The organism is Mesorhizobium sp. M0983, assembly GCF_040318975.1.
Taxonomy (GTDB): Bacteria; Pseudomonadota; Alphaproteobacteria; order Rhizobiales; family Rhizobiaceae; genus Mesorhizobium.
In genome coordinates, this window is record NZ_JAMYNH010000032.1 from 1 (window position 1) to 45181 (window position 45181).

Sequence of the window (45181 nt, forward strand, 5' to 3'; positions counted from 1 at the left end):
GGTTCCTTCGAATCAGGTTGGTGTCAGCAACCCGACCTTACCGGCGAACTGTCGATGACCACCGCAAAGCCGCTCGCTCGCTACAGCGCTATCGAGGGCGCGCCCGCGAGCGGCTTCGCTACCGCCGAGCTACACCACCTGTGGGGACGCGACCCGCGTCGTGCAGACGTTCAGCTTCTAGTTAACGCGTCTTGAAGGCACGAACTCGATAGCCCACTGGACGGCGGGGCGTGACGCAGGCCCGCCAAGCAGACGCGAACAAACTACCGGGCGGCTGCGGGCAACAGTGAAGCCGTCGTACCGTCAAAACCGGCATGGGCCGGCTCGTGGCCGGAGCCGCCGCCCGAGATGACCGTGTAGCCCTTCTCGGTGACTGTCAAAGTCACGATCCTGATCCGCGGGTCCAAAAGCGCCTCCAGCAGCTGAGCGGGGCCCGCCGGTGCGACAAGAATATGGCCGATAGAACCGACTATCCGAAGGCTCGTCTGTTCATCTTGACGACTGACAACTGTGTACAAACCATCTTGGGGAGCAAGCGCGTCCCGCGTGTCCGAACTCCGGAGCAGGCTGCAATCATGCCCCAATCGAGTTGTCCCGCGGCCAGGCAATCATCCGTATAGATTGCCTGATGGGCCCTGTGCCAGTTGCCGATACCGAGATGCACGATTCCGGGCGTCACACTCCGTCGATCGTACCGATGAATTTGGACACCGGCTGATGCGAGCGCCAAATTGGCGTGAGAAAGACGATTTTCCATTGTATGCAGCTCAATCGAAATGGAGACCACCGTTCATATCGATAACCTCGCCCGTGATGAAACCGGCTAGAGGAGACGCGAGGAATGAAACGGTGTGGGCGACTTCTTGAGGTTCGCAAAATCTCCCGACCGGGATTTGAGCAAGCTGGGCCGCGCGCTGTTCGTCGTTGAGCTGTTCGGAAACCATCGGCGACATTACGTAGGCGGGCGCAATTGCATTCGAGGTCACGCCCTGGCCAGCGGTCTCGCGGGCAATTGAAAAGGTCAGCCCGATCATCGCGCTCTTCGAAACTGAATACGCCGTCCCTGCGGTCAAGCCTCCGCTTTTGGCGGCATAGGAGGAGATATTGATCACCCGACCCCACCGTTTCGAGCGCATCCCTGGAAGAAATATCTGGGCGAGAAGGAATGCGGCTTCTACGTTGACTATGTTGACCCTTCGCCATTCCTCGATCGAGGTATCTGCCATTTTGTGGTTCGACAGAATGCCAGCATTGCATTATCAATCAGTGCAAACAATATATAATCCTGGCATCACTTTTGTGAAATTATCAGCTTTATTACTTACCTCTACTTTCCAATATGCTTTCTGCGTGGGTGAGCGCTTCAAAGGCACCAGGCTTAGGCCAAAACTCCTGGTCCTCAAGAATCGGGACTTGCGGCTAAGTGGCGTGACGCCAATAGTAGAAGAAGGCATCCTCGATAGTGGGTGTCGCGATGTAGCGGTCTAGCGACTTGAACCCCCGACATCTGCACCGGAACATTCTGCCGCATCTTACCCTGTCCGATTTGCAGGTCGCTACTCGCCTTTCCCGAACGAGCCGGCGAGGCAGCTTCCGCACCACGCAACATCTCTTATCTAGGGCAACACGATCTCTTCATTACCGGATGGTGCGGGATGTGGATTTGTTGTGCCGACTGCAATATGGCCCCGTTTATCGGGACTGAGGCTTGTCGAAACAGTCAACCGTCTGGATTTGATATCGTTGTGCTGTTTCGATGCCGACGTTGTCGAGGCCGCGTCTATGAAGAGTGACACGCTTTCGTACCCACCCCGCGGCCTCTCTCGTGAGGAAGCAGCGCGCTATGTCGGTGTCGGATCGACACTATTCGACGACATGGTTGCTGACGGCCGCATGCCGAGGCCTAAGCACGTCAACAGTCGCGCGATCTGGGATCGTGTGGCGCTCGATATCGCTTTCTCCGCCCTGCCAGACAAAGACAATGGTCTGCAACAACTATTGGAGCGGAGCAAACGAGAGCCGACAAGGAGATAAGCAACTACGCACATTGCGTATACGCTGCAGGCGTAGTACAGTCACCGCCTGAGCGGATGAGATGATGTGAACGACAATGAAAAGCTCGCGCGAGAAGTGAAAGCCTGGCGGGCGAAGGGAGGATTCACCGCCGAGAGTGCAGCCAACGTCTTGGGAATACCGAAACGCACTCTTGAAGGTATAGAGCAAGGTCGTGGCTTCCCTTACCCGGTACTTCTGCGCGTTGCTATAGAAAGCAAGACCCTTTCGCTTCAGGCAATGCTGGAGGATTCCTCGCCTGTGAAGCAACGGCAGCGGAAAACTCAAAGTGAGATCTAATGGCCAGATCATTCAAAGATGTCCTCTACCCCGGCGTTTCGTCGCGCATCAAGAACGGAAAGCTCGTCTATCGCTATCGCGGCAAAGGAATGCCCGAAATTCGGCTTCCTGGCAGACCAGGCGATCCTGAGTTCGAAGCCGCCTATGAACAGGCAACGCAAGGCCAAGGTCAAAAGGCCGTCATCATTGACTTGCCCGGTCTGGCGTTGCCAAAGACATTTGGTCATGCTGCGCGCCGACTTGAAGCGACGATGGAATGGCTGGACTTCGACGAAGCGACGCAGCAGAAGAATGCCCGGCTTATTGAACGCTTCCTTCGGATGCAGGTCGATCCTGCCTATCCGCTGACTTGGCGCAACACGCCGGTGGAACATCTCGATGCCGACCATTTGCGTGCGATTATCCAAAGTGTCTTTGCCACCAACCGGACGGTTGCCAAGCACCTGCTGGTGGCAATCAAGAAGCTCCTATGGGTGGCGATCGAAGTTGAGAAATGGATCAAGCCGCAGGACGATCCCTCGCTGTCGATCCGTGTCCGCATTCCAAAATCGACTGCCAATCCCGCCTGGCCGATCGCCATTCGTGAAAAGTTCGAGGCGCACCATCCAATCGGATCAGCGCCGCGCACCTGCTATGCGCTCGGTTTCTGGCTCGGGAACCGACGCGGCGATATCGCCTCACTGGAATGGGACGATTTGGTCCTCGAGGAGATCGAATTGTTCGATGGCTCCTTGGAAACAATCGAAGCCTTCGACTTCCGACAGCAGAAAAATCGCAACCGTCATGGCGGGCGCGAGATGTTCATCCCTGTTGTGGACAAGCTGGCGCAAGCTTTAGTGCCATTAGATCGCTCTAAGGGTGGGACGGTATTGAAGCACGCCTATGGGCGTCCGTTCTCCAAAAAGAGCCTCACTGGCATGATGGCACATTGGAACAAGCAGGCCGGCATCCCGGAGGGCTACACCCTGCACGGGCTGCGCCGTACCTTCGGCACGTATCTCGCCGAATGCAACATCCAAGCCCGCACTATCATGGAGGCGATGGGGCATTCTTCAATGACGGTAACAGACCACTATGTGCGAGAGGCCAATAAGAAACGGATGGCTGTCGATATCGCCCGCGCCATCAACGAGCGGGAAGCCAAACGCGACGCCATGAAGCAACGGATACCTCTGCGCGTCATCAAATGAGTGAATCAACCCGACCAAGCGGAGGGTGGCACATCGGCCGCCCTTTTTTGGGCCCATAATAGGCCCAAAACGTTTTGGGCCGAAGCGTATTTTCCTCAATAAAATCAAATGGTTATGGTGGGCCCGGAGGGTGCTTGGAAAGTCAGAAATATCAAAGGCTTATTCGACAGTGGGACTGTGTTGCGTTACTATGCTTTCCAATGTTTTCCGGTTATTTTGTCCCACCTTCTGATGCCGATTGCGTTCATTCGCCCACGAACGAGTGACATCCGCCTAGCTCAAGAGTTTCGGGGCCTGAGCAGGAATGATGCACCATTTCGAGACGTTCGAATTGGCGATTGGCATTGCAGTTTCATCCTAGACCAAGACTAGTTCTGCCAAGTTAGCGTCACCGCCTCCCGTTGCACCCGCTGCCAATCTGCCTCGGTCAATTTCCGATTCCACAAGCGTCGTTCCTGAATGAGCGTTCAGCCTTCCTAGTGGCAATTAGCCAGCGACACGTTGACCGTTCTCGTCATGCGCAGGTGAAATCTACGTCCGACCATAAACGTCGTCGAAGCGCACGATATCATCCTCGCCGAGATAGTCGCCGCTCTGCACTTCAATGATCACAAGGTCGATTCTGCCAGGGTTTTCCAGCCGATGCGTATGGCCGCAAGGGATGTAGGTCGACTCGTTGGTCGCCAGGAACAGCTCCCGGTCGCCGTTGACTATTTTCGCAGACCCGCTGACCACCACCCAGTGCTCGGAGCGATGGTAGTGCATTTGCAGGCTCAAACGTCTACCGGGCTTCACCTCGATGCGTTTGATCTTGAAGCGCTCGCCTTCCTCTAGAACCGTATAAGTACCCCATGGCCGGTGTACGGTGCTAGGGACCAGATGAGCTTCATGTCCGGAAGCCTTGAGGCCCTCGAACAGCTTCTTAACGTCCTGAACGCGGTCGCGGGATGCGACGAGCAAAGCATCCGGGGAATCCACGATCACCAGATCGCTGACGCCGACCGTTCCGATGACGCGCTTGTCGGAGCTCACGTAGCTGCCGGTCGTGTCGACCATGTGAACATCGCCGCGGATCCTGTTCCCGCTTTCGTCGGGGACGATCAAATCGGCCATTGCGTTCCAGGATCCAATGTCGTTCCAACCCATGTCGCAGGGAACCACGGCAAGTTTATTCGTCTTCTCCATGACAGCGTGGTCGAGCGAGATTCGCGGCGCGGAGCCGAAATGCTCAGGCGCGAGTTCGATTTTGGCAAAGCCATCGCCTTGACTGAACCGGCCGTTCTCGTAGCTGTCGGAGACGGCCTGGATCACCGCGGGGCAATGCGATGCCATCTCGTCGAGCATGGTTTGTGCGCTAAAGCAGAAAATGCCGGCATTCCAGAAGAAGCGCTTGGACGCGACATAGGCTTTGGCTGTGTCCAGATCCGGTTTTTCAACGAAACGGACGACTTTCTCACCATCCGCTTCGATATAGCCGAATGCGGTGTCCGGTCTGGTTGGGGTGATGCCCAATGTGGCGATCCGCCCGAGCTTCGCATGTTCGATGGCCCGGCCCATGACGTCTAAAAATGCAGGCAGGTTTCCAACCATGTGATCGGCCGGGAAGACGCATAGAATTGCGTCAGTGCCTTGCGTTGCCCGGGCATGAATGGCGGCTGCCGCCACGGCGGCGGCCGTATCGCGGCCTTCAGGCTCGAGCAGAAAGGTGCGCGGCAGGACCACGGAATCCAGTTCGTCAAAGTCGTCCTTCGTAACGAAGAGGTGTTCGCCGGATATCACACCGACGAGTTCCACTACGCCCTCTATCGAAGCGGCGCGCAGCACAGTGTGCTGAATGAGAGAATGTCCATCGGCTACTTTGAGGAAAGGTTTGGGGTGCGATTGCCTCGAAGCGGGCCATAGCCGCGATCCGGCTCCACCGCTGATAATGACAGGAACCACTTTCATTAAACAACCTCGATTTCGTCTCTGGACGTCATTGCCCGCGCCCTTAGCGTCAGCGTCACGACCGCCGTCGCTCTGGGATGGTCTTGCGGCGCTCCGAGTAACAGCGAAGTTCTGGCGCGTTGCCGGACGGCCGCAGATGAATGATCTCGTCATTCTGTATTCGTGCCCTAAGGCCGTCGGTTTTCATCGACGTCGGCAACAGTCCCGAATGGAGCCAAGAACTGCTGCAGTGTGTCCGGATCCTCGAGCCTGCGGATCAAGCTGAGCAGCTGCGGGACATTTAGCGTATGCCATGGCCCGCCTCTCGTGGACTGCGGTCGATGTCTCTATGCCTGTTCGTTGCATCTGCCGAATTGTCCAGATAGCGGGTCCTAATCAAGATGAGAGATTCTTTGGCTGCCTTCTATCAAAATCAAACGACTTGGGTCCTTCAGATTGAACTCAATTACCCGCGGTACGAAAAGGCGTGCATATCGTGTAAAGGCGCTCGTCGGAGGAAACCGAATTACGGTATCGCAGCGCCCGAGAAGATACATCTCAACGAGGGCGGAAATTCCGCCGTCAATCCCGAGTGCTGCAGTGTGCAAGGGGCCATCTTGATCGGATCGGAAACGCTTGGGGACGGTGAGAAGATCGGGAAACCTGGCCGACAGGTGATCCAGGATCTGCGCGCTGTCCGTGCACAAGAACAGCCGCACAGGCTTGGGGTGCGGTAACGCTTTAGCCTTATCAACCGCAGTGCACACTTGTCGAACGGCGAACTCCGGATCGGCCCAGTAGGGCGCATGGTCCATGATGTCTTCACCGTTACCATGTCGAACATGAACCCCGATGATGCTGTGCCCCTCAAAACATTCTTGGTAAATGGCATCTATGCGTGTTTGAATTTCAGACCGAGGCTTGACACTCTGGAAGACCTGCCGCTCGGCATCCTCATCGCAGCGCCACATCAAACAAGCGTCACACACTACTGTGTTCGCTTCGACATCGTGTTCGGCCTGAAAGAGCTCGCCCAACGCGTCGCGCTCTTGGAAAATCTGCTCATCTGGGCGGTAAAGGCAGTCGATCGCTGGCCTATTCCACCACTCCGGGAAGAAGGGACCCGGGAAGGAAAAGTCGTTGATCCGGTCGTCGCAAATAGCCGGTACGCCAGCGATGTCATTGATCGGTTGGAAGAACACCGGAAAGGCATTTGTGAAGGGTTGGTCGAGATAGCAGGACCCGCGCCAGTCGACGGCGAGCGTTCGTCCCGACCGCTGAGCGTAGCGCCAAGCGGCCGCCAGCGACCACAGACAATCACCGAACCCCGTACGCCTCTGAGAGACGACGAACCGGCGCTTTACCAATCCACTGACCTGCATTTTCGGAAATCTCGTTTCAGAGACGAGGTTGCATCTGACTTGGGATCTCTTAATCGATACTAGTCGACCGTTACGCCGGGCGATTTGGTAGAGGCTGCGCCGTGGGGCAGAGAGCTCCGTCAGCACTGCCTATCCTTATCTCTGTGACGCTCGCAAATCTTGACGCCGGTACACTCGCTCCGGTTTAAATTCAGCGTTCTCTAATGCGCCCGGCGACATGTGTAAAATTGATTGCGTGGATGTGGCCCATCCATGTGTTGGATACTAAGGCGTTCCTTGACGATGAGCTCTGCTGACGTGGGGCCGCGCCTTGCTAAGCGAAACAGCCGGTCGAGGCAGTCCACAAAGTCCCTTTTTCAAGTCCAATTCTTAACTGCCTCAACCTAACATGGCATTTGCGGGGCGTTTCCTGAAGGACGGATGTGCAGGACCCGGCAGCCGTCGAATGTCAGGCGCAGGCCATCCACGTCATTTATGGCCATCATGGCGTCCGGTCCCATCGAAAGATGCGACACGGCGCCCTCTGACGCTTTCAAGTGCGCCAACATGGCGCAACTCCTGCCGGATAGCTTTCGATCCGGCTGGACTGAGCGACTGGCACGCGATGCTGTGCGACGACGGCCGAGAGAGGAATTTTGGCGTCTGCAACCATGTGGAGGATCGTTCCGACGGTTCTGCTGGTTCTGGGTGTCGGAGCCGACACCTGTGCGAACCCGCTTTCGTCCGTTTTCGAAAGGCCCTTGAGGTTCATGACCCTGTTGTTCGCCGAGATCACCCGCCAGTTCAGCGATCCAGGTGAAGATCGGCACGCTTGTCGATGCGGCGATCATCGCCTCGGCCAGCGAAGACGATGAAGAGGGCCAGGGTCAAGCACAAGGGCCGACCAGCGTTTCATTGCTTCAAAGCCCATTTCGGTGCCTACGCCGATACGGCCCTTGTCGAGGAGATCGCCGTCACGGCGCCCACACCGAGGACGGCAACGCCGTTCCTGATGCTCTGCCCGACAATCCCGGCGAAGGGTTTGCCGACAGCGCCTACCCAGGCAATCATCTCGGCGACGCGGTGCGCGCCAAGCGTGGAAGGCCGCGCATCATCGCAACCGCTATGTGGGGGCGCGACGAGGCCGAAAGCTCGACGCCTGGAACCACCGATCCACAGAATTTGTAGTCGGATCGAGAAGATCTTCGGTACCTGGAAACGAAGCTACGACCTTCGCCGGATGCGATGGCGAGGGCTGGCAAAGGCAGCCGTTCAAATCCGCCGCACTGCGAATCGCCTACGTATGAAACACAGTTTGATGGTCGCTTCGTCCCCCATCGTTGAAGCTCGTTGAAGCCCAGCCACCGTTTTCCGGCTCGCCGCCCGAAATTCATGGAGGTCAATACGTAATGCCTTACCCGCGCTTTTCGCCGCCGTCTCAGACGTGCGGTTCGCCCGAAGCCGCCCACTGACACGAACTTTGTCTTCCCGCGGAGGGAAACCTAGCACCCACGGTTGTGCCGCCGATGGTGCCGCGCTGCGCTGTCAAACAATCCACTTTATGGATGCACCTCATCCAAACAATCGATTTCACGGATCAAAACAATTTCCATTAGAAGACGCTGAAGCAGGCAAAGATTACCTGGTTAGCGCAAAGCAGCCCGCATGTGCGACTTAGGCAGGTTAGCGGCGAGACTCTGTTTTGCTATGCCTCGAAGCAGGAGCAGGTGTGCTCGCTGGCTGACACTGTCAATGACGAGCTCCGCACCGCATCTGTCGAAGTCCTACCATAGGCTATGGGGCGGGCCGCAGTTTGCTGGCGGTGTGGCGAGCCAGATTCGAAACTTCAACTATAATAGAGCAGGAAGAAAATGGGCGAGAACAGGAAAGTTGCTCTGGTTACGGGCATAACGGGACAGGATGGTGCCTATCTTACCCGTCTTCTGCTGGAAAAAGGCTACATCGTTCATGGGATTAAGCGACGTTCCTCTTCCTTCAACACGGGTCGCATCGAAGACATCTACCAAGACCCGCACGATCCCGATCCGCGCCTAATTTTGCATTACGGTGACCTCACTGATGCGACCAATCTCATCCGAGTAGTTCAGGAATCCCAGCCAGACGAGATTTACAACTTGGCCGCTCAGAGCCATGTCCAGGTGTCGTTCGAAACGCCGGAATACACAGCAAACGCCGACGGTATCGGAACATTGCGACTTCTTGAGGCGATCCGCCTCCTCGGTCTGAAGGACAAGACCCGCTTCTATCAGGCCTCGACTTCAGAGCTCTACGGCCTCGTGCAATCCGTACCGCAGAACGAAACAACGCCCTTTTATCCGCGCAGCCCTTACGCCGCCGCCAAGCTCTACGCCTACTGGATCGTGGTCAACTATCGCGAGGGCTATGGTATCCACGCTTCCAACGGCATTCTCTTTAATCATGAAAGCCCACTGCGCGGCGAAACTTTTGTGACGCGCAAGATCACCCGCGCCGCCGCTGCTATCTACCTCGGCAAGCAGGACAAGCTTTATCTCGGCAATCTCGATGCTCAACGCGATTGGGGCCATGCGCGTGAGTACGTGCGTGGTATGTGGATGATGATGCAGCAGGATCAACCGGATGATTACGTGCTGGCGACGGGCAAGACGACCCCTGTCCGCCAATTCGTCGAATGGGTTTTCGAAGATGTCGGCGTCGAGCTCGAATGGCGTGGTGAGGGAGTCGACGAAAAGGGCTATGATGTCGAGACCGGCAGATGCCTGGTCCAAGTAGACCCACGCTACTTCCGCCCCACGGAAGTCGATCTTCTCCTGGGCGACGCCACCAAGGCGAAGGAGAAGCTCGGCTGGATGCATGAGACATCCGTGCGCGAGCTCGCCGCGGAAATGGTGCGGGAAGACCTCAAGGTCATGCAGACATCGGTAATAATGAAGGAAGCATAATGTACGATCTGAAGGGAAAAAGCCGTAGTGGGTCGCGGGCAACAAGGGTATGGTGGGTAGCGCTGTTGTACGCCGCCTCGGCGTCTGAAGACTGCAAAGTTGTTGCCGCGGAAAGCGGTAGTTCCGTTACCGACCCATAACCAACCGGCAGTCTGTAGTTGATTGGTCCACAGCGGAACCTGCGGCGCGACAATGAAGCTGTGAGCGTTGCGTCAATTAAAATGAGAATGCTGGCGGGTTGGAACGCAGGCAGGGCGTAGCCCGACTGGAGTTGGACGGCCGGAGCACATCCACGAGCTGACGCCTGGGACCCGTTCTGGCTCTAGCCTCGTAACCGACCCGGGCGGCACGGCCAACCGCTCCCTGTCCGCCGGCGAGTCAGCTTAGGGGCGCTACTTGCTCGTTGGGACGAGACCAACGACCGCTTCCCACGTCGGCCGGACCATCCATTGCCTCATCACTCATCTGAAGTATGAACACGCCAACCGACCGCGTGCGTCGTCAGTATCAGTGGGGGGCAAATTCGCCGGGAACAACTTTTATTCTGGAAACAACCGGCATGCTCATCTGCCGAAAGACGTCTGGCGGACTGAGCCCATTGAAAGTTGATAAGGCACATGGGCGCCACATCGCGCGGGATCAAGCTTCGAAGAAGGCGCGTAGCGCGGACTTCCGAACCGTTCAAAGTCATGAAGCAATCGAGGGCGCCGCGATTGCCCCGGAAAGATATTCCTTCGCGGTAGCTCGCAAGCGATCGGCGTGGTCATAGATTTCGTCGAGCGAGTCGATCTTAACCTTCTCTTCCTTCTCACAATCGAAAAGCCCAAGATATTTAACCGACCTGTTAAACCACAGCCGAGCCAAGGGCTTACGGTTGTTGTTGTCGACCAGGATCCCGCAATAGCTTTTCTGATCGCGCATGATCACCCTGGCTGGCTTTAAAAGGTCCCGGACGATTGCCCGCACAACCATGAAGCCCTCTCGCTCGTCCTCAGTGGTCACAACCTCTTCTTCGGCGCCAAGTCCGTCGGCGCCAATTTCTGAAACCTCAGTCTCGGCCAACGCTGTGGAAAGACGTGACTGAACGGATTCTCGAACGATCTCGCGAAAAGCCGCTTTGACCATGGGTGTGAATTGCTCCTTCACCTGGGCGGTGAACCGTCCTTGGTAAAGGCCGCCAGTCACCATCCGCACAAAATCCTCTGGTGGATTCTCCATCACGCTTCCAATTTCTTTCTTGATCGCCGATGTATATTTCAAGCGGTGAGCGGATTGCAGAATCCCATCCACATTGAAATCCGCTTTCGCGAATTTCTTCAACTCGGAGATCAATTGCCCCTGTAGGTCCGAAAGATCGAACGTGAGGAACGGTCGGTCATCGAGCTTGTTTGGTGCAACTAAGTCCGTATGAAAATGGAACGCGCGACCGTTCGTCAAAATGGCGAATTTTGCGTTAGTGACGGAAAAATACCTGTATAACTGCGCGAGATGTACTCGATCAAGAACTGTGGTTATCGGTTTGCATTCAACAAGAATCCTGATTTCCCCGTCAATTTTTATGGCGTAGTCAACTTTCTCGCCCTTCTTCCCCACTGCGTCGGCACAAAATTCAGGGATGACCTCGTCAGGATTGAAAACGTCGTAATCTAACGCTGAGAGAAAGGGCAGTACTATCGCTGTCTTTAAGGCCTCCTCTGTAAGCATTGCGCTCGAATGCGTCTTGATGCGATCAGCAAGAACGCGAAGTTTTTCTTCAACACTCATGAGCCCCTCCCCCAAATTGAGATAGGTAAGATCGTGCAAAAATTCCGTTTGCGCAAGTCAATGTAATCTGGCCTCTTAGAAAGAGGCGAATGCCACATCGCGCATACAAGGTCGCTCAACGATTTGCGATGGCCGGTTTGACGTGCACGGTCCGATATCGACATGCTGAGGAGGCTACCCGGCTCGTCAAGACGGAATGCCGTGCGACCAACCGATGTGTTCAAAATGGCTGTGAGGTCGAGCACGCAGCGCGGAATCCGGCGACGTATGCCCGAGCCCTACACGACTGACCCATCCGACTGGGTACAAAGCCTCTCAGGGGCTCTTAGGTCTTAATATTCTTGTGAAATGAGACGCTGTACTGTGGACCTCAAGCTAAGCTTCATGTGAAAACCCGCGTGCGGGCCATTGTTTTCGTTTGATTGAACCCTTCGTTACCCTTAAACTTTGACGTATGAAGTTCGTAAAACACAACATACGTCGGCCACCTGACCCTGCCGGTATCTTACAGCTCTGGATCAGGCTGTTGCAAAGGGAGCACTCGGGAAACCTGTTTCTTTCGATCTATTTCTTGAAATCCTTTGGGAATGTGGTTCGATCCACGAACAAGCGTATGTCGACCATCTGAAGGCCTCCGGTTTCTCCGGTCAGGGTCGGTCACAAGCTGACCATTGAGCACAATCAGCATAGTGACTCGCACGGAAGGCCATCGCTGTCGCGGTCCAGCTTCCCGCCCCAGGAGCAGTTGTTCAAATACCAATTTGCCTCGTCACATGAACTGATCTGAGGGCATGTTCGGCGGGGTTGGCAGGACCAACTTTGCGCAAGAGCATGCGGGCTGACCAGGCCTAGTGGTGGCTTGCTGGGCGAATGTTCGGCCTCCCGGTGGTTAGTGCGCCAGTCCCAAGGCGCTTGAAAAACTCCGATCCAGATGCCGCGCTTTGAAGCCTTTGCCGCAGCCTGTTGCGAGGCATAGGCTCCACTGCTGTATTTCGGCCAATCGAGCGCATGACCGTTCTCGACCAACCAGCCAGCAACGCTAACCGCGTCCACACGAGTACAGCTGCCAACGTAACGGCCATATCGATCCCAACTGACGAACTGGCAGCGGGTCGGCCTTGATTTCGAAAGAAACTCGCGGAGGGCCGCTGCTGCCTTTGCACCGCAGTGGTAGCGAAAGCCCTTTGCATCGTCGCATAGTTGGCTGCTTTCGGGAGCGTCAATGCCGTTGAGGCGAACGCGCCGCCCATGAATTTCAATCGTGTCGCCATCAATGACCAATGCGACTCCCTCGAGCGGGCCCGGGTCGTCCAGAGACCGAAGGATTTGGAGTTTTCCCAAATCGGAACGGCCCACATTGATATAGCCGACCGCCACGAGAGCCGCTAAACATGTCGCAATCCAAATGGACGCTCGGAGAGGTCCTAGCCGTCCAGATTCTGCGGATTGCCTGCCGAAGCGAGTGATCTTGCCCATCACATCAACCGCCGGTTGGGCTCACGCCCCACATATTCCCTGGCTGGCGGCCAGCCAAAGTCCCGATGATCACGACCCCTTTCATTGCCTAAGCCCTCCCATAGCGCAGATAACATCGCGCAATGTTAATGTGCGCGCAAGGGGAAGCAAACGAGGCCGTGAAATTGCCCGGATGGTAAAAAATCGTGCGAGCTGGCGGTCTCGATTTTTGGTCTTTTACTTCGACATGGACAGGAAGTTCGCTGCGAAAACTACTCAGTGGCCGCCGTTTTTGCGTACGTGGTATGGCGGCCGATCGATATTTAAGTCGTCGTGGAAATCTGTAATATTAGCGATGTGACAGATTGCCTGACAGGCTCCCTACGCCCGGGTAGCACCGTGAACTAATTCCATCCTCCGGAGAATGGCGGCGCCTCGTGAAATTGGCGCGCCTTGACGTTGCCACTCTTTTACTTTTACTCGGTATTTCAACGAAAAGCGGGTAACTATGGGCGGGACGCATTTTGGTAAGCAGGGCATTATCGGGTCTGTTGGAAAGCGCGCGACGGCCGCCTCACGATAAAGTCGCCTCGATTGAGACTTTTCCTGATCTAGATGCAAACCGTATCGCAAGAGAGATGCGGCTCGAAGATCTCGGTCAAGAACGAGGCGAAAGGAACGAGCCGCCTTCCATTTCCACGTCCCTTGACGACATTGAAGCCGCGATAATCGAACGCGTCGAAATGGAAAAAAAACAGTCTCACGGTGCGCTTGAAGACGAGCTTCGCACCTATTCCGAACGCCTCTCCTCACTGGATTTTGAGGGTAAGTTCGCCGCCATTCGCCATGCCGCTCCTGCATGCGTTGGCGAGTTCAAGGCCGAAGTTGCGAAAGGGCTGGATGACCTACACAGCCTACGAGACAATTTCCGAGAGGCTCACAACGAGCGTGACGAATTCCGCCGCACGCATAACCTGTCTCGTAGCGCACGGGTTCAGGGCCGCGCGAGCACGCTTTTGAAGATCGCTATCCTCGTCTGCATCTTTGTATTCGAGACCATTCTGAATGGACAGTTTTTGGCCGTCGGCAATGAAAGTGGCTTGTTAGGGGGTATTGCCCTAGCTTTCTCCTTCGCACTTGTGAATATCACTTGCGCCTTGATTCTTGCGCTATTTGGCGTGGTTCAACTCAATCACCGCTCTTTGCTTCGCAAACTCATAGGTTTCGTGAGCCTGGCATTCTACATCGCGGTCGCGCTAGGATTGAATCTTGCCCTGGCACACTACCGTGATGTATCAGCAATATTGGCCGAGAACCCGGGTCGGCTCGTCATGGAGCGCATGCGGCACATACCCTTGCAATTGGACGATGTAAACTCGTGGGTGTTTTTGGCAATCGGCACATTATTCTCGCTCATCGCGTTTATCGATGGGCTGTTTTTGTCAGACCCTTATCCCGGCTTCGCTGCTACGCAGAAGCGGCTTGAGGAGCGCCGGGCAGCCTATTCCAGGGGGCGGCGGGCGCTTATCGACAGACTCAGCGACATTAGAGATGATTACCGCGATGAGATGGAGGAATTGAACCGTGACCTCTCCGTCCGGCGCGGAGAGCATGATGCGATCCTTACCAATCGCGCACGCTTCATCCAGCTATTTGCAGAACACCAAAATCAGTTGGAACGGACTGCAACCCTGCTCCTGTCTACCTACAGGGAGGCAAACAAGGCAGCACGTAGTACCAAGCCGCCCAAGCGCTTCTCTGCCCCATACAAGCTTCAACGAATACCGGTCGTTGCAAGCATGGCAGGCGAATGGAGAGGCGAAGAACTGCGTGATCGAATTCTTGCGACACAGGACGTGCTGACCGAGCAGGTCGGTGCCATTCACCGAGAATTCGAGAACGCCGTCGATCGCTACCGCCAGCTCGATGAACTCGTTCCGGAACAAAGGGCTTCAGATGTCGCGCCGTCAGCGTAGTAGGCGGCGCCCCGGTGACGCTTCCGAAATCGGAAAGATTATTACCGCCGCGGCGATTCTCCTGGTTTGTGTCGCGATTGCCGTTTTCCTGGGCTACTCGTATCTAAGTCGGCCAGCACGAGTAGCCCTTTCACAGGAATCGCTTTGTCCGGAAGATGGGCCACATTCCAAGATGATCGTGCTTCTCGATCGATCCGACAATCTTCCCGACATCACCAAAAGCGAAATAAAGACCTACCTTCTGGACATTGCTGACACGACCCCGAAATACGGCCTATTGGAGCTCCGTCTGCTTGACCCAAACATTGCGGGTGGCGCCGTTGTGTTTAGCAGGTGCAATCCTGGCGATGGCTCTGATCTGAGTGCTTTCGATTCCAATCCCAAACTAGCCAAAAACCATTGGAAGCAAGCTTTTCAGGACCCCCTCGAGGCCGCCCTTAAAAACCTGGGGGGGTCCCCGTCTGATACCTCACCCATCATGGAAACGATCCAGCGTATTGCCGTGGATCAATTTTCCGGCCGCAAAGCGGAGGAGATGCCGAAAAACCTCACGGTCATCTCCGATATGATCGAGCATGTGTCAGACTATTCACAGTACAGAGGCAACTTAGCGTTCGAGGAATTTGCGCGCACGCCTGCCTATCGGCGCTTGCGAACGGATCTTCATGGCGCAGCGGTGACGGTCAAATACCTGGTTCGTCTGAACACTAAGATCGACAGCGCGAAGCACATTCAGTTCTGGCGCGATTGGATTGCAGAAAGCCATGGCTCGCGGCTTGATGCCGACAAGCTTCAGGGAGCTGGATAATGGCGCGCGAAGCTGAAGAACGGGCCGGCGATGCCTGGTACACCGCAGGCATATTCTCCCTTTTTGTCCTTTTTGGTTGCGGCTTTATCATCGCTGCCAAACTGGACCGCTATTCGGCTCTCGTAGTCACCGCGACCCCGGTTGTCGTTATGCTGGTTTACGCAGTCGTGGTAAAAGCCATCCGGTTCTTGCGAATTCGCGACGATCAAGCCGGCGACAATCTTTACTACATGGGTTTTCTTTTCACGCTGACGAGCCTCGGCGTATCCCTCTATCAATTCTCGGCGGATGGTGCCGCAGAAGAGATCGTCCGCAATTTTGGCGTGGCAATCGGCTCAACCATCGCAGGCGTCGCGCTTCGAGTGATCTTCAATCAGATGCGTCGCGATCCTGTTGAAGTCGAACACGCGGCGCGTCTGGAGTTGTCCGAAGCTGCGCGCAAAGTCCGCCGCGAGTTGGACAAGACGGTGGTGGAACTCAGCCATTTTCGTCGCTCATCGCACCAGGCGATTTCGGAAGGGTTTGAAGAAGTCCGACGCGGCATGCAGGAAGTTTCCGGCCGAATTCTCGGCAACTTCGAAGATATGACGTCTCAGGCCCGTAAGCCCTTTGAAGCCGCTTCGGAAAGCTCGAGCATTGCATTGACATCACTTGCCCGAACCATAACTGAAAGTCTGGAGACTGCGGCAAATCATCTTGCCGATGAGAACAAGAAGCTTGCCAGTGCTGCGACACGCATCGTCAGTCAATTCGAGGCGACGACCGATAAGCTGGCGGCGATGCAAACTCCGGACAACATCATCGAAATCAAAATCGAGCCGCTCGTTAGTTCATTGTCCAAGGCGGTCGAAGAATTTGGCGTTCTCGTTCGAAGCCACGCTGACGCCGGTTCCCAAGTTGTTGCCGAGAGCCGCTCCACAGCAATGGAAATTCGATCGAACAGCCATGCCATTCGTGAGCTTGCTACGGCCATCTCATCGTCGTTGACAACGATCCAAAGCAGCGTCCGTTCGATCGAAGTCCACGAAGAGCGCTTCCAGCCAATCACGGAGGCTATCAACTCAGCGAGCAAAAATCAGACCGAGGACCGGGCTCTTATTCACGTCATTGGCAGTCGACTGGAGGCCCTTTTCCGACTGCTAAGTCAACGCCAGCCGCCATTGACAACCGAGCCGAAAGAGTAGCACGAATGCAAGGTCGCGCGGAGATCGCAGATGACATGGCCGCGTACCGTCGGGGCGTTGTCCTCGGACTGACCATGGCAGAGATCATGCTCCTTTTGGTCTTCTGCCTGCTCATAGCGACCTCGGTTGTGTTTACACGCTACAAGGCCCAGAACCTCGACCTTCAAAGCAAGCTCACGGCACTCAACACGCAGGTGTCCGAGCTTGAGAATGAGCAAAAAACGCTTAGAGAGTTACTCGACCAGCTTCGTGCAAACAGTGGCCTCCCCGAGAAAATTGCCGACAACTGGGAGAATCTTTCAACGGATCTTAGGTTCGCCAAACAAATCGACCAAGCAGGCCTGCCTCGCGACGGGTTGCTAAAGCAAGCTGCCGAACTCAAGGAATTACTGCCCTCCCTTTCCTCTGGCTTAACAGCTGAGAAGATCTTTGCTTCCCTCCAAGAAGTCGAAACGCTGGAAAAAGCAGAAGCCTCCCAAAAGCTCAGCGCTGTTCCCATTGAGGAACTCATCCGCCTCGCCAAGGCCGCTCAGGATCGTGAACAATCAAGCACTGGCGAGCACGATTGGCCGCCTATTATCCCCTTGAGCGAAGCGGACGGTTACAGCTTTGCTGTGGGCAAAGCGGATCTGACGCCGGACTTTGAGCGACGCAAATTGGCACTTGTCGATCAAGTTGCAGACCTGATCTCACGATATAAAGTTGATGTGATCGAAGTCGTGGGGCACACGGACGAGCAGCCGATGGGTGCGAATCGTTCCAATCTTGATGACGACCTAATCGCTGCATTAACCGGAAAGGTTCCGATCGGCCTACTCACCCCGGCCGACAATGCTGGTCTCGGCATGGCCCGTGCCGTATCAGTCGCAAGCGTTCTCCTAGCCGATCCCCGCTTGAAGGGCATCAAGATTGTCCCATTCTCGGCCGGTCAGTTGGTGCTTCCCGGCGACAACCTTTCTAACGGCAGCGCAAAAGGTGACGTAAAAGAGCGGCGGCGCATCGAAATCCGCATGCGGCGTTCTGCACCGATTGGCCCATAGGTGAACGAGATTCGCAACGCCGCCTGCGCAATCGGTGCTGCGCGCTCGTCGAGCGGGCAAGTTTTCTTAATGCGACGCCGTTTCTCGCTTGAGCCTTATAGAAATGGCAGGCTTCCCTTTCCAACGTCCGGACGATTGTCGGAATGACCGTGCGGGATGACGCGAGGTCTACCGAAGTCTTTCGGGATGGTAGCGTAGCTTCGACCTGCTTGCAACTGCGCCCAAATAAGCCGTGAGCAACCAGCTGGTCGCGTGGGAATGCGAGCTGAATGGCAGCTGCCCAGATTCGGTAATGCTGGTAATTACACTGGCACGGAGGGACGGTTCGATCTGTACTTCAATTGATGCGGTGAGAGCGTGGAGTATAACATGACGGCGTTAGCTGCAGTGGGATTGGCGGGCCGCGAGAGTTCATTCCTACTACTCGCGAGGAATGGGTTTCTTGGGTTGCGGATCGTGTCGCCGAAACCGACACGGTTTGTCGTAGGCAAGTTGCTTCGATGCAATCGCCTGTCTGACGGTGAGGTTTTGCGTAAAAGCGTCCCACTCGAACTCACTGGTCACTGTTGCTTACTCTGATACTGATTGATGTCGCGATTTCTCGGACTTGCCAGCATCCGGGAAACCTTCCTTTCTGGCCTTGGCAAACGCTCGATCGCTTTCCAGGAACTCCGCCAGCATGAACGGGATCAGTTCTGCTACCGATTCGGACTCGCCATAGGTCTGACGATAAAGCGCCGCATAGTCCTTCAGTGCTTGGTTCAGGTCTGCACTTACGCTTATGGTGATCTTCGAAGGTGTCCGATCCGGAAGTTTGCCGAGTTTCAGATTGGTCATGATGACTCCAGTCAATTCCGGTACGGCCGCAGCACAAGATCCTTGTGCACGATGACGCGCAGTGGCCAACCGGGCCGGACAGTGATGGTGGGTTGGATATTGAGGTTCTTCTCGGTGATGCGCTGGCCAGCTTGACTGACGTTCTGCTGAGCGGATTCGCGGATTGCTTTGACCAGGTCGCTTTCCTCTTCCCCGAGGCTCAGCTCCGTGCCGACCCCTAGCAAGGTGGCCAGCGCAACGCCTTTGATCAGCTGCCAGGTATGGAAGTCCACCTTGTCCTCAAGCCCCGCATAGCCGGCAGTGTCTGTTGCCGGCAGATTGTCGATTTCGATCGAAGAGCCGTCGGGCAGCAGTATCCGTTGCCAGACCAGCAGCGCGCGCCTTTGTCCAAAGGCCACGACGCTGTCATAGGTGCCAATCAGGCGAGAGCCTTGCGGAATGAGCAAGGTACTGCCGGTGACTGTGTCGTGCACATTCTCGGTGACCTGTGCGACGACGAGGCCGGGCAAGTCGGAATTGATGCCAGTGATCAGGCTCGCTGCGATGACGCTGCCGGCCATCAGCTGATACGGCGAAGCCGGCGTCTGCAGTGCATGCAGATTGTAGATTCCACTTGTGTTCCGCTGGCTGACAAAATCGAGCTTGCGCTGTTGATTGTTTTGGTCGCCCTCGGCCGGTGCAACGGAAGCTGAATCGCGTGCGGCATCGGATTGTGGAGCCGTTCCATCAAAGGGTGGACGCCCGCCCTGCCCGTTGCCGGCGGCATCCGCTTGCCGGGGTCGATTTTCGATCCGGAAGAAGATTTGCGATTCGCGCGCCTCGATCGCCTGCTGTGCAAGGCGCTGCTCCTCCGCCGAAACCTCCTGGCCCGGCGCGATGCCCAGCTGGCGTTGGTGCTCAAGGATGGGGCGGCCGAGGTCGCCGGGCAGCGGTGGTCCAAGCACCGGAGGCTTGGGCTTGATCCCGGAATAGTCCTTAGGCAGCCTTTCAATTGCCTCCGCGGTTGGCTTCCGCTCAGTGTTGTAAAGCTCTTCAGCCTGCTCTTTGATGCGCAGTGCCGGTCCCTGCAGCGCCATCATGGTGACGCCTAGAACGGTGCCGGAAACAACAGCTGCAATGGCGACAATAATACCGCGCTTGAAGCGCACAGCGCGGCGGGGCGAGGCCCGCAGCTGGAGCTGTTCTGGATCGAGTTTCGGTGGAGCATCGGAGCGGGAAGTATCCGTCATGGGCCGTCCCTCACCTGCTGGAACGCGAAAAGAGCAATATCCGCCGCGGCGCTTGCCTGCCGTCGGTCCTCGTGATGCGCACCACCTGCTGCTGCTTGGCGCCGAGGCGCAGTTCGGCCGCGGCGAAGAGGCGATCGACGATGTAATAGTTGCCCCGTATGCGGTAGTTGACGAGCTGGTTGTCCCCGTCAGCACCTACGATGAAGAGCGGCGGGGCCTCGCCCTGATCGATGCGGCGCGGGAACTCGATGTAGACCTTGCTGCCATCATCGAACGCGCGCGTCGGCCTCCAGGGCGGCATGTCGCCGGTAATCGAATAGCGGAAGCGAATATTTTCGAGAGCCACATTCGACGCCACTGGCATAGCAGCCTCGGCCTGCGCATTGCGCCGGCGTAGCGCGATGATCTGGTCCTCGCTGTAGGTCCAGGAGATTGCCGCCATGGCGGTCTTATCCGTGCTTTGAAGCTGCAGGTGATAGCTTCGCCGGTCCGTGGTGATCACCAGATTGGTGGCAAGTCCTGGCGCGAAGGGCTTCACCAGCACATGGGTGCGCTGGTCATCGCCGGAGCCACTGACGGTGTCGCCAATTACCCAGCGCACTGTATCGCCGGCCGACACGGATTGGAGTTTCTCCCCTGATTGCAGAGCGATATCGCTGACGCGCTCCGGTGCGGCATAGAGCTGGTAGAGCGCGCCTTCGGCAAAGGGGTAAACCTGCACCGCATTCACATAGCCATATTTGGTGGGTTGCTGCGTCGCCGCCTTGTTGGCATCGGCGACACGTTCTTCAGGCGAGCGCTTGTCTTCAGCAGCCTTGCCCGGCTCGGGCTGCAACTGGCCGGGCAGCGGCAGCGGTTTCGGCACTTCCACGACCTTGACGGGCTTCTCCGGCGCCTTCTCGATTGCCGCCGGTTGGAACTTGGCAGCATCATAGGAAATCTGAGGTGGCGGCACCGGTTTCGAGGCACAGGCGGAGATGACCGCAGCCGACGTCGACAGGACCAGGGCAGTGCGGAGCGACGAGAGTCTATTTATCATTGGCGGGCTCCTTTGGGGGAACGGAAGTCTGCGCGGCACTGTCGAGCTCGCGCGACCAGTCGATGGCATTGATGAAGACGCCGAGCGGGTTTTTGCGCAGCTGATCGGTATTGTTCGGCGGCCGGATCACAATGGTGAGGATCCCGGTCCAACGCGTTGTGCTGGCGAGGCTGCCGCGCTCAAAGACCTGCTCGGTCCATTTGACTTGAAAGGAGTTGTCGGACGCTCGAACCACGCTCGTCACCTGCACCGAGACGCTGCGCGTGCCGATCTTGCCGAACGGGTCGTTGGCCTTAGCGTACTCGTTGAGAAAGAGGGCTCCACGGTCGGTGGCGAAGTCGTAGGCCGAGAACCAATTCTGCCGCACCAGCACCGCATCGGTGGAAACAGAGCGGACATTCTGGATGAAGCGGCCGAGATGCCAGGCGATCTGGGCATCGGTGGGCTCGTAGTCCCGGATTGCTGGAGCGACGGCGCGCGCCTCGCCGAAACGATCTACCTCGACGACATAGGGCACGACGCGGCCCTGCATCGACTGCCACAAGAGTCCACCAGAGAGCCCGGTGGCCAGAGCGAGGCAGCCGAAGGCCATCAGGCGCCAGTTCCTTGCCTGCACGCGCGCTGTGCCGATGCGCTCGTCCCAAAGTTGGGCGGCCGTCTGGTATGGTGTGACGGGGTGAGGCGTCTTCCCGTAGCGTTGAACAGGTCGCTTGAAGAGCATCTAGTCTTCCTTGTCATTGAGAGAGGGGTTGGCGCCGCTTCCACCCCGATCGCCATCACGGACGGCCTGCGTGGCGGCATGGCGATGGGCGCGCGCAGTCTGTTCGGAACGCAAGCGCCTCGCCCACGCCGGCGCGGCATTGGCACCTGACGCGGCAGGGTTTCCGGTCATTGATGCGGTCGGCGTGCCGCCCGTCGAGGTCCAGGCGGCATCGCGGCCGGCATCGGCGTTGCGCCGGAATGGTTCTGTTGCAGATCGCATTCCCCGCATCGCGGCGCCGCCAGCTGCACCGGCAACGCCCTGCAGTCCAGCAGCTACGCCGGAGAGGCCGGACTCGGGCGATGTTGCACGCCCCATCTGCCAAGCTGTGGAAGCAGCCGATCCCATGGCCGTGCCGGCTCGAACGGCGGCGAGACCGCCGCCGGTTGCCATGCGCGCGCCGGCAAGCGTCGCACCTCCGGCAACGAGCGTTGATCCGGCGGCCGCCGCGGTGGTTCCGAGTGCGGCGCCGGCGCCCAGCTGCGGCGCGCCGGAAACAAGACCCGAGGCGATCCCTGGCCCGAAAATGCCGAGCCCAAGCAGCGCCAACGCGCCCAGTACCTGTGACATGGCCGCGGCCAAGTCCGGCTCCTTGCCTTGCAGCGCGGAAGCGAACTCGCCGAAGAGCGTAGAGCCGATGCCGACGATGACAGCAAGCACCATCACCTTAATGCCCGACGAGATCACATTGCCGAGCACGCGCTCGGCCAGAAACGCCGAGCGGTTCCAGAGCGCGAAGGGCACCAGAACAAAACCGGCCAATGTGGTGAGTTTGAACTCCAGGATGGTGATGAACAGCTGAATTGAAAGAATGAAGAAGGCGATGAGGACCAGAAACCAGGCGAGAAGCAGCACGAAGATGGTCAGCGCGTTGCCAAAGATCTCGGGGAAGCCGACTAGCTGGCTCGCTTGATTGAGCAGCGGCCAGGCGCCCTCGAAGCCGGCCGCGGCAATGCGGCCTGGCCGCAGGAGACTGTCGGCGGACAGATTGCCGGCCGATGCGTTGATGCCGAGCCCGGCAAAGGAATGGTAGATGATGTCGGCGAGGTTCTTAAAATTGTTCAGGATGAAGGCGAAGGCGCCGACATAGAGCACTTTTCGGACAAGCCGGCCAAGAACATTGGGCTCGCCGCCGAACGCCCAGACCAGGCCTGCCAGCGTGATGTCGATGCCGATCAGGATGGTGGTGAGAAAGGCGACGTCGCCCGAAAGCAGACCGAACCCGCTATCAATATAGCGGGTAAAAGTCTCCATGAAGCGATCAATGACGCCGAGGTCATTCATGTCGCCGCCTTCCTCGTTGTCTTGAAGAACTGCTGATCAGTTGCCGGGATAGGCCGTACCGGTGCCCAGGAAACGCTTCGTCGTCTCGCGGGCGGCTTCCTCGGACTGCGCCTTGCGGGCAGCATCTTCGGCTTCAGCCCGGAACTGGGTCGCGAGCAGCGTCTGGATCTGGATCTGCTGCTTGGTCGAAAGCGCGATCAGCTGATTGGTGGCCTGGCTTGCCTCAAGGGCACCTGCCGCGCCCTGACTGCGGTTGACGAGATCGGTAAGCAGGTCGCCGTCGGCCCGCACGTTCTCCACGATCTGCGACTGCGCGCTCATGGTTTGGCGGAACGCCTGCATGGCGTTTTGCCAGCGCTCGCGCGCGGCGCTCGCCACATCGCTGACCTTGATTGTGGCGTCGTAGCTTTCCGGATATTGCACACGCCACTGGTTCTGAAGCTTGTCGAGATCGAAGCTCAGGCCGCTGGCCTGGGTCATCAGGCCGTCGATCCGTTGGAGCGAACCTGTGAGCTGGCCGACGGAAGAAAAATCCAAGCGCTGAAGATTCCGCGCCATGTTCTGCAGCATCGTCGCCTGGTTCTGAAGCGACTGGATCTGGTTGTTTATCTGCTCCAGGGAACGTGCCGCTGTCAGCACGTTCTGCGTATAATTCGACGGATCGAACACGATCAGGGCGTGGGCCGGCTGGACGTAATCGGCCATCGGTTTTGCGATTAGGGAAACGGTGATCAGGCTGGTGAGAAGGCGGCGCCGCATCATGACGATTGCTCCTTATCTGGTTGAGGGAATTGCTGGAGAAGCTCGGCAGCCCAATCGAGGCCGCGCGCACTCAGGAACCGGGAAGCAAAGCTGTCCTGCCCGTGCTCTGACAGGGCGCTGTCGATCAAAGCTTGCGTGGCCGGATCAGAGGCGCCGCAGAGCGCAAGACCGATCGGGCCGAGCCCGAGCTCGAAGAGGCGGTTGCCGCGGCGCGACTGCAGATAATACTGGCACTTCGGTGTGGCACGGGCGACCAATTCGATCTGCCGCTCGTTCAGGCCGAAGTGCTCATAGGCTGCCCGCGCCTGCGGTTCCACGGCACGGTCATTGGGGAGAAAAATGCGCTGTGGGCAGCTCTCGATGATCGCCGGCGCGATGGAAGAGCCAGCGATATCTGCAAGTGACTGCGTGGCGAAAATGACGGAGACGTTCTTCTTTCGCAGCACCTTCAGCCATTCGCGGATGCGGGCGGCAAAGAGCTGGTTGTCGAGATAGACCCAGGCCTCGTCGAGCATCAGCAGTGTTGGCCGGCCGTCGAGCCGCTCCTCGAGGCGATGGAAGAGATAGGTGAGCACCGGCAGCACGGCGCCTTCCTGGTGCATCAGCTCTTCGGTCTCGAAACACTGCACATCCGACAAAGCCAGCCGATCTTCATCGGCATCGAGCAGCCGGCCGAAGGGACCGTCGAGCGTGTAGGGCATTAACGCGGCCTTGAGTCCATTGGACTGAAGCAGAACCGACAGGCCCGTCAGCGTGCGTTCCCGCACCGGCGCAGTGGCAAGGCTGATGAGTGCCGACCAGATCGCCTCCTTTACCTCCGGCGTAACGGTGACATTCTCATGGGCAACGAGGCCGGCGATCCATTCCGCCGCCCAGCTGCGAGTAGCCTGGTCGCCGATATTGCTCAGTGGCTGGAAGGCAAGCGCACCATCCGCGCCCAGAGCGTGGTGTTCTCCGCCCATGGCCAGTGTTGCCGCACGAGCCGAATTGCCCTTGTCGAAGACATAGACCTGCGCCCCGGCATAGCGTCGAAACTGCAGAGCGACTAGCGCAAGCAGAACCGACTTGCCGGCACCGGTCGGACCAACGACCAGCATGTGGCCGACATCGCCGACGTGGGTGGAAAGCCGAAACGGTGTCGACCCGTTGGTCTCTGCGAAGAGAAGCGGCGGGGATTCGGTCCCAGTCACGTTGGTGAGATGCTCGTTATCCACCGGACCGGCCCACGCCGACGACAGCGGCATGACATGGGCAAGATTCAGCGTGTGAACGAGCGGCTGGCGAACGTTAGCGTAGACATGACCGGGCAACGAGCCGAGCCACGCCTCGACCGCATTGATGCTTTCACGGATCGTGGTGAAGCCGAGCCCATTGACTATGCGCTCAACCGCTCGGAGCTTTTCCGCGGCGGCCTGTCGGTCCTGGTCCCATACCGTCACCGTTGTGGTGAGATAGCCGAAGCCGACGTGATCGCCGCCCAATGCCTGAAGGGCGGCATCCGCATCGAGCGCCTTGTTGTCGGCGTCACTATCGACGAGAGGGACGGGTTCGTTGGTCACGACCTCGCGCAGGATGGCTGCGACCGATTTGCGCTTGGCAAACCACTGACGGCGCAACCGGGTCAGTGTCTTTGTGGCTTCCGTCTTGTCGAGCGGGATGAAGCGCGTCATCCAGCGGTAGGCGAAATCCTGATGGTTGAGCGCGTCGAGGATCCCTGGCCGGGTGACGTTCGGGAAACCAAGGATGGTGAGGGTGCACAGATGCTGCTCACCCAGCATCGGCTCCAGGCCGCCGGTAAGCGGCGCGTCAACCAGAACACCGTCGAGATACATTGGCGTTTCCGGCATGGCGACCGGATGGCGGTAGGTCGAGATTGTGCCGTGCAGATAGGTTAGCGTCTCGGCATCATCGAGGGCGCGCACTTCCGGCATGAAGCCGGACAGCAAATCCAGGACGCGGTCGGTCTCGTCGCGAAACCACGCCAGCTCCTGGCGCCAGTCTCTAGCCCCTCCCGAGTGATGCGAGTCGACCAGTGCGCTTTCCGCCCGCGCCTGGCCATCTGGCGCCGGCATGAAGACCAAGGTCAGATGATAGCGACTCTCGAAGTGCGCGACCTTGCCCTCGAAGGCCGCGCGCCGTTCCTCATCGACCAGCCATGAGGCAGCATCGGGAAAAGCCGAGCTCGGATAGCCCAGCGCTTCAACGCGCTCGGCCTCGAAAAACAACCCCCATCCGGAGCCCAACCTTCGTAGCGCATTGTTGGCTCGTGCGCAGATGCCGACCAACTCGGCTTCGGTCGCGCTTTCAAGGTCGGGGCCACGGAACCGGAAGGTTCGCTGGAAGCTACTGTCTTTATTGAGCACGATGCCGGGCGCGACCAAAGCGGCCCAGGGCAGATGGTCGGCAAGCCGATCGGCTTTGCCGCGATACTCCGAAAGGTTCAGCATGCAAGCCACCCCTTCAGGCGAAGATGACGGACAAGCACGCTGGCGAAGTCCGGATCGCGGCGAGCGGCAAAGACCGCGAGGGTGTGGCCGGCGATCCAGAGCGCCAGTCCGGCGATCCACTGCTGCAGGCCAAGGCCTATTGCCGCGGCCACCGTGCCGTTGAGGATCGCCACCGCTCGCGGCGCGCCGCCCAGCAGGATCGGCTCAGTCAATGCCCTGTGAACGGGGACTTCGAAACCCTCGACATGCTGCTCTCCGGTGGCCATCAGACGAGTGCCCCGCCGCCGAAGGAGAAGAAGGAGAGAAAGAAGCTCGATGCCGCGAAGGCGATCGACAGGCCGAAGACAATCTGGATCAGCCGGCGAAAACCGCCTGCCGTGTCACCGAAAGCAAGGGTCAGGCCGGTGGTGATGATGATGATCACCGCGACGATTTTGGCGACCGGTCCCTGCACGGACTCAAGGATCTGCTGCAGCGGCTGTTCCCAAGGCATGCCGGAGCCCGCTGCGTGGGCCGGGACGGTGAGAAGAAACGCGAGCGCGGTGGACGAAAGGAAGCGAAGCTTCTTGAGCATGAGGTGGACCTTTCAAAACTGCTGGAGTTGCGGAAGTGTGAGCGGGCTGACGGCGTAATCACCGCTGCTGTCGAGACCGGTGACCTCAGCGATCGCGTCAATGCGGCGCGAGGATCCGCGCCCAGCGATGAAGACGATCAGATCTACCGCATCAGCGATGAGGCGGCGGGGAACGGTGACGACGGCTTCCTGGGCGAGCTGCTCGATACGGTAGAGAGCGGAGCGCGCCGAATTGGCGTGAACCGTCGCGATGCCGCCGGGATGCCCGGTGTTCCATGCCTTCAGCATGTCCAGGGCTTCCGCGCCCCTGACTTCGCCCACGATGATGCGGTCGGGTCTGAGCCGCAGGGTCGAGCGCACGAGATCGGCGAGCGTGACCGCCCCCCGCCTCGTCCTCAAGGCAACGCAATCCTTCGCCGCGCATTGCAGTTCGCGTGTGTCCTCGATCAGGATCACCCGCTCGTCGCAATCGGCGGCTTGTGCCAGCAGCGCATTGGCAAGTGTTGTCTTGCCCGACGACGTGCCGCCGGCGACCAGGATGTTGCGCCGCTCGCGGACCGCCTTCTTCAGCGCATCGGCCTGCAGCGGCAGCATGACCCGGTCGGCGACATAGTCGGCCAACGTGTAGAGTTTCGCCGCAGGCTTTCGGATGGCGAAGCATGGCCCCAGCACGACAGGCGGCAGCAGACCCTCGAAGCGCTCGCCCGATGGCAATTCGGCGCTGACAATCGGATTGTCAGCATGCGCCTCGGCGCGCACGTGGGAGGCGACCAGGCGGATGATGCGTTCGGCCTCAGAAGGATGCATGTGCACGCCGGTGTCGACCCGGCCTTCACCCAACCGGTCGAGCCGCAGCGCACCGTCGGGATTGACCATCACCTCAATGACGGTCGGATCGGCAAGGGCTTCGGTGATCGCCGGACCCATGGCGGTGCGCAGCATGACGCGGCGGCGATGGTCGGCTTCCGGATGAGAACTCATCCTTCCCCTCCCCTGCGATCGTCGGTGCCAAGTGACCGTTTCCCGGAAGCGATTTGGCGGCCGACCTGTTCAACGAATTTGTCGAAGCGCTCCTGGGCAATCGCTTGCGTGGCCCTGTCCGGCACCGGCGTGTGAGCATGAAGCGTGATCGAAAAGCGGATGAAGAGCGCCAGGCTCTCCAGGATCATCTCGACATCGCGCCTGACATGTCCGAGGTCGCGGGAAAGACGGTCGAGCCTCTTGCCGTAGCGCTGGTCGAGTTCATTCTCCCCACGCTGCTCGATAAAGGTCTCGACCGCGTGCGCCACAATGGCCGATTTGGTGGTCGATGGATTGCGGCTGAGGTTCTCCAGCTTCTCGCTCAACTCGGGTTCAAGCAAAAACTGGTGACGAATGCGGTGGGGCTTCATGCTGCTCGTTCCCTCTGACCGGCGCTGATGCACCGGCGACGGGAACGAGCATCGTCGAGATCCTCGAAATCGCTTACTGCCGTTATCTACGCTGAGATGCGCCCGCGTATGGCGCGCCGTTCAGAAGCCGGGCACGATGTCCTTGTCGTCGCCCATTCCCTCGTTGAGGCCGTACGCACGTGCGGCGGTGGAAATCCGATCCATGACGCGCTTGTCGGCGAGCGTCTCGCAGTCATCGTCTGCGGGCGTGAACAGATCGCCCTGATCAGGCTCCTGGACGACGAGGGTCCGTTCTTCGCGCAGGCCCGGATGGCGCTGCTGCTGGACACCTCCGTCTTCGATTGCCGCGCCGGCACTGTCGTCATCGCCAGCAAGACGCCGATCCACGCCGCGCACCTGTCCGCTCCAATCGTCCGGGCGCGACGTGGGCCGATCCGCGTAGGCACCGTCGCGCAGCACCGGCGAAGGCAGCACTCGCTCCGTGAAATTCGGATCCTGGTAATAACGCAACTTCTTGGCGCGAATCGGCGGCAATCCCGAAACCAGGATTAGTTCGTCAGCCTGCGGCAACTGCATCACCTCACCCGGGGTCAGCAGGGGGCGAGCAGTCTCTTGGCGGCTTACCATGACGTGGGACAACCAGGGCGCCAACCGATGGCCGGCATAGTTGCGCATCGATCTGAGTTCCGTCGCGGTACCGAGCGCGTCCGAGATGCGTTTGGCCGTGCGCTCGTCATTTGAGGAAAAGGCAATCCGCACATGGCAATTGTCGAGAATGGCGTTGTTCTCGCCATAGGCCTTGGAGATTTGGTTCAACGATTGCGCTATCAGATAAGCGCGGATGCCGTAGCCTGCCATGAAGGCGAGCGCAGTCTCGAAGAAGTCGAGCCGACCGAGCGCCGGAAATTCATCCAGCATCATCAGGAGCTGATGCTTGCGGCTCTTCTTTGGATCGCCCTCCAGGCGCTCGGTCAGCCGCCGGCCGATTTGATTGAGCACCAATCGCACCAGGGGCTTAGTGCGCGAGATATCCGACGGCGGCACGACCAGATACAGCGACATCGGTCGCTCGGCATCCACAAGGTCGGCAATGCGCCAGTCGCAGGCCGATGTTGCCGCGGCCACCGTTGGATCACGATAGAGCCCGAGAAACGACATGGCGGTCGAGAGAACGCCTGAGCGCTCGTTCTCTGACTTGTTCAGCACCTCACGAGCCGCCGAGGCCACGACCGGATGGACCTGGGGCTTGTCCACCGTGCCGAGGTGGTTTGTGGTCATCATCCGCTGCAGTGTCGCAGCGAATGAGCGTTGCGGGTCCGACAGGAAGGTGGCGACACGGGCGAGTGTCTTTTCCTCTTCGGCGTAGAGCACGTGCAAGATGGCGCCAACTAGGAGTGAATGACTGGTCTTCTCCCAATGGTTCCGCCGCTCCAGCGCGCCTTCCGGATCGACGAGAATGTCGGCGATGTTCTGAACGTCGCGGACCTCATCTGGACCTTTGCGCACTTCCAGCAGCGGGTTGTACCGCGCCGATCTCGGATCGGTCGGATTGAACAAGAGACAGTGCGAGAACTTCGACCTCCAGCCAGAGGTCAGCTGCCAGTTCTCGCCTTTGATGTCGTGAATGACGGCCGAGCCGGTCCAGGAAAGAAGGGTTGGAACAACGAGTCCGACGCCCTTGCCCGAACGTGTCGGCGCAAAGGCCATGATGTGTTCTGGTCCGTCATGGCGCAGATAGCGATAATTCAGTCCGCCAAGGAAAACGCCGGCCGGCTGAAACAGCCCCGCCTTCTCGATTTCCAGCTTCATGGCCCATCGTGAGGACCCATAGGTGGTGACCAACCCCCGCTGCCGTGCGCGCCAGAGGGACCCAGCTATCGCGGCGGCACAGCCCAGGAACCCGCTGGCTCCGGCAAGTATGCCAGCCTTGTCGAAGACTTCAGGCGCATAGGCGTCAAATTGGAACCACCATTCGAACAGTTTCCACGGCTGGTAGATCGGCCAGCCGACTGTCACAAACCATGGCGCGCCGAGTGGCGGCTGATAGGAGAGCATGTGGGCGCACCATTGGGTTGCAGTCCACACGCCAAGAATGACAATTGCGAATACGACAACGATCTGCCCAATCAGCAACTTCGTGGGTGTCAATGGCTTGCTCCGCTCTTCTGGCCAGACGGACCAAACATCGCGCCGAGCGATGAGAATTCGAACGGCCGCTACGTGCGACTAGGTGCGATAACAAGGTTGATAGGCATTGTTCAGCTGCGAACAGCGAAAATCCGCCGCAGCAACCGATCGGCGGTGCCAGGTACGCGGTTTGGTCGCAGAAGATGTTGGGGCTTCAGGCGCGGGCACATTGAAGATGTGCTGACAGACAAACCTTTGGAGCCGACGCGTTTGTGCGAGTAGCGAGCTGAAAGGCTCGGCGAGAAGTCGTCGTTCTCAATCGGGCGACGGGGGATAAATCGGCGAAGACGGCATAAGGCAGGATGGGCCAGACCGCCGACGGCAACGTCGTAGCCAAGGGCTTGGAGCGGATAGCGCCTGGCCGGGAGGCCGCCGCCAGTCAGGCTTACGCGGCGCGTCGTTGAGCGAGGTGAAGACCCGAACGGGCTCGACGAGGGTCCACGGCGGTCACAATGTTGTGGTGGTGATCGCAGTAGACGCGATCCGGCGAAGTTGGCCCAGCACAAAAACGATAACCGCCAGGTACAGAAGCGTCTTCGCTTACCGGGAAGCGGCACTGATAGAGGCCTAGCTGAATGAGGGGGACGTCTCTCGAAGTTGGTCTGATATTTTCAGGCATGATGGTTTCCTAGTTCGTAGCAATTACCAGCTGACGGCCGCAGTGCGACCCGTCGGGACGAGCTTCTCTCGTTTTGAGGGCTATGGATCACCATATGGTGTTGGTAGCACCATCAATGAAGCCCTACGCCCTGCTTCTGAAGCCAATAGTTTGCGACTTAAGGCCACACGCGCGAACGCATTAGCAATCTACCATCGTGTCCCCGAGGCACTCGCCCGCCGCGGTTTGCCGGCGGCGGGGTCGCACTGGCCTGTGGGGCCCTAGGCCCACTCGCGGCGCTCGCACTCGATCTCGGTGCGGGTTTCCCGTGTCTCATCGCCCTGTCAGCGCCTTGCAAATGAGCGAAACCAAGCTGTCGCGCGCTCGCTCGTGGAGTGCGCCTTTCGGCCGCCATGCAAGGAAATCATCAACGCTCATCCAATCAGCCGGGTTTGTGTCGGCGTCTGGCTGGCTGAATTCCACATACAAATGCAGTTCGTCCGGCACGAAGACGACCCTCCATAATCCTTTGACGTCATTGGCAAGGTTGTAGGCGAGGACGGTCATGGCGGGGCACTCCTTTCGCCCTGGAACGTGCCTATCTCACGGGAAGATTCCATCACCAGAAGTTAGTATTGACGCTCGCGCTTTCTCAGAAATCCGACGTCCGCGTGATGCCGAAAGGTGCAGCTAGCTTTTTGTGTATCTCGATGGAACACGGGACCGCCGCGAAAGTTCGGTGCACGCAGCGAACCCTCCCCTCCAGGTATTGCTGCAGATCGGTATCCCGATCGGCCCGCGCTCCCGGCAAAGGCGCGGGCCTCGGCCTGTGGTACTCATGCCCTCCACATCGATCCGCAAGATGGAATATGATCTGGATAGAAGGACCCTCTCGGTGTGGTTCGTCGCCAGCGGTAAACGGTACGAGTTTGAGGGGGTACCGCCGGAAACCTTTGCCGCGTTCCGGGCCGCGTTCGCCAAGGGCCGCTATTTCAACGACCACATCCGCAACCATTTCCGCTACCGTCTGGTTGCGAGCGATAGCGACCCGGGATGACCTGACCTGCCGGCGGCTCAATCGTCCTGTCGCTCCAACCGGCGGTTGGTGGACGCGTTGCCGCCGTTGCGCTTAGGGTTAGTTACGGTCCGCGCTCACTTGGCAAGCCCAACCCCCCGCATCCCCCCGCCTGGTGCAAAGCGTTTGATCGGTCCCGCCGTTCTGGCAGTGCGGCGGGACTTTTTTGCGGCCCAGGTGGAACATCGGCGCGCGGGGAAGGCGCGGTGCACGCAGCACCCTTTTCTCATCCAACGTACGTCGGTGGCGCGCTGAAGGGTCTCAACGTCGGTCTGCCGCCGGAGCTCAACTAGCTGGACTATTGCTCGACCGGAAGCGGCTCGTGCTGCGGCTCAGCGTGGTGGAACACCTGTCCAAGATCGCGCGCGTCGAACGTTTGGCCGCAGACTGGGCAGTAGACCAAGTGCTTCGACTCGTCCTCTACCGGCCCGTCATGCGGCCTGCCCTCATAGCCTGTCGCGATGTTGTCGGTTCTAATCCGGGGCAACGACAAGTGCCTTTCGTCGTTTTGGCGGCCGATATTTCTCCATTAGCCGGACCTTGTCACGGTCGACCGTGACCAATGGCCCGAGGTCGATCGTCACGGTGTCCTCGTCGATGCGCGTGACCTCGCCTTTCAGGTCGATTTGCTGGCCTCGGTTCACCTTGGTGTGATCGATGATGGAATGTGGGAACTCGTAACCTGGGATCGAGACCCTTACGCGGTCCTCTGTTACCCGCGTCAGAACCGTGGCCATGATGGCCACTGGTCGCCAATGCCTGTCCGCGAGCCATACCATGGATTCTGGTGCGGGCAGCGTCTTCTTCAAGAGGCTTCTAATATACGCCGTCCTAATACGACCGGAGTTACAAAATTGAACTTCATCGGGGAACACTCCTTCTGTCTGCCTGTTGGATTTGCCAGCGCATCCCGCGCATTCAGACAGGAGAAAGAAGATGAAACGCATCCTTTTGGCTTCGGCCGTGCTGGCGCTGTCGGCCGGGCTTTCCTTTGCCCAGACGACCAGTGGAACTTCGAGCGGAACCTCGACCAGCGGAACCTCGACCACGACAACCATGCCCAGCACGACGGATCAGGGCACCGGCACGACGAGCAGCGGGACCAACATGTCCGGCGATCAAGGCACCGACACGACCACCACCAGCGGCACCACAAATCCGAACTCGGCCAGAGACTGCGCGCCCGGCCAGCAGACTGGCAGCGCTCAGCAGGCGGCGCCAGGTCAGCAGGACACGGCAGCCAACACCGCCGCGCCAGGCCAGGTGAAAAAGACCGACGAAGGTTGCTGATTGGCACATCGGCCCACGTTGGAATCACCAGTGTGTGGCTGGCTGGTCTCCCCCGACCACCGGCTAAGATAAACTCGGCTGGCGAGCAAGTTGCCGCCAGCCGAGCATCAGTCCAGGAACGTTTGCGCTTGCTTGTGCTTTCAGTGGGGCACGCCCAGCTTCTGTTTGCTTTCGGTCAGATAGCGTCGCTGGCGTCTTCGGACTACCGGTGAAGCAAGTCTGATGTGCGCCTATCGCGACCCCGCTTCACCTGCCGTCCAGCCGTTCGCGCATTCGCGATCGTCGCTCTCGGCAACAGGCGGCGCCCGCGGCCAGGACGTGTCGCATGAGCGCGCTGTCGAAGGAGGCGCCCAGCAACATTGCGCGTGAAGCCACGCGGGCATCCGATCGATCGCTAACCTTTCTCTGCAATGAGCGCCTTGTCGCCGGCGATGGGCCTCCGGCTCTTACGCATTATGGAGATCACATGTTGGTCCCGGCACCCGATGCCGGGAGCAGGTCTGCTTCGGAGCGTCGTGACAGAACTGGGCGACATAGTTGCGGTGGAGTAGGCGCCGTCGCCCTGGATGAACAACAACTGTCGCATGCGGTGCATACGTTGTCGAAGCTTTCGGTCGGCCGCGGCCGCATCGACGACGACCACAACGGCATCAAGTCGTTGCTGAAAGCCCGCAAGGTATCGTCAAGACATAGCGTGCCGGCGAAGATCCGCCCTCGCGACAGGGATTCGTCAGGCCGATCGGTCGGCAACGCGACCGGCCAGATGAGCGAGAGCTTACCCTCGGTGCTGGTCTCGACCCGGCTCGTATAGAGGCCTGAAGGGACATCTCCAAACGCTCATCGACGGTCGTCGATCACTGCCGACTACGAGTCGAGGTCGTATGGCTCGTGCCTAGCTCGTTGTGATGAAGCGCCTCTGCCATACACCTGATGTCGAACGCTTGGCCGCACGCCGGGCAGAGGACGAAATTACTCCTCCTCCCGAAGTGGCGATGCATCGTGGTCTTGGGGGATGACGATGTCATTGTCGCCAGGCACGGACTCTTTGCCAACCGCACATTTGAAGGCTATGCTTCCCACATCGGCCGCCAGCGCGTCGGACGCAGCCGACAGTAAGAGGTACGTGCTCTTGCCCGCATGGGAGAGAGAGCCATGCCCCAATCCCTTCTTCGCAACCATGTATTGAAAACCCTCTCCTCGGAGGATTTCGCGCTTTTGAGGCCATCACTGCATCACGTCGAACTCAACATCAAAGACCAGCTGGAAGTCTCTTATCAGCCGATCGAGCGTGTGTATTTTCCAGAGATGGGCATCGCGTCGGTGGTCGCTACGATGACCGGAGGGCGGCAAAGCGAGGTCGGCATCGTCGGCCACGACGGCATGACAGGAGTTGCCGTTATTCTCGGCCAGGACAAGTCGCCCAATGAAACCTATATCCAAGTCGCAGGTAATGGCTGGATCCTCCCGGTTGAAGCTCTTCGCTCTGCGATTGCGGATAGCCAATCCCTTCGCGAGTCACTGCTTCGCTATGCCCACGCGTTCCTCATCCAGTCGTCCCGGACGGCACTGGTCAACGGCCACTCCAAAATCGAGGAGCGCTTGGCCCGCTGGTTGCTGATGGTCCAAGACCGCGTCGAAGGAAATAAGATCTACCTGACGCATGAATTCCTGGCGACAATGCTTGGTGCCCAGCGCCCCGGCGTTACCACGGCCCTCCAAATGCTTGAATATCGGGGGCTGGTTCACGCCAAGCGCGGCGAGATCACGATTATCGACCGCGTTGGAATGATACGACTCACGCATGGTGCTTACGGGGAGGAGGAGCAAAGTCACTTCGGCCTAGCCTCCGCCTAACTGTCCTAAATCAGACAAACCCTTGCAAGCTACCGAATTCGTGCCGTAAATCGTGTGGGTCAGGGTTCAGGGAGGAATTCTCGATGACCACCACTTTTGACACAGTCACGGTTGAAAGAGCCGCCGAAGCCTATGTTCTCTCCAGAGGCAAGGCTCACTTCCTTTCGATAGCACAGGCAATCCGCGCCATCCGAACACTCATGCCCGCATGCAGGGCCACCGACCGCGAGCTGGAGGAGCTCTTGGCGGCAGCATCCATTATTCACGGTGTGCCAGTCGCTTTCGACTTAAAAACAGCCGTGGCCGCAGAACCACGGCTCCATTCATAGGGCCGGTGATGCCTGCGCTCGCGCAGACGCCTACCTTATCGGACGTTCGCCAAGCGATTGTCCGCCACCTGATCGACAACATCGGCAGCCCGAGCATTTCGATATCCGAGGTTAGCCACACCGTGAGGAGAATGCTTCCCTTTTGCGAACTCACGGACTGGCAACTTGGCGATCTCATTGCGCGAAGCGCGATCGATGCGGGATTCACGATTGAATCCGACGGGGTGGGTCCCGAAAACGCATGTCGAGGCTCAATAGCGGAACAGCCGCATTAGCCATGTGGCTCCCAATCACGGACGGTCAGGTTGTGGCCCACGTACAGCCGCCAGGCGGCAACGCGCCTGATATCGCACTTCGAGATCAACTCGGCCGCTTCCTGTTAGCCGGAGTTGCAAGCGGCCCCGCTAACAATCGTGGTTGCGCCTTTAGGGCATCGTGGTTCAGACCGCTGGCGGATTAGAACTCATGTTGGCTTTGCGATCGGCTCATCGCTGCCGACAATCGGTGACCTATATAAAGGGGCATGTCCACGCGCCGAAAAATCAATGCAACAGCGAAGCTGATTGGAGAGTGGCCTTTAACCCCAGCTGCAACGTTTGGATCGTCCGTCAGAGCGAGGGGTATTTTTCTCGAAATACGCGCCCGCCTTCCAACGGAGTTCAGGAAACTGCTCAATATCGAGTCCCGCGTGCTTACCCTGCGCCTGTCTGAGGGCGCCGAGAATGATGTGCAGGTGGTATTCGGGATCGTATCCAAAGCACTGCATAATATCGAAGACCTGCCCGTAATCCCCCGTGAAATCGAGGACATTCTGACGATCTCGACGGCCGAACGGCACCGCTGGTTGAAAGATGGTCGCTTGCAGAGCGCCGGGACGAAAACGGTGAAACTCCGCGGGCGGGCAAGGAACATCACCTTTCACGTGTTCGACCCGCAGCACGTGGAGGATGTGCTTGACCGCGACCTGGTTACGGTCTGGCGCGAACAGGACGCAGCGACAGCTGCAGACAATAGGCGGCGAGCCGCGGGGAAGGCCGCTATGAAACGTGCTCAAAGAAGCGGTCGCGGAACTGCAGCTTCAGCTGCCCATGGCCCCGATGAGAACTCGCACTCCAGTTTGCGCGGCTGGGAAGATTTTGAGAATGACGGACTCCTGCGCTGATAGGCCGGGCGCACAGGCAGGTTAAAACGTTTGCCTGCGCCGTGCGAGATGCGCAAGGAGGGCCGTCAAACGCATCGCGTTCAGGACCCGCTTCGCAGGGACACCGCCCTTGCGCGCCATCTCGACACCCCAATGCATGTGGTCGAGCTCGCGAATCGAATGAGCGTCCGGATTGATGCTGAAGATGCAGCCCTGATCGAGTGCCTTTTGATGCCAGCGCCAGTCGAGGTCGAGTCGCCACGGATGTGCGTTGATTTCGACAGCGACGCCGTGTTTCGCACACGCTTTGAGGACTTTGTCGACGTCGAGATCATAACCGGGCCGGCGCAACAGCTGGCGACCGGTCATGTGCCCGATGATTGCGATCGCCTCAATGATACGCTCCGTCTGTTCCTTCTTGGGCAACTTGAAGCGGCTGTGCACGCTCGCGACGACGAAATCGAACTGCTCCAAGATATGATTCGGGTAATCGAGCGAGCCATCTGCCAGGATGTCCGCCTCGATGCCCTTCAGTATGCGAAATTTTCCATTGTATGCCTTGTTCAGCCGGTCAGCTTCGCGGTGCTGTTGTACCCATCCGGTGAAGGCTTCACCGGATGGGTACGGCGATGCAAACACGCATCGCGAGGTCCCAGCAAGGCCACGTTTGGTCCCCTTCATCAGCTCCTCCCCGGCTGCCTCGGCGTTGTTGACGTTGCGGATGATCCCGGGACGCTCGGTCTTGACCGGGACCGGAGGGTTGAACCAGTGGCGGGCCATGCGGTCACTCTTTGTCGACCTTATCAAGTTCCTCCAGCAAATACCTTCGCTCAGCCGGCAGCTCCCGTTCTACAGGCAGCAGGTTGCGAAGGTAATTGCGGATTACCTCTAACTGTTGAAAATGGGAAAATAGCGCAGGACGGCGCGCTTTGTTGCGATGCCACAGTGACTGAAGTTGGCTGACAGCTACTCGCCACAGTCGAAAGCCACGCAGAGGCCCATGGCAGTTGCTGCCTCGACGATCGCCTCGGTTAGTTCTTCGTCGGAGGCCACCAAATAAGGCGCAGCCTCCCGCGCTTCGCGTAGCGCCGCTTTTATCGAGACCGTGTCGCGACGGTCCGCCCTGTTGAGGAGTACAGTGATTGCTTGCTCTAGAGTACGCATCCGGTGAAGACCGCAGACGTGCGCATCCGGCAGCCAGGAGAACCTGAGCACCGGAGTGCTGGGGTCAAGCTTTCTTTGGGGAGACGCGATGATATTCTTCGAGGAGGAGTTTGACCTCCTCGATGCCTTCATCGGTGAAGGCCAAGATCCCGTCGTCATCGTTGGCGCCGTAGACCCAGATGACGCCGTCCTCGGGCTCGAGACCGAGGGTCAGGTCCTGGATGAGCGCTTCGCTGACGCCGAGGTCCCTGGCGACACGATCGACGGTGTAGACGTGATGCACCTTATTGCGCTGCATGATCAGGCCGCCGCTGGTTGGGTCCGCAATTTTGCGGATCTCCAATTCCACGGCAGCAAATCATCGATCCGATGGGCCGGATAGGCGGGCAGTCGGGCGAGGACGTCGGCGAGCCAGGCCTGCGGGTCGATATCGTTCAACTTGGCGCTGACGATCAGGCTGTAGAGAACGGCAGCGCGCTGTCCGCCGCGATCGGAACCGCAGAACAGCCAGGACTTTCTGCCGAGAGCGATGCCGCGCAGGGCTCGCTCGGCTGCATTGTTCGATAGGCAGATCCGCCCGTCGTCGAGGAACCGGGCGAAGGATGACCAGCGGCGCAGCATGTAGTTGAAGGCCTTGGTCAGATCATGTCCGCGCGAGAGCTTGTCGCGCGTCTCGATCATCCAGGTCTCGAGCTCCGCGACCAGCGGCAGGCTCCGCTCCTGGCGCACGGCGTGGCGTTGGGCCGGCGACAGGCCGTTGATCTCGCGCTCGATATCGAACAGGGCGTCGATGCGCTTCACGCCTTCAACCGCGAGCGGATAGACCAGGTTGGGCTTCTCGCCGTGCGCCTTCTTGCGCGCCGCCGCTTCGATATCGGCCAGCTCGAACACTTTGCGCCGGCTGTGGGCCCAGCAGCTGGCTTCCAGAATAGGCGCCGGCTGACGACCCGTCGCATAGAGATCGCCATAACCACCAAAGGCATCGGCCTGCAGAATGCCGCTCCAGCCGGCGAGATGCGTCGCGGGATGTTCGCCTCGGCGATCGCGGGAATAGTAGAACACTGCCGCCGGCGGATCGGCGCCGCCGAACGGTCGGTCATCGCGCACATAGGTCCATAATCGGGCGGTATCGGTCTTGCCCTTGGCCAGGACCGGCACCGTCGTGTCGTCGCCGTGCAGACGCGAAGCGGCCAGCACATGGGCTTCGAGCTGCTTGAACAGCGGCATCAGCGCCGCGGCGCCGGCGCCGACCTGGTCGGCGAGCGTCGACAGGCTGAGCGGCACGCCTTCGCGGGCATAGCGTTCGGCCTGGCGGTTAAGCGGCTGATGCTGGCCGAACTTCTCGAACAGGATCATCGCCAGCAGGCCGGGACCGGCCCAGCCGCGCGGGGTGGCGTGGAAGGGCGCCGGAGCCTGGCTGATCGTCTCGCAGTCGCGGCAGGTGAACTCACATGGGCCCGTCAATGTAAAGCGGGTTCAAAAACGCATGTTCGGCACTCCCATCGATCCAGTATCCAGGCTCGAGCTCATCATCTGACTGGAGCACTTCCACCAGTCCAAACTCACATACGGTCGCCGCTTTTTATCGGCCGCACCAAAATCCCTCTTTCGTAGGCGGAGGCTCGGTAGGACAAAACCCTTCTTCTCGTCGGCGCGTGACGCCACATTCACCCTTCGGTTTGTCCTGTCTGGATCTGCCCGCACCACTGCGGGAGATTGAGGCGATTTTCATCAGTCAGGCCGCCTTCAGCTTTGCGCCTTCAATGACCACTCCATGAACGGCATATTTCCAGAGAGCTACAAGAAGCTTTCTTGCCAGCGCGACTATCGCGGTTTTCTTCCCACGCCCCCCGTTTCGTTGCACGCGCTCCATGAACCATGTGCTGAGGGCCGAATTCGGCTGATGGTGTAGCCATAGCCATGCCAGCTGGATCATGACTGTCCGAAGTCGCGGGTTACCAGCCTTCCCGACACCTTGTTCATGATCTACAGAGCCACTCTGCCAAGGGGTAGGCGCCAGGCCAGCGTAGGCAGCGACTTGGCGGCGATTATCGAAGCTGCGGAAGAGCCCCTCCGACCAGAGAACCGCAGCGACTTCAGCACCAATACCCTTAAGCTGCACGATCATGGACGCCGGGTTCGGCATAGAGTCGCTCACGACATTGAGCAACGCGTCCCGTTCTGCTTCAACCTCCTTGATCTGTGCGAGGAGGATTTCGAGACGATCAAGTTCCCGTAAAATCTGTGCTTTAACTTGACGTGGCAGCGGGTGTCCGTCGCCCGTTCGCAGTTCCTCCAGTCGAGCGCGGCGATTTCGGTAGATCGGTTCGTAGTCGCCAATTCCTTGTGCGAACAGCAAGCCTTTGATCCGGTTTACGTGCAGGATTCTCTCTGCGATCAGCGTCTTTCGCTCTCGGCAGATTCGACGACGATCCTCTTCATCACGAGTGGGAACCCTGACCATCGCACACACCCTTGGTTCACCTCGCTTGTAGGCCAGAAGCGTCCGCACCAAGGTTTCCCCATCAATTTTGTCGGTCTTCGCCCGCCGATGTTTTCGGGACGTCAGAACCGAAGCAGGATCAACTACCCAGCTTTCTATTCCATTCTTCTCAAGTGTGCGGTGGATCCAGAATCCGTCGAGACCGGCTTCTTGGATAACGACCACGGGATACGTTTTGCCGGTGCGCGATCGCCCCTTCTGTTGGAGTTCTGCGAGCCTTTTCAGGAGATCCGCAACATCGCCTCCCAGAACTGAGTGCTTCGACATTTTCTCTCCCCCTCCCGGCGAAAGAGATGTGATCAACCACCGTGTTCTGCTCAATTCCAGCGACACGAAGATCGCGCAGAGTTCGGTGCGAATGGCGATCGAAGTTTCAAATTGACCGGTTTGCATGCCTGGCTCCCGAGTGGTGTTTGTAACAACCACACATTCGCAAGAGCGGTGGCTGCTATCCAGTCGCCCATAGGATCTTCTCCCGCACGTGCTGGATCACCTTCCATTGCCGCGGCACCACCTCCAGCGTCTCGGTGATATCCTCACCCAGCTTGCGCAGCCGATGACCGCCGCAGCAATGGCAAGCGGCCGGCGCCGGCTCGACCACGCGTTCGCGCGGCAGATGCTCGGGAAATGGCTGGCGCGCCGGTCGCTTGCGCATGTAAGGCGCCACCTCGGTGGTCCGGGCCGCGGCCTGTTCGGCGGCGATCTCGTCTTCCGTCGCGGTGCTCTCGAGTTCCTCGAAGGTGAGTTCCATCTGGTCGTGCAGGCGGGCTGAGCGTTCAGAACTCTGACCATGCAGCGCCCGCTGCAGCTTCCGGATCGTCAGATGCTGATGCGCGATCAGCGCCGCATCATCCGATGCCTTGGCCCTGGCGACCGCCAGTTCGGCCTCGACCAGCGCAGCGCGCGCGGCCTCGTCTTCGGCTCTGGCCAGCGCCGAGGTCAGCGCTGCTCTCAGCGCGCCAATATCGTCCGGAACAGCATCCTGGGCGGTGGCAACCATGCCCTGGAGTGAATCATAAAACGCGTCCGCTGACTCGCGGAAAATGGCGCAAACTCAAAGAAAAACTCAGCCCGCGCGCTGCGGGCGGAACGTGTGAAGCGGGTTGCGCCAATCGATCCCGTCGAGCATGTAGGCGAGCTGCGCCGGTGATATGGAAACCGTGCCGTCCGCCGGCGACGGCCATAGAAACCGGCCCTTCTCGAGCCGTTTTGCATACAGCGACATGCCGAGCCCATCATGCCAGATAATCTTGATCAGATTGCCGCTGCGGCCGCGGAAGACATAAATATCGCCGGCATGCGGGTCCCGGCCCAGCGTCTCCTGAACCTGCAGAGCGAGGCCTTGCATCCCGCGACGCATATCGGTCCGGCCGACCGCCAACCAGATCCGCACCTGGCTCGGAACCGGGATCATGAAACGCCCAGCGCCTTCACCATCGCTGCCGCCAGTGTTGGCGGCGTGGTCAGCGGAATCCGCAGCCGCACCTTGCCGGCGACCTCCAGCTCGATCACCGCTGGGGATGCCGCCGGCCGCGAAACGGCGACAGGCTCATCGGGAGCCACGACAACTTCGGCAAAGCCCGTCTCGCGGGCTCTCACCGTGCGGCGCCACTTATAGATCAGGCTGGTCGCGACATCGTACTGACGCGCTACCGCCGCCACTGTGGCCCCGGGCGCGAATGCCGCGGCCAGTATCCGGCACTGATCCTCTTCACGCCAACGACGACGACGCTCAGGCCCGGTCAATAACGTCACATGGCTCATGCTGTGCTGCTAACTTCGCTCGTAAGGGCGACCTTAAGAGCGCAGCCTCGCTACCGTGCCGTCCTCTCGCAAGGCGGCCTTCGCCGGAGGGTATCGCTCTAGAAGCGGACCGACCCTTTGCGCGACGCTCATCCAGCCCTCCCCAGGGACACGCCGAAAGGGAATCTACTCACTTCCTGACCGACATCAACGCCATGTACGAATCGTACAAATTGGCACGGTGCTGGCCGCAACAGTCAGCAATTTTTTTAGCTAGAGTTTCTGATCGGGTGATCGGATAATTGGCTCGCGCGAAGACCCCCTCTCGACCTATAGAGCGCGCTTCGATCCACCTTTCGTCCATAACCTAGGTGCTGTCGGTCCTGCCGTAGACTGAGGGGAGAACCAGTGGAGAGCCATGCGGCTATTCGCGAAGATCGAACCCGACAAACAGGCCAAAGGCTGGGGCAATCTCGACAATAAGAGCGACCAGCTCGCAGTCACTTTCCATCAGATGCGGCCCGTCTCGGCGCACCGCTGCGATGGTCTCTTTGACGGAGATGATTTGGCCGCGACGGGCTTGTAAGATCAGCTCTTCAACAAGCTCATGTGCAGTCACTTTGCGGGGTCGGCAGTTTGTCCAAACGTTCATACCAAGCCTCCCACCTCAGCGAGAACCCACGCGGAACATTCATGATCCTGCCGGGTAAAATCAAGAAGAATGTTTGATAGACTTCTGAGTGGGACTCGGAGGGACAAGCCACGAGGCGAGCCTCTATACTCTTTGGACCTGACGCCCAGCCGGCCCGCTAAGGGACTTCTTCCGTCGGCCCCTGTTTGGCCCGATCAATAGCCGCAAGTAATGACTGTAGGGTTGGCGGCAGTTCTGGTTCGACCCCCAGATTTAAGAACGTTTGTACGTTATGACGATAGCCCTCGGAACGGATCAGTTTCCGAAACGCTTCGGAGACAGACTGATGGTCTGCTTTGTTGCTGGTTGTCATCGGGAATTCCGTCCCAATCAGCCGCAACTCGCCCGCAACGAATGGGTTCCATAAGGACGTTGGAATATTTACTACAAATTTCTGAGCGGGAGATCGGATAACCGGCTCGCGCGAAGACCCCCCGTGCCACCTTCGTTTGCCGCAGCATTACCCTCGCTCTTTGAACTGAAGATTCGTGTCGGTCTGGCGTCGCCGGCCCAGTTCAACCCGCGCGACGTCGTTCAAAGCTGGGGGGATCGATCTTCATCAAGCGGTCTGCGGCCTCCACCGCAGTTCGTGTCCTGCTGCACAGCGCGAGATTTTCGGCCAGCATTTCTTCAGTGCGTTGAAGCGCGAGCTCGGTCCGGTGGATGCGCTGCCTGGCGTTGGCAACTTCCGATGTCAGAAGGTCGGCCACCATCCCGTGGCCGTGGGGTTCCAATGTGTCCATAGGTTTCTAATACACGGGGGCCGATATCGTTCCCTGATGTCGGGCGAAACGGCGGGCCGCAGAAAAGCGCGATTGGCCGAATGAGCAATGCGGTCCCTGTCAAAAACAGCGCCGGAAACAGGCGAACGGCTTCGGCCGCTCTACATCCACGGGCAGAGGCGATCACGGTCCAGAGGGCCATTGATCTGTTCAGGGCACGACTACAACGTAAGCGACGACACACTCAGGCGGCTGGTTATCAAGCACCGTCCTCACAACCAGACAATGCCCGGTGCTCCGTGGAGAATAAGCGCTCGCGGTTTGGTTATGGCGCTCGCCGGCGATGATGACGCGCTTGCGCGGTTGAGGCAGGACGATCGCGAGCACCCGGACCTAACTCGGTATTTCAAGCGGCTCGGCATCCCGCGACCCTGACTTGCTATCAAAGTTATGGTCGCGGCGACTGTCTAGAGTAGACATTAAGTAGATGTCGCGGCCCGACAGAGCCCCACACAAGAGCGAACCGTTGCTGCCTTGCGCATCGCCCTCTAGGCCGCCGGCGTCGAGTTCATCCCGGAGAACGGCAGCCGCGCCGGCGTGAGGCTCCGCAAACCTTAGGCCGTAGACTCGTTACTGCGCAGCCACACACCTGCTTTTCGCCATCGGACGAAGCGGTTGCAACAGGTGGTGCGCGGGCTATAGCTCTGAGGCAGGTCGCGCCATGGAGCACCGGAGCGCAGCACTCAGAAGATGCCGTTCAGCACGCGCCGATCATCAACACGCGGCACACCTCTTGGCTTGTTGGGTAGACGCTTTATTCCATTGCTGTCCATTGTCCAAAAAGCGCTGTTAACCAAATTTTCTCACCCGCCAATGCTTATTCGCGCGACTGAAAGGGTGAGGTGATCGATGTGTGATTCAAACATAAGCGCGTTTCCGCTGCATCGGCGGCGGAAGTTGGTCGAAGGGATCGCCCGGGTCCTGGAGTTCAAGAACGGGGAGGACGCGAACGCCTTCTGGCGCAACACCGCCAAGGCAATTCTCGTTCAACTGTCCGAATCAGGAATTGCACCCGGGGTCGCCGAACAGGAAGTTGGAACGCTTCTTCATGCTGTCTTGGGCGATATCGCCACCCGCAGTGCTGCGAAACTTGCACAATAGCATCGGCCGGCCGGCGTACTGATGGCAGTTGAGATGCTCAGGTCGTTTGCAGGCTTAGCCACCACAAACTATTGGTCGATCGATCCATGGACTTGCCAATCGCACGGGGACGAACGCTGCGCCCGCGGCAGCCCGACTGCCAATTCTGTTCAAGGCCGGAGTACGAGCCGGTTATTCGGAAGCTTTGGGGGGAACGGGCTGAAGCGCGCTAGGTCGTTTTGCCATTGTGGCTACCTGCGCGTTGCACAGCCTAGGTACCAATGAGCGAGACTGATGGCAAAAGAGAATCTCCCCTAGAAGGGCGTTGGTGCATCGGTCCGGACTTGAGCGGATGTCGATCTTTGAAGCGGCAGACTATGCCGTGGCCGCCTTGCGGCGGGCGGATTTCGGGCGTGCGCAGGC

The 45181-nt window shown here is 58.9% G+C and carries 44 protein-coding genes and 4 pseudogenes; 17 read left to right on the forward strand and 31 right to left on the reverse strand.

What is annotated here, in order from left to right:
• Positions 1-195 (forward strand): annotated as a pseudogene (locus NKH71_RS30420) (hypothetical protein); the annotation flags it as partial.
• Positions 196-263: 68 nt separating this feature from the next.
• Here the strand turns inward: NKH71_RS30420 and NKH71_RS33565 are convergent.
• Both NKH71_RS33565 and NKH71_RS30430 read right to left on the reverse strand, forming a co-directional pair.
• Complete coding sequence (locus NKH71_RS33565; RefSeq protein WP_352495923.1) at positions 264-386, reverse strand: hypothetical protein; 123 nt, start codon at positions 384-386, stop codon at positions 264-266.
• A 381-nt stretch (positions 387-767) separates the two neighbouring features.
• A complete protein-coding gene (locus NKH71_RS30430; protein ID WP_348633215.1) occupies positions 768-1244 on the reverse strand; it encodes an SDR family NAD(P)-dependent oxidoreductase in 477 nt (158 codons plus the stop codon).
• Positions 1245-1782: 538 nt separating this feature from the next.
• Between NKH71_RS30430 and NKH71_RS30435 the strand changes: the two genes are divergently transcribed.
• From NKH71_RS30435 to NKH71_RS30445, 3 genes are all read left to right on the forward strand, one after another.
• Complete coding sequence (locus tag NKH71_RS30435; RefSeq protein ID WP_031193920.1) at positions 1783-2034, forward strand: hypothetical protein; 252 nt, start codon at positions 1783-1785, stop codon at positions 2032-2034.
• Between the two features lie 66 nt (positions 2035-2100).
• Positions 2101-2352 (forward strand): helix-turn-helix domain-containing protein, encoded by a 252-nt coding sequence (locus tag NKH71_RS30440; protein ID WP_023718689.1) that lies wholly within the window; start codon positions 2101-2103, stop codon positions 2350-2352.
• The gene (locus tag NKH71_RS30445) at positions 2352-3542 is read left to right on the forward strand and encodes a tyrosine-type recombinase/integrase (RefSeq protein ID WP_352790436.1); all 1191 of its coding nucleotides are present in this window, start codon (positions 2352-2354) and stop codon (positions 3540-3542) included. The genes NKH71_RS30440 and NKH71_RS30445 overlap by 1 nt, the downstream gene beginning before the upstream one ends.
• A gap of 531 nt (positions 3543-4073) precedes the next feature.
• Here NKH71_RS30445 and NKH71_RS30450 read toward each other — a convergent pair.
• On the reverse strand, positions 4074-5489 hold the full coding sequence (locus tag NKH71_RS30450; RefSeq protein WP_352895856.1) for a mannose-1-phosphate guanylyltransferase/mannose-6-phosphate isomerase: 1416 nt from the start codon (positions 5487-5489) through the stop codon (positions 4074-4076).
• A gap of 371 nt (positions 5490-5860) precedes the next feature.
• A complete protein-coding gene (locus NKH71_RS30455; RefSeq protein ID WP_352895859.1) occupies positions 5861-6850 on the reverse strand; it encodes a nodulation protein NodZ in 990 nt (329 codons plus the stop codon).
• Positions 6851-7645: 795 nt separating this feature from the next.
• Between NKH71_RS30455 and NKH71_RS30460 the strand changes: the two genes are divergently transcribed.
• On the forward strand, positions 7646-8017 hold the full coding sequence (locus NKH71_RS30460) for a hypothetical protein (RefSeq protein ID WP_352895862.1): 372 nt from the start codon (positions 7646-7648) through the stop codon (positions 8015-8017).
• A 683-nt stretch (positions 8018-8700) separates the two neighbouring features.
• Positions 8701-9771 carry a GDP-mannose 4,6-dehydratase gene (gmd, locus tag NKH71_RS30465; protein ID WP_352895865.1) on the forward strand — a complete coding sequence of 357 codons (1071 nt, stop codon included), beginning with the start codon at positions 8701-8703 and terminating at the stop codon, positions 9769-9771.
• Positions 9772-10458: 687 nt separating this feature from the next.
• Here the strand turns inward: gmd and NKH71_RS30470 are convergent.
• Together NKH71_RS30470 and NKH71_RS30475 are read right to left on the reverse strand one after the other, a co-directional pair.
• Positions 10459-11535, reverse strand: coding sequence for a type I restriction enzyme HsdR N-terminal domain-containing protein (locus NKH71_RS30470; protein ID WP_352895867.1), 1077 nt, complete (start codon positions 11533-11535; stop codon positions 10459-10461).
• A 681-nt stretch (positions 11536-12216) separates the two neighbouring features.
• The gene (locus tag NKH71_RS30475; RefSeq protein ID WP_352895869.1) at positions 12217-12816 is read right to left on the reverse strand and encodes a thermonuclease family protein; all 600 of its coding nucleotides are present in this window, start codon (positions 12814-12816) and stop codon (positions 12217-12219) included.
• 812 nt (positions 12817-13628) lie between these two features.
• On the opposite strand from NKH71_RS30475, the gene NKH71_RS30480 reads away from it, so the two are divergent.
• The 4 genes from NKH71_RS30480 (at position 13629) to NKH71_RS30495 (ending at position 17998) form a co-directional block, all read left to right on the forward strand.
• Positions 13629-14966, forward strand: a complete 1338-nt coding sequence (locus NKH71_RS30480) for a hypothetical protein (protein WP_352895872.1) — start codon at positions 13629-13631, stop codon at positions 14964-14966.
• Positions 14947-15774, forward strand: a complete 828-nt coding sequence (locus tag NKH71_RS30485) for a hypothetical protein (protein WP_352895874.1) — start codon at positions 14947-14949, stop codon at positions 15772-15774. The genes NKH71_RS30480 and NKH71_RS30485 overlap by 20 nt, the downstream gene beginning before the upstream one ends.
• Positions 15774-16958, forward strand: coding sequence for a hypothetical protein (locus tag NKH71_RS30490; RefSeq protein WP_352895877.1), 1185 nt, complete (start codon positions 15774-15776; stop codon positions 16956-16958). Before NKH71_RS30485 ends, NKH71_RS30490 begins: the two co-directional genes overlap by 1 nt.
• Positions 16959-17032: 74 nt before the next feature.
• The gene (locus NKH71_RS30495) at positions 17033-17998 is read left to right on the forward strand and encodes a hypothetical protein (protein WP_352895880.1); all 966 of its coding nucleotides are present in this window, start codon (positions 17033-17035) and stop codon (positions 17996-17998) included.
• Between the two features lie 570 nt (positions 17999-18568).
• Here NKH71_RS30495 and NKH71_RS30500 read toward each other — a convergent pair.
• From NKH71_RS30500 to NKH71_RS30565, 13 genes are all read right to left on the reverse strand, one after another.
• A complete protein-coding gene (locus NKH71_RS30500; protein WP_352895883.1) occupies positions 18569-18835 on the reverse strand; it encodes a DUF2274 domain-containing protein in 267 nt (88 codons plus the stop codon).
• 11 nt (positions 18836-18846) lie between these two features.
• A complete protein-coding gene (locus NKH71_RS30505; protein WP_352895886.1) occupies positions 18847-20064 on the reverse strand; it encodes a TraB/TrbI/VirB10 family type IV secretion system protein in 1218 nt (405 codons plus the stop codon).
• A 10-nt stretch (positions 20065-20074) separates the two neighbouring features.
• Entirely contained in the window at positions 20075-21103 is a 1029-nt protein-coding gene (gene trbG, locus NKH71_RS30510) for a P-type conjugative transfer protein TrbG (protein ID WP_352895889.1), read from the reverse strand.
• A complete protein-coding gene (trbF, locus tag NKH71_RS30515) occupies positions 21093-21824 on the reverse strand; it encodes a conjugal transfer protein TrbF (protein WP_352895892.1) in 732 nt (243 codons plus the stop codon). The genes trbG and trbF overlap by 11 nt, the downstream gene beginning before the upstream one ends.
• Positions 21825-23147 carry a P-type conjugative transfer protein TrbL gene (trbL, locus tag NKH71_RS30520; protein ID WP_352895894.1) on the reverse strand — a complete coding sequence of 441 codons (1323 nt, stop codon included), beginning with the start codon at positions 23145-23147 and terminating at the stop codon, positions 21825-21827.
• Between the two features lie 36 nt (positions 23148-23183).
• Entirely contained in the window at positions 23184-23909 is a 726-nt protein-coding gene (trbJ, locus tag NKH71_RS30525; protein WP_352691358.1) for a P-type conjugative transfer protein TrbJ, read from the reverse strand.
• Positions 23906-26356 carry a conjugal transfer protein TrbE gene (trbE, locus tag NKH71_RS30530; protein ID WP_352895897.1) on the reverse strand — a complete coding sequence of 817 codons (2451 nt, stop codon included), beginning with the start codon at positions 26354-26356 and terminating at the stop codon, positions 23906-23908. The genes trbJ and trbE overlap by 4 nt, the downstream gene beginning before the upstream one ends.
• Positions 26350-26622 carry a VirB3 family type IV secretion system protein gene (locus tag NKH71_RS30535; protein WP_352571685.1) on the reverse strand — a complete coding sequence of 91 codons (273 nt, stop codon included), beginning with the start codon at positions 26620-26622 and terminating at the stop codon, positions 26350-26352. The genes trbE and NKH71_RS30535 overlap by 7 nt, the downstream gene beginning before the upstream one ends.
• Complete coding sequence (locus NKH71_RS30540; RefSeq protein ID WP_023680310.1) at positions 26622-26930, reverse strand: TrbC/VirB2 family type IV secretion system protein; 309 nt, start codon at positions 26928-26930, stop codon at positions 26622-26624. The genes NKH71_RS30535 and NKH71_RS30540 overlap by 1 nt, the downstream gene beginning before the upstream one ends.
• Before the next feature lie 12 nt (positions 26931-26942).
• Positions 26943-27911 (reverse strand): P-type conjugative transfer ATPase TrbB, encoded by a 969-nt coding sequence (gene trbB, locus NKH71_RS30545; RefSeq protein WP_352895899.1) that lies wholly within the window; start codon positions 27909-27911, stop codon positions 26943-26945.
• Entirely contained in the window at positions 27908-28321 is a 414-nt protein-coding gene (locus NKH71_RS30550) for a CopG family transcriptional regulator (protein WP_352704243.1), read from the reverse strand. The genes trbB and NKH71_RS30550 overlap by 4 nt, the downstream gene beginning before the upstream one ends.
• A gap of 120 nt (positions 28322-28441) precedes the next feature.
• Positions 28442-30469: a conjugal transfer protein TraG gene (locus tag NKH71_RS30555; protein WP_352895902.1), complete on the reverse strand. Its 2028-nt coding sequence runs from the start codon at positions 30467-30469 to the stop codon at positions 28442-28444.
• 970 nt (positions 30470-31439) lie between these two features.
• The gene (locus NKH71_RS30565) at positions 31440-31673 is read right to left on the reverse strand and encodes a hypothetical protein (protein WP_352718503.1); all 234 of its coding nucleotides are present in this window, start codon (positions 31671-31673) and stop codon (positions 31440-31442) included.
• Positions 31674-31944: 271 nt separating this feature from the next.
• Between NKH71_RS30565 and NKH71_RS30570 the strand changes: the two genes are divergently transcribed.
• A complete protein-coding gene (locus NKH71_RS30570) occupies positions 31945-32163 on the forward strand; it encodes a KTSC domain-containing protein (RefSeq protein WP_352895904.1) in 219 nt (72 codons plus the stop codon).
• 491 nt (positions 32164-32654) lie between these two features.
• Here the strand turns inward: NKH71_RS30570 and NKH71_RS30575 are convergent, their stop codons facing one another.
• On the reverse strand, positions 32655-32918 hold the full coding sequence (locus NKH71_RS30575) for a hypothetical protein (protein ID WP_352895906.1): 264 nt from the start codon (positions 32916-32918) through the stop codon (positions 32655-32657).
• Positions 32919-33117: 199 nt separating this feature from the next.
• Here NKH71_RS30575 and NKH71_RS30580 point away from each other — a divergent pair, with 199 nt between their 5' ends.
• The 5 genes from NKH71_RS30580 (at position 33118) to NKH71_RS30600 (ending at position 36816) form a co-directional block, all read left to right on the forward strand.
• Complete coding sequence (locus NKH71_RS30580) at positions 33118-33471, forward strand: hypothetical protein (RefSeq protein ID WP_352823067.1); 354 nt, start codon at positions 33118-33120, stop codon at positions 33469-33471.
• A 598-nt stretch (positions 33472-34069) separates the two neighbouring features.
• Positions 34070-34282, forward strand: coding sequence for a hypothetical protein (locus NKH71_RS30585; protein ID WP_352571680.1), 213 nt, complete (start codon positions 34070-34072; stop codon positions 34280-34282).
• A gap of 341 nt (positions 34283-34623) precedes the next feature.
• Positions 34624-35325: a Crp/Fnr family transcriptional regulator gene (locus NKH71_RS30590; protein WP_352895909.1), complete on the forward strand. Its 702-nt coding sequence runs from the start codon at positions 34624-34626 to the stop codon at positions 35323-35325.
• 83 nt (positions 35326-35408) lie between these two features.
• On the forward strand, positions 35409-35654 hold the full coding sequence (locus tag NKH71_RS30595) for a hypothetical protein (RefSeq protein ID WP_352479079.1): 246 nt from the start codon (positions 35409-35411) through the stop codon (positions 35652-35654).
• 523 nt (positions 35655-36177) lie between these two features.
• Positions 36178-36816: a hypothetical protein gene (locus NKH71_RS30600; RefSeq protein WP_352895912.1), complete on the forward strand. Its 639-nt coding sequence runs from the start codon at positions 36178-36180 to the stop codon at positions 36814-36816.
• Positions 36817-36837: 21 nt separating this feature from the next.
• Here NKH71_RS30600 and NKH71_RS30605 read toward each other — a convergent pair whose 3' ends face one another.
• The 11 genes and pseudogenes from NKH71_RS30605 to NKH71_RS30655 form a co-directional block, all read right to left on the reverse strand.
• A complete protein-coding gene (locus NKH71_RS30605) occupies positions 36838-37575 on the reverse strand; it encodes a PHP domain-containing protein (protein ID WP_502900435.1) in 738 nt (245 codons plus the stop codon).
• Between the two features lie 448 nt (positions 37576-38023).
• Complete coding sequence (locus tag NKH71_RS30610; RefSeq protein ID WP_023731894.1) at positions 38024-38257, reverse strand: hypothetical protein; 234 nt, start codon at positions 38255-38257, stop codon at positions 38024-38026.
• A 2-nt stretch (positions 38258-38259) separates the two neighbouring features.
• A pseudogene (gene tnpC, locus NKH71_RS30615) lies at positions 38260-39408 on the reverse strand (IS66 family transposase); the annotation flags it as partial.
• 286 nt (positions 39409-39694) lie between these two features.
• Positions 39695-40855 (reverse strand): IS110 family RNA-guided transposase, encoded by a 1161-nt coding sequence (locus tag NKH71_RS30620; protein WP_352856067.1) that lies wholly within the window; start codon positions 40853-40855, stop codon positions 39695-39697.
• 76 nt (positions 40856-40931) lie between these two features.
• Positions 40932-41462 (reverse strand): annotated as a pseudogene (locus tag NKH71_RS30625) (IS66 family transposase); the annotation flags it as partial.
• Between the two features lie 66 nt (positions 41463-41528).
• Entirely contained in the window at positions 41529-41876 is a 348-nt protein-coding gene (gene tnpB, locus NKH71_RS30630) for an IS66 family insertion sequence element accessory protein TnpB (RefSeq protein WP_023680052.1), read from the reverse strand.
• Positions 41873-42226, reverse strand: coding sequence for an IS66-like element accessory protein TnpA (tnpA, locus tag NKH71_RS30635; RefSeq protein WP_031239744.1), 354 nt, complete (start codon positions 42224-42226; stop codon positions 41873-41875). The genes tnpB and tnpA overlap by 4 nt, the downstream gene beginning before the upstream one ends.
• A gap of 403 nt (positions 42227-42629) precedes the next feature.
• The gene (locus NKH71_RS30640; protein ID WP_352818989.1) at positions 42630-42857 is read right to left on the reverse strand and encodes a hypothetical protein; all 228 of its coding nucleotides are present in this window, start codon (positions 42855-42857) and stop codon (positions 42630-42632) included.
• 157 nt (positions 42858-43014) lie between these two features.
• Complete coding sequence (locus tag NKH71_RS30645; protein ID WP_352776793.1) at positions 43015-43209, reverse strand: hypothetical protein; 195 nt, start codon at positions 43207-43209, stop codon at positions 43015-43017.
• Positions 43210-43411: 202 nt separating this feature from the next.
• On the reverse strand, positions 43412-43639 hold the full coding sequence (locus tag NKH71_RS30650; protein ID WP_352895916.1) for a hypothetical protein: 228 nt from the start codon (positions 43637-43639) through the stop codon (positions 43412-43414).
• Between the two features lie 614 nt (positions 43640-44253).
• Positions 44254-44451 (reverse strand): annotated as a pseudogene (locus NKH71_RS30655) (transposase); the annotation flags it as partial.
• A 76-nt stretch (positions 44452-44527) separates the two neighbouring features.
• Here NKH71_RS30655 and NKH71_RS30660 point away from each other — a divergent pair.
• A complete protein-coding gene (locus tag NKH71_RS30660) occupies positions 44528-44779 on the forward strand; it encodes a DUF6074 family protein (RefSeq protein WP_023722593.1) in 252 nt (83 codons plus the stop codon).
• Positions 44780-45181 lie beyond the last annotated feature (402 nt).

Coding starts and splice junctions, on each gene's coding strand:
- NKH71_RS30435 (WP_031193920.1), top strand. CDS start 1,783: ATGAAGAGTGACACGCTTTCGTACCCACCCCGCGGCCTCTCTCGTGAG.
- NKH71_RS30445 (WP_352790436.1), top strand. CDS start 2,352: ATGGCCAGATCATTCAAAGATGTCCTCTACCCCGGCGTTTCGTCGCGC.
- NKH71_RS30450 (WP_352895856.1), bottom strand. CDS start 5,489: ATGAAAGTGGTTCCTGTCATTATCAGCGGTGGAGCCGGATCGCGGCTA.
- NKH71_RS30455 (WP_352895859.1), bottom strand. CDS start 6,850: ATGCAGGTCAGTGGATTGGTAAAGCGCCGGTTCGTCGTCTCTCAGAGG.
- gmd (WP_352895865.1), top strand. CDS start 8,701: ATGGGCGAGAACAGGAAAGTTGCTCTGGTTACGGGCATAACGGGACAG.
- NKH71_RS30470 (WP_352895867.1), bottom strand. CDS start 11,535: ATGAGTGTTGAAGAAAAACTTCGCGTTCTTGCTGATCGCATCAAGACG.
- NKH71_RS30480 (WP_352895872.1), top strand. CDS start 13,629: ATGCGGCTCGAAGATCTCGGTCAAGAACGAGGCGAAAGGAACGAGCCG.
- NKH71_RS30485 (WP_352895874.1), top strand. CDS start 14,947: ATGTCGCGCCGTCAGCGTAGTAGGCGGCGCCCCGGTGACGCTTCCGAA.
- NKH71_RS30490 (WP_352895877.1), top strand. CDS start 15,774: ATGGCGCGCGAAGCTGAAGAACGGGCCGGCGATGCCTGGTACACCGCA.
- NKH71_RS30495 (WP_352895880.1), top strand. CDS start 17,033: ATGGCAGAGATCATGCTCCTTTTGGTCTTCTGCCTGCTCATAGCGACC.
- NKH71_RS30500 (WP_352895883.1), bottom strand. CDS start 18,835: ATGACCAATCTGAAACTCGGCAAACTTCCGGATCGGACACCTTCGAAG.
- NKH71_RS30505 (WP_352895886.1), bottom strand. CDS start 20,064: ATGACGGATACTTCCCGCTCCGATGCTCCACCGAAACTCGATCCAGAA.
- trbG (WP_352895889.1), bottom strand. CDS start 21,103: ATGATAAATAGACTCTCGTCGCTCCGCACTGCCCTGGTCCTGTCGACG.
- trbF (WP_352895892.1), bottom strand. CDS start 21,824: ATGCTCTTCAAGCGACCTGTTCAACGCTACGGGAAGACGCCTCACCCC.
- trbL (WP_352895894.1), bottom strand. CDS start 23,147: ATGAATGACCTCGGCGTCATTGATCGCTTCATGGAGACTTTTACCCGC.
- trbJ (WP_352691358.1), bottom strand. CDS start 23,909: ATGATGCGGCGCCGCCTTCTCACCAGCCTGATCACCGTTTCCCTAATC.
- trbE (WP_352895897.1), bottom strand. CDS start 26,356: ATGCTGAACCTTTCGGAGTATCGCGGCAAAGCCGATCGGCTTGCCGAC.
- NKH71_RS30535 (WP_352571685.1), bottom strand. CDS start 26,622: ATGGCCACCGGAGAGCAGCATGTCGAGGGTTTCGAAGTCCCCGTTCAC.
- NKH71_RS30540 (WP_023680310.1), bottom strand. CDS start 26,930: ATGCTCAAGAAGCTTCGCTTCCTTTCGTCCACCGCGCTCGCGTTTCTT.
- trbB (WP_352895899.1), bottom strand. CDS start 27,911: ATGAGTTCTCATCCGGAAGCCGACCATCGCCGCCGCGTCATGCTGCGC.
- NKH71_RS30550 (WP_352704243.1), bottom strand. CDS start 28,321: ATGAAGCCCCACCGCATTCGTCACCAGTTTTTGCTTGAACCCGAGTTG.
- NKH71_RS30565 (WP_352718503.1), bottom strand. CDS start 31,673: ATGACCGTCCTCGCCTACAACCTTGCCAATGACGTCAAAGGATTATGG.
- NKH71_RS30570 (WP_352895904.1), top strand. CDS start 31,945: ATGCCCTCCACATCGATCCGCAAGATGGAATATGATCTGGATAGAAGG.
- NKH71_RS30575 (WP_352895906.1), bottom strand. CDS start 32,918: ATGGCCACGGTTCTGACGCGGGTAACAGAGGACCGCGTAAGGGTCTCG.
- NKH71_RS30580 (WP_352823067.1), top strand. CDS start 33,118: ATGAAACGCATCCTTTTGGCTTCGGCCGTGCTGGCGCTGTCGGCCGGG.
- NKH71_RS30590 (WP_352895909.1), top strand. CDS start 34,624: ATGCCCCAATCCCTTCTTCGCAACCATGTATTGAAAACCCTCTCCTCG.
- NKH71_RS30595 (WP_352479079.1), top strand. CDS start 35,409: ATGACCACCACTTTTGACACAGTCACGGTTGAAAGAGCCGCCGAAGCC.
- NKH71_RS30600 (WP_352895912.1), top strand. CDS start 36,178: ATGTCCACGCGCCGAAAAATCAATGCAACAGCGAAGCTGATTGGAGAG.
- NKH71_RS30605 (WP_502900435.1), bottom strand. CDS start 37,575: ATGGCCCGCCACTGGTTCAACCCTCCGGTCCCGGTCAAGACCGAGCGT.
- NKH71_RS30610 (WP_023731894.1), bottom strand. CDS start 38,257: ATGCAGCGCAATAAGGTGCATCACGTCTACACCGTCGATCGTGTCGCC.
- NKH71_RS30620 (WP_352856067.1), bottom strand. CDS start 40,855: ATGCAAACCGGTCAATTTGAAACTTCGATCGCCATTCGCACCGAACTC.
- tnpB (WP_023680052.1), bottom strand. CDS start 41,876: ATGATCCCGGTTCCGAGCCAGGTGCGGATCTGGTTGGCGGTCGGCCGG.
- tnpA (WP_031239744.1), bottom strand. CDS start 42,226: ATGAGCCATGTGACGTTATTGACCGGGCCTGAGCGTCGTCGTCGTTGG.
- NKH71_RS30640 (WP_352818989.1), bottom strand. CDS start 42,857: ATGAACGTTTGGACAAACTGCCGACCCCGCAAAGTGACTGCACATGAG.
- NKH71_RS30645 (WP_352776793.1), bottom strand. CDS start 43,209: ATGACAACCAGCAACAAAGCAGACCATCAGTCTGTCTCCGAAGCGTTT.
- NKH71_RS30650 (WP_352895916.1), bottom strand. CDS start 43,639: ATGGACACATTGGAACCCCACGGCCACGGGATGGTGGCCGACCTTCTG.
- NKH71_RS30660 (WP_023722593.1), top strand. CDS start 44,528: ATGTGTGATTCAAACATAAGCGCGTTTCCGCTGCATCGGCGGCGGAAG.